The organism is Actinosynnema sp. NPDC059335 (assembly GCF_042752395.1).
Taxonomy (GTDB): domain Bacteria; phylum Actinomycetota; class Actinomycetes; order Mycobacteriales; family Pseudonocardiaceae; genus Actinosynnema.
This window is the reverse complement of the sequence record NZ_JBHYXZ010000023.1, coordinates 26,846-76,179: the sequence shown is the minus strand read 5'-3', so window position 1 is coordinate 76,179 and position 49,334 is coordinate 26,846. Positions and strand designations below refer to the sequence as shown.

The window sequence follows — 49,334 nt, the reverse complement described above, 5'->3', positions numbered from 1 at the left end:
TCGCGCCGGTGGTGCAGCCGCGGCGCGGGTGCCCGCGGGTAGGGGGCGGGGGCCCCGGGAGTGGTGGGGGGGGGCCCGGTCGCGGGAGGTGCGGATCGGCGGATCAGATCCGCGGCATCACGGTGGTGTCCTCCAGCGCGTTGAACACGGTGCGCGCGTCGATGCCGGCCAGGGCCGGCTGGGTGAACTGCGTCGCGCCGGCGCCACCCTGCAGCGGGTTGACGTTCGCGCCGCTCAGCGACAGCGGCGGCAGGGTCGTGGCGCCGCTGCGCGGCTGGGCCACACCGGGGACCGGCAGCACGAACGGCAGCCCGGCGGGGGCGGCGACGGACAGGCCGGACAGGCTGCGGCCCTGGCCGACGCCGGGGACCGGCACGTTCTGCAGGCCCGGCAGGACCACGGTGGTGTCGAGCTCGTCGAGCAGCGGCAGGGTGCCGGTGAACGACCGCTCGCCGGCGACCGTGGCGACCGACTCGGACACGCCCCGGGACAGGACGGGCACCGCCAGGGTCACCGCGTGGATGCTCTCCTCCACCTTGGGCAGCAGGTGGTTGACGTGGCCGACGCGCGGCAGCTGCGCGGTGGGCAGGTCCGCCCGGCGGCCGGTGGCCTTGCCGAGGCCCAGGCCGCGCGGGTCCACGTCCGGCGCGTCGATGTCGGGCGCGTCCAGGTCGGGCGCGTCTAGGTCCGGGGCGTCCGGGTCGGGCGCGTCGATGTCCGGCGCGTCGATGTCGGGCCGGGGCAGCCCGGCCATCGGGGCCTGGACCCGGTCCAGCGTCCCGCGGGCCAGCGGACCGGCCTGCCCGACGCCCGTCAGCGGCACGCCGCGCAGCTCCTCCAGGCCCGGGACGCCCAGCGGCAGCCGGTACTGGGCCAGCCGGTTCACCACGTCCAGGTTCGGCAGCTCGGTCGCCCGCAGCAGGCTGTCGACGCCGGCCGGGAGCTGGATGCCCCGGGTCGCGTCGGTCTCGCGGGTCGGGTCGCCCTGGTCGTCACCGGTGCGCACGTCGTTGTGGTCCTGCGCGTTGGTGGTCGCGGTGCCGAGCACGTCCACCGGGATGCCGAACACGCGGGCGAACGCCTCGGTCGGCGTCTCGATGTCGTGCGCGGTGACCGGGCCGCGGCCCGAGGTCGTGGTCACGCCGCCGGACTGGCTCTTCGACCGGCTCGCGGTCGCGGCGTCCGCCAGACCCGCGACGGTCACCGCGTCACCGTGCACGGACGGCGTGACGCCCGCGGGCGCGGTGAGCAGGTTGCCCGACCAGGCGCCGTCCTCGGCCGAGGTCAGGTGCCGACCGCCGGTGATCAGGCCGGTCTTGTTGTCGGTCTGGGACTCGCCGTTGCCGGCTGCGGTGACCGCGTCGCCGAACACCTGCAGCGGGATCGCCGGCTGCGCGCCGATGCCGTTGCCCGAGAACGAGGCGTCGTCACCGGAGGTCTGCACGTCGCCGCCGGAGTACGAGCCGAACTGGTTGCGGCTCTCCGACTCGACGTTGCTGCCGGCGCCGACCGCGCTGCCGAACACCTGCGGCGAGGACGCCTGCGGCAGCGACAGCACGTTGCCGGACAGCGAGCCCTCGTCGCCGGTGGTGACGGCGGCGCCGCCGGAGCGGGAGTCGAGCTTGCTGTCGGTGTCGGACGAGCCGTTGCCGACGGCGACCGCCGAGTCGCCGAAGACCTGGGCCGGGTTCGAGGTGGGGACGTGCACGATGTTGCCGGACACCGAGCCGTGCTTGCCGTTGGCCGTGGGCGGGTTGCCGAGGTCGATCGTGGTGTCGCTGTCGGTGCGGGACGTCGGGTTGGCGACCGCGCCGCCCGAGTTGCCGAACACCTGGCCGCCCAGGGCGGTCGGGGCGGACACGACGTTGCTGGACACGGTGCCGTTGTCGTCCACGCTGGTCGCCACCCGGCCGGAGCGGACGAGCTTGGTCTCGTCGGCGCGGCCGGTGGGGGTGCCCGCCGCGCCGACGCCGTTGCCGAACGCCTCGGCCGGCAGGCCGACCGGCACCTGGCCGACGTTGCCCGAGCCGACCGCGTCGTTGCCGGTCGTGCCGTTGTAGCCGCCGGAGACCGCGGTGACGTCGTTGCGGCAGTCCGAGTCGGCGATGCCGGCGCCGGTCAGGCCATTGCCGCACAGGTCGGCGGCGCCGGCCGGCGGCAGGTTGGCCGCGTTGGCCGACAGCACGGACCGGTCGCCCGTGGTGTAGGTGTCGCCGCCCGCGACGGCCGTGGCCTCGTTCGCGTGCCGGGCGTTGGTGTTGCCGACGCCCGACAGCGAGTTGCCCGCGCCGGAGACCGGCAGCGCGGTCGGGGTGTCGGCGAAGTTGCCGGACAGCACCGCGTCCTGGCCGGAGGTGATGCTGTTGCCGCCCGCCTCGGCGTCGTGGGCCATGCCGTTGGCGACGCGCGAGTTGCCCAGGCCCGCCACGGCGTTGTCGCCCGCGGCGACGGGACCGGCGAACCCGGGCTGGGCCACGTTGCCCGCCAGGGTGCCGTCGTCGCCGGACGTGGTGAGCCACATCGGCACGCCGGGCCGGTCGGCGGGGTCGCCCGCGTCCGCCGAGGCCCGGTTCTCGGTCACCGTCTCCGCGTTGCCCGCGGCGCCGACGCCGTTGCCGGTGACCGCGACGACCGGGGCCACGGGCACGCCGACGACGTTGCCGCCGCCCGTGCTGCGCTTGCCCGTGGTCTCCAGCGAGCCGGCCGCCTTGGCGTCGTTGGCGGAGGTGGCCTCGCTGTAGGAGTTGCCGCCCGCGGCGACCGCGTTGTTGGTCACCTGCATCGGCACGGCGCCCTGCACGGCGGCGATGTTGCCCGACAGCGAGCCGTCCTGGCCCGAGGTCGAGACGTTGTCGCCCGCGATCGCGTACTGGTGCGAGTCGGTGCGGGTCTCGGCGTTGGCCAGCGCGGCGATGGCGTTGCCGTTGACCTGCGGGGAGAGGGCGGCGGCGCCGTGCGCCACGTTGCCCGCCAGGGGACCGTACGAGCCGTCGGTCCGGATGTCGCCGGTGCTGGTGGCCGACTGGACGCAGTTGCCGTCGCTGTAGGCGTCGCCGGTCGCGGCGATCGCGTTGCCGCAGACGCTGACCGGCACGACCACGTCCGCGTCGGCGGTGTTGCCGCGGGCGAAGCCGGCGGCGTCGACGCCGGTGACCCGCTCCATCGTGGCGCGCACCAGGGGGTTGGTGGGGCCGGCGAGGTCGCGGACCGGGGTGTCCGCCGCGCTCGGCGTGCCGATCTCCTGGTGGATCGTCGGCAGCTGGTGCTGGCCGGCGAGGGTGCCCAGGTGGTTGTGGTCGATGTCGACCGGAACGCGCACCTTCGCGTCGAGCGGGTTCGGCTTCGCGTCGGGGTTGACGTTCTCCTGGGCTGATGCGATGCCCGTGCCGAGCATCAGCAGACCACCCGTGACAAGTGCGGTCTGGAGACCGCGCTTGGCCCAGGTTTGCATGGGTTCTCCTTCTTCCGGTGTCCCTTGCGGGAGGTGAGAGGCGGTCGGACGCGGTGACCGCGTCGGGAGACGACGACCGCCCGGTTCTTCAGGGGGTGTGGAGGCGCGGCGTCTCGACCGTGGGGAGCGCACGCAAAACGGCGCGACGGTCGATCACCGGGTCGGCTCGTCGATGAGCCGCCGCGGACCGCGCGCTGGGGTCAGTCGGGCGTGATGCCGGGCTGCTTGCCCGGCATCACGGCGTGCCGCTCGGTGGCGGGGAACAGAGCCCGGGCCACCGCGGCGTCGATGGGGTCGGTCGAGCCGACCGTGAAGGGACCGCTGCCGCCGCCGGCCGAGCCGGAGCCGTCACCGGTGCAGGAGCAGTGGGCCGGCGCGCCGACGGGCGCGAACGGCATCGACGGCACCCCGGACGGGTCTCCCGGCAGGGAGGGCGCGTCCTCGGCGGGCTGCGCGACGACCACGTGGCCCGGCGCGTCCAGCCACGTGCGGCTGAGCTTGCCGAACACCCCGTGCACCACCGGGGTGCCCGCGGAAACCGGCACGGCGGTGGTGGCCGGGGTGGCCTCGGTGACGCGCTGCGCCACGGCGGTGTCGACCTCGACGTCGACGGGCGCCTGCTCGGCGGCGCGCGGCCGGATCCAGTCCCGCACGCCTCCGACGGCGCCGCGGAGGTCGTCCGCGACCCGGCGCAGGTCGGGTGGGGTGGGCTCCGGCACGCGCGGGCTGCGCAGCGCCGAGTCCAGCTCGTGCACGGCCGCGCCGACCGGGGTCAACGCGGACGCGACCGGACCGGCCGGCGCGTGCTGCGCGAGCCCGGCGACCACGTCGGTGTCGACCGGGATCTGCGCGGACGCGGCGGAGGTGGACAGCGCCCAGGCGGCGGCGGTGCCGGCCAGCGTGCCGCCCGCGACCAGCAGGGCACGGGAGAGCAGCCGCCGAACGCGGCTCGCCCCCGTTCCCGCTCGCTGGTCCACGCGCGACATTCGCTGCCTACCTCCGCCGAAAGCACCTGGGATTCGCCGGCGACGTGATCAGGTGATCAAGCCGACGCCGAGAGCGTGCCATCACGGGAGGCGGCGGCGCACTCCTTCGCGCCCTGGTTCGCCGGATCGTGTGACGAACACGGGGTGTTCCGACGCGTGACGCGGGGTAGTCAGACGCGCTTGAGGACCCGGGCCGCGCCGGCCGCCGCGGTGGACGCCAGGATCCAGCCGACCGCGATCAACGTGCTGGAGATCCACTGGGACGCGCCGGCGAACCGCCACTTGCCGTCCTGGCCGAGGTCCACGATCGGGATCAGCAGGTCCATCGCCAGCAGCCAGGCGTTCCAGGACGGCGACTCGTCGTCGTTGAGCTTCGGCATCTCGTGGCCGAGGAACCAGAGCGAGCCGAACAGCCAGAACGCGGTCAGCCAGGCGATCGCGAGCCACGGCCGGTAGCCGTAGCCGACCGTCCAGCGCTGCAGGAAGCCCCACACCCGGCCCGCCGGGCCCAGCTCGGAGTAGCGCCGGTGCTGCTTCTCCAGCTGCACGACCTGCGCCAGCTCCTCCTCGCCGCCGTCGCGGTACACGGTGGCCAGCTGCTCGTACGGGCCGGGCGCGAAGTCCGGCTGCACCAGGCGCAGCCAGCGCAGCCGGGTGCGCACGTCGACGTGCGGGCTGGACGCGATGGAGCGGAACGTGAAGTCCTCCACGTCCACCCCGCCGGTGGCCGCCCACAGCCCGGGGCCGTCCAGCACGGTGGCGGCGGCGACCCTGGTCAGCACGACCCGGCCGACCGGCGTGCGGTCCTCCGACAGCCGCAGCACGAGCTGGCTCACGGTGAGGCCGTACGCGTTCAGCGCGATGTCGCCGCCCGGGCCGCCCAGCCGGGCGCCCGCGAACGTGGCCATCTTGCCGACCTCGGCCAGCCGGAGCCGCACGCCGCCCGCCGCGGTGAAGCCGTGGCTGCACAGCAGGTCCTTGCCGATCGTGGCCACGCGGGCGTCCAGCGACGGCTTCACCGTGCCGTCCGGGCGGCGGCGCGGCGCGAGCAGGGACGCGCCGGAGCAGTCGAGGGTCGAGCCGATCTCGGCGTTCTGCAGCCGCAGCGAGCCCCGGGCGCGCAGGTCGCGGAGGAACAGCGTGCCGCCGACCCGCAGCCGGTCGGCGAACAGCACGTCGATGCCGGGTCCGTGCAGCTCGACGCCGGAGAGGGACGCGCTGCCGCGCACGTGCGCGTCCACCAGGCGGACCTGGCCGTACGCGCGGAACGCGCCCTCGCGGTCGCCGTCGCCGTTGTGCGCGCCGCGCGCTTCGAGGTCGCCGCGCACCTGGATGCCGTCGGCGTGCAGGGCGACGGGGATGCGCTGGACGTCCTCGCCGGTGGGGGTCGCGGGCTCCGCCGGCGCCTCGCCCCGGCCGATCACCGCGCCCGACAGCCGCAGGTAGCCGCCGATCTCGGCGTTGGGCAGGCGGACCGTGCCGGAGGAGGTGAAGCCGTCGTCCAGCTCCACGTTGCCCTCGACCCGCAGGCGGTCGGCGACGAGCGCGGCGGCCTCGTCGGCGGTGCCGCGCGGGATCACCAGCACCGGGCGGTCGACCACGCTGGCGTGCAGCCGGGCGCCGGAGAACACGACGCTGCCGCCGACCCGCGCGCCGTCGAGCAGGATGCGGCCCTCGGCGGTGAACCGGCCGCCCTCGGCGTCGCAGAACAGGGAGCCCGCGATGGCGACGCCGGTGGCGTCCAGGGCGTTGCGGCCGGCGTTGACCAGCCGCGCGCCGCCCAGGTGCACGTTGCCGCCGACGTTCGCGCCGCGCAGCCGCACCTCGCCGCCCGCGCGCAGCGCGATGGCCTGCAACGAGCCGGACAGCCGGATGCGGGCGGCGAGCAGGGCGTGCCCGTCGCCCCGGCCGCGCAGCACCGCGCCCGCGAGCCGGCACGTGCCCTCGACCGCGGCGTCGGTCAGGTCGACCACGCCGTCGCTGGTGAACCCGGCCTCCAGCACCAGGTCGCTGGCGACGCGCAGGTTGCGGCCCCACAGTCCGGGGACCCGGCAGCCGCGCATCCGCAGCCCGACCAGGCGGGCCATGCGCAGGTCCGGCGGTCGTTCGAAGGTGCAGTCGAGGAAGTCGACGACGTGCTCGACCCGCGCCCCTTCGAGCGCGAACGAGCCCACGACGTGCGCGCCCACGAGCCGGAGCGCGGCGGTCCGCCCGCCGTCGGCGAGCAGGGACGTCAGCAGCTCGCCGCGGACCGTGCGGTCCCGTCGGGGCTCCTTCGGGTCGAATCGCAGGGGGCGCCCGGCGGCGAAGGCGGCGCGGACGGCGTCCTCGACGGTCTCCTCGGCGGTCACGCCCGCGATCCGATCACCCGGACGCCGTGTCCCGCCGGGTTTTGCGGGAATCCGCGACGTGGGCTTCGACATGGGCCCGCGGCGCGCGCTCGGCGCCCCCGGGGCGGCCGGGCGGACTACCGTGATCGGCGTGACGGGGAAGGAATCGAAGATCAGCGACAACGTGCCCGGCCTGCTGCGCGTGTCGGCGGCCTTGAGCTGGCGGTTCGTGGCCGTGGTCGCGGCGCTCTACGTGGTGTTCCACGTGGTCGGGTTCCTGGCCACGATCGTCATCCCGGCCGGGGTGGCGCTGCTGCTGGCCGCGCTGCTGTCGCCCGCGGTGTCGCAGCTCACCAAGGCGGGCATCCCGCGCGGGCTGTCCACGGGCGTGGTGCTGGTGGGCGGCATCGCGGTGGTCGGCGGCGTGCTCACGTTCGTGATCACCGAGTTCTCCAAGGGCCTGCCGCAGCTGCAGGAGCAGGTCAGCGCGAGCCTCGACACCATCCAGGACTGGTTGAAGGCCGGGCCGCTGCACCTGAGCGACCTCCAGCTCCAGCAGTACCTCGACCGGGTGCTGGAGACGGTGAAGGAGAACCAGGCCGAGATCACGTCCGGCGCGCTCACCACGGCGGCCACCGTCGGCGAGCTGCTGACGGGGCTGATCCTGGCGCTGTTCACGCTGATCTTCTTCCTGCACGACGGCGACGGGATCTGGCGGTTCCTGATCCGGATCGTGCCGCGCGACGTGCGGGACCGGGCCGACGTGGCGGGCCGGCGCGGGTTCGCCTCGCTGGTGTCGTACGTGCGGGCGACCGCGCTGGTGGCCGTGGTGGACGCGGTGGGCGTCGGCATCGGCCTGTGGATCGTGGACGTGCCGCTGGTGGTGCCGCTCGCGGCGCTGGTGTTCCTCGGCGCGTTCATCCCGATCGTGGGCGCGGTCATCACCGGGGCGGTGGCGGTGCTGGTGGCGCTGGTGGCCAACGGCCCGCTGGAGGCGCTGATCATCCTGGCCGTGCTGATCGGCGTGATGCAGCTGGAGAGCCACGTGCTGCAGCCGTTGCTGCTGGGGCGCGCGGTGAAGCTGCACCCGCTGGCCGTGGTGCTGGCGATCACCACGGGCCTGGTGGTCGGCGGCATCGCCGGCGCGCTGCTGTCCGTGCCGCTGCTCGCGGTGCTGAACTCGGGCATCAGGTCGCTGCTGTCGGAGTCGGACAAGGCGGTCGAGCCGCGCCAGGTCGACGTGCTGGAACCGCAGGAGAGCGGGCCGGTCGACACCGGCGGCGACCGGGTGGACGACCCCGAGGGCGACGAGGGCCCGACCGCGCGGCACAGCGGGCGGCGGTAGCGGTCAGGCCATCTCGACCAGGTTGCGGCCGTAGCCCTTGGCGGCCAGCAGCGCCGCGTCGGCGGCCACCAGCAGGTCGGGCAGCTCGTAGCCGAACCGCTGCGTGGTCGCCACGCCGATGCTCACGGTGAGCCCGGTGAGCAGGTGCTCCCGGCCGTCGGTGCCGACGGTCGGCACGGCCAGGTCGGCCACGGCGTGCCGCACGCGTTGGGCGACGGACCGGGCGACGGCCGGCTCGGCGTCGGGCAGGAGCACGACGAACTCCTCGCCGCCGAAGCGGCCGACGAGGTCGCCGCGGCGCACCGTGCCGGTCAGCAGCAGGGCCACCGCGCTGAGCGCCGAGTCGCCCGCCAGGTGGCCGACCTCGTCGTTGACCCGCTTGAAGTGGTCGAGGTCGAGCAGCATCACGGCCATCGGCCGGTTGCGCACCCGCGCCTTGGACAGCTCGTAGCGGGCCCGGCCGTCCCAGTGCACGGCGTTGGCCAGGCCGGTCTTGGCATCGCGCTGCGCCGAGCGCCGCCACTGCGGCAGCTGGGCCGCGCGTTCGAGCAGGGCCAGCGGCGGCCCGGCCATCAGCGCGTGCACCGGGGTGGTGAGCGCGGAGAACCCCATGAGGCCGCCGATGCTCACCGCGACGACGCCCAGCACCACGTCGATCGGCTCGCCGATGACCTCCTCGCCGGGCGCGCGCGGGCTGCGCAGCTTGAGGCCGAGCGCGATCAGGCCCGCCCGGACCACCAGCAGCACGGTCGCGCCGAGCACCATGACGGCGAGGTCGGTGCTGGGCTCGGCCCAGCCGATGGCGAAGCGGGTGCCGAACACGGCCAGGGTGGTCGCGGACAGCGTGAACACCCAGCGGTGCGCCTCCGGGCGCTGGGTCAGCACGCCGTGCAGCGCGGGGCCGAAGAGGAGCAGGACGAGCAGGTTGCACGGCAGCGCGACCAGGCCCGCGGTGAGGTAGCAGAGGTGGGCGGCCCACGGGTTGCGCGCCGACTCGCCGACCCGGTGGCTGTGGATCGAGCTGCCGATGATCACCGCGCCGGCGGTGCCCGCGATGGCCGCGAACCGGCCGATCTCCCCCGGCTCGGGCTGCGGCTGCGTCACGATCGCGTAGACGACGACGGCGAGCGCGAGGGCGTCCACCAGCAGCCAGTAGGCCAGCGCGGACCGCCGGAGCGTCCACAATGGCCAGTGGCGCACGCTCGGCCCTCCCTCGCCGCGGCAGCCCACGACGTGATCCCCACCAGGGAGCGGATCAGCGTCCGCGGGATCACGCTCGGTGACTCCCGTCAGCCTTCCACAGGTGTCGGTATCGGAACAGACGGCCACCTGGGGGTTAGCCGGGCCACTCCGACACGGCAAGATTGGGGGCGAAGGGAGCACACCGTGCACACAAGGCCATCCGACCAGGGGACAGCGGTCCTGGAGGACCCGGTCGCGCACCTCTGGCGGGGAACGGTAGCGCTACGCGTAGTGACGTTCCTGTTCGCCTTGGGCAACGCGATCGACCAGCACTCCGAGTACGAGCGCCCGTGGCTCGCCTGGGCGGCCATCGGGGCGATGGCGCTGTGGTCGGTGTTCACCATCCAGGCGTACAGCCGGGAGACCGGCCGGCGGTCGTGGGTCGTGGTCGCGGACGTCGCGGTCACCTGCGGCCTGATGTCGCTCTCGCCGCTGATCATGACGGACGCCCAGTTCCTGTTCAACGTCCCGCTGATCACCACCATCTGGGCGGCCTGCCCGCCGGTCGCGGCGGGCGCGCTGGGCGGTCAGGTCGCGGGCGCGGCGTCCGGGCTCGTCGTGGGGCTGAGCACCTACCTCAACCGCGGGGTGCTGTCGGTGGACCTGGTGCGCGACGTCGTCCTGCTGGCGGGCGCGGGGTTCGTGGTGGGCATGGCGTCGTCCACGGCGAAGCGGTCGGCGGTGCGGCTGGCGCAGGCGCTGCGGACCGAGGCGGCCACGGCGGAGCGCGAGCGGCTGGCGCGGTCCATCCACGACGGTGTGCTCCAGGTGCTCGCCCGGGTGCGCAAGCGCGGCACGGAGCTGGGCGGCGAGGCCGCGGAACTCGCCGAGCTGGCCGGCGAGCAGGAGGTCGCGCTGCGGTCCCTGGTGGCCGCCGCGCCCACCGAGTCCACCGTGGACGGTGACGCGGACCTGCGGCCGGCGCTCCAGCTGCTGGCCACGTCCCGGTTCCAGGTGTCCACACCGGCCACGCAGGTGATGCTGCCCGCCTCGACCGCGTTCGAGCTGACCGCCGTCGTGCGCGAGGCGCTGTCCAACGTGGACAAGCACGCGGGCCCGGACGCGCGGGCGTGGGTGCTGCTGGAGGACCTCGGCGAGGAGGTCGTGATCAGCGTGCGCGACGACGGCCCCGGCATCCCCGAGGGCAGGCTCGCCTCGGCCGAGGCGGAGGGCCGGATGGGTGTGGCCCAGTCGATCCGGGGCCGGGTCGAGTCGCTGCGTGGCACCCTTGACCTGCAGACGGGGCCGGGGGAGGGCACCGAGTGGGAGGTGCGGGTATACCGATGAGCGTGTCCGTGATGGTGGTGGACGACCACCCGCTGTGGCGCGACGGCGTCGCGCGCGACCTGTCCGAGCGCGGTTTCGAGGTGGTCGCCACCGCCGGCGACGCCGCCTCGGCGGTGCGGATCGCCCGCGCGGTGCGCCCCGACGTGGTGCTGATGGACCTCAACCTCGGCGAGACCACGGGGGTGGAGGCCACCACGATGATCACCGGGTCGCTGGAGGGCACCCGGGTGCTGGTGCTGTCCGCGAGCGGCGAGCACAGCGACGTGCTGGAGGCGGTGAAGGCGGGCGCGTCCGGCTACCTGGTGAAGTCGGCGTCGGCCGAGGAGCTGGTGGAGGCGGTGAACCGGACCGCGGCGGGCGACGCGGTGTTCACCGCCGGGCTCGCCGGGCTGGTGCTGGGCGAGTACCGGCGCATGGCCGCCACGCCGGACGAGGACAAGCCGCAGCTCACCGAGCGGGAGACCGAGGTGCTGCGGCTCGTGGCCAAGGGGCTGACCGCGCGGCAGATCGCGAACCGGCTGGTCATCTCGCACCGCACGGTGGAGAACCACGTGCAGTCCACCCTGCGCAAGCTCCAACTGCACAACCGCGTCGAGCTGGCGCGGTACGCGATCGAGCACGGTCTCGACGTCGAACCGGAGGGCTGAGCCATGACCGACCCGAGGCAGCTGCGGGTGTCCGACGCCGAGCGCGAGCACGTCGTCGGCCTGCTGCAGAAGGCGATCGGGCGCGGCCTGATCACCCTGGACGAGTTCACCGAGCGCACCGACACCGCGCTGGCCGCGCGCACCCGCGGCGAGCTGAACGCGGTGCTGCTGGACCTGCCCGGCATGGTGCACCGGGAGAAGGCGGTGGGCGTGCCGCAGGACCGGCAGGAGCTGAAGTCCACCATGTCGACGGTCAACCGCAAGGGCAACTGGGCGGTGCCCCGGCAGCTCCTGGTGCGCAACCGGATGGGCACGACGGACCTGGACTTCCGCGAGGCGTCCATCCCGCACGCGGTGGTGGACATCGAGCTGGACGTGACCGCCGGGTCGGTGAAGCTGGTGCTGCCGGACGGCGCGACGGTCGACGCCGACGGCGTCGAGCTGGCCGCGAGCAACCTGAAGGACAAGGTGGGCACGGGCGCGCACGGGCGGCCGCACTTCGTGGTGCACGGCCACGTGCGCGCGGGCAACGTGGAGATCAAGAAGAAGACCCGCTGGTTCCGCCACGCGTGACCGCGTCCCGTCGTGCGGGGTGACCGCCGCCCGGCGAGGATCGCGGTGTGCACTGCCTCGTCACCGGCGCGACCGGTTACCTCGGCGGCCGGCTCGTGCCCCGGCTGCTCGCGGCGGGCCACCGGGTCAGGTGCCTGGTCCGCGACCCGCGCAAGCTGCGCGACGTGCCGTGGGCCGACCGGGTCGAGGTGGCGCGCGGCGACGTGCTCGACCCGGCGTCGCTGGACGCCGCGATGCGCGACGTGGACGTGGTGCACTACCTCGTCCACTCGCTGAGCGTGCCCGACTTCGCCGACGCCGATCGGCGCGCGGCCGAGCACACCGCCCGCGCCGCGGCGGCCGCGGGCGTGCGCCGGATCGTCTACCTGGGCGGCCTGCACCCGCCCGGGGTGGCGCTGTCGCCGCACCTGGCCTCGCGCAAGGAGGTCGGGGACGTGTTCCTGCGCGGCCCGGTGCCCGCGGTGGTGCTCCAGGCGGCGGTCGTCATCGGGTCGGGGTCGGCGAGCTTCGAGATGCTGCGCTACCTGACCGAGCGCCTGCCCGTCATGGTCACGCCGCGCTGGGTGCGCAACCGGGTCCAGCCGATCGCGGTGCGGGACGTGCTGCGGTACCTGGTCGAGGCGGTGGACCTGCCCGCCGACGTGCACCGGTCGTTCGACATCGGCGGCCCGGACGTGCTGACCTACCTGGAGATGATGCTCCGGTACGCCGAGGTGGCCGGGTTGCCGCGGCGGCGCGTGCTGCCGGTGCCGCTGCTCACGCCGCGGCTGTCCGCGCACTGGGTCGACCTGGTCACGCCGGTGCCCCGGGCGATCGCCGCGCCGCTGATCGAGTCGCTGGTGCACGAGGTGGTGTGCCGGGAGCACGACGTCGAGGCCGTGATGCCGGGCGAGAACACCGGCTACGACCGCGCGGTCGCGCTGGCGCTGGCGAAGGTCCGGGACGCCGACGTGGAGACCCGCTGGTCGGGCGCGTCGTTGCCGGGCGCGTCCGCGCAACCGCTGCCGACCGACCCGGACTGGTCGGGCGGCTCGGCCTACGTCGACGAGCGGGAGCGGCGGACCCCGGCGTCGCCGGAGCGGCTGTGGCGGGTCGTGGAGGGCATCGGCGGCGAGCACGGCTGGTACTCGTTCCCCCTGGCCTGGGCGGTGCGCGGGTGGCTGGACCGGCTGGTCGGCGGGGTCGGGCTGCGCCGCGGCCGGCGCGACCCGAGGCGGCTGCACGTCGGCGAGGCGCTGGACTGGTGGCGGGTCGAGGAGCTGGACCGGGGCCGGCTGCTGCGGCTGCGCGCGGAGATGCGGGTGCCCGGCCGGGCGTGGCTGGAGCTGCGGGTCGCGGCGGCGGAGGGAGGCGGCTCGACCTACCGGCAGCGGGCCGTCTTCGTGCCGCGCGGGCTGGCCGGGCACGTGTACTGGTGGTTGGTGTGGCCGTTCCACGGGGTGGTCTTCGAGGGCATGGCGCGCAACATCACCTGTGAAGCTGAACTTACGAGTGAATTCAGAAAGTCCTGATGGACTGCACAAGAGGGCCGGGGCACACTCGCCCGCATGAAGGCACTGGTCAAGGCGACCGCCGGACCGGGGCTGTCGTTGACCGACGTCCCGGACCCCACCCCCGGCCCCGGTGACGTGGTCGTCCGGGTGCTGCGCACCGGCATCTGCGGCACCGACCTGCACATCGACTCGTGGGACGAGTGGGCCGCGCACAACATCCACGCGCCGCTCGTGCTCGGGCACGAGTTCGTCGGCGAGGTGGTGGAGACCGGCGCCGCGGTGACCGGCGTGGCGGTCGGCGACCTGGTCAGCGGCGAGGGGCACCTGGTGTGCGGCACGTGCCGCAACTGCAAGGCGGGCCGGCGGCACCTGTGCGCCAACACGCGCGGCCTCGGCGTGCACAGCGACGGCGCGTTCGCCCAGTACGTGGTGCTGCCCGAGCAGAACGCCTGGGTGCACCGCGCGCCCGTCGACCTGGACGTGGCCGCGATCTTCGACCCCTTCGGCAACGCCGTGCACACCGCGCTGTCGTTCCCGGTCATCGGCGAGGACGTGCTGATCACCGGCGCCGGCCCGATCGGGATCATGGCGGCGGCGGTGGCCAAGCACGCGGGCGCGCGCAACGTCGTCATCACCGACGTCAGCGAGCACCGGTTGGCGCTGGCCCGCGAGGTCGGCGTGGACCTCGCGCTCAACGTCGCCGAGCGCACGATCTCCGAGGCGCAGTCCGAGCTGGGCATGACCGAGGGCTTCGACGTCGGCATGGAGATGTCCGGCAAGCCGATCGCGCTGCAGGAGATGATCGGCAACATGGCCCACGGCGGCCGGATCGCCATGCTGGGGCTGCCCGCCGAGGGGTTCGCGGTCGACTGGAGCAGCGTGGTGCTGAAGATGCTCCAGGTCAAGGGCATCTACGGCCGCGAGATGTTCGAGACCTGGTACTCGATGTCGGTGCTGCTGCAACGCGGCCTGGACCTGTCGCCGGTGATCACCCACCGGTTCGACTACACGGCGTTCGACCAGGCGTTCGCGACGGCGCGCGAGGGCAAGTGCGGCAAGGTCATCCTCGACTGGACGGGAGCTCACTGATGTACGGCGCGATGCGCGAGGACCTGAGGGCCGGCCTGGACGAGATCCGCGACGCCGGGCTCTACAAGGCGGAACGGGTGATCGGCACGCCGCAGAACGCCGCCGTCCGGGTGGGCTCGGGCGCGGAGGTGCTGAACTTCTGCGCCAACAACTACCTGGGCCTGGCCGACCACCCCCGGCTGGTCGAGGCCGCGCACGAGGCGTTGGACCGGTGGGGCTTCGGCATGGCGTCCGTGCGGTTCATCTGCGGCACGCAGGAGCCGCACAAGGAGCTGGAGCGGCGGCTGTCGGAGTTCCTGGGCACCGAGGACACGATCCTCTACAGCTCGTGCTTCGACGCCAACGGCGGCCTGTTCGAGACGCTGCTCGGCGCGGAGGACGCGATCATCTCCGACGAGCTGAACCACGCGTCGATCATCGACGGCGTGCGGCTGTCGAAGGCGCGCCGGTACCGGTACCGCAACCGCGACATGGACGACCTGGAGCGGCAGCTCAAGGACGCCGCCGACGCCCGGTACCGGCTCATCGCCACCGACGGCGTCTTCTCCATGGACGGCTACCTCGCGCCGCTGGACGAGATCTGCGACCTGGCCGACCGGTACGACGCGCTGGTGATGGTGGACGACTCGCACGCCGTCGGCTTCACCGGCCCGAACGGCCGCGGCACGCCGGAGCTGTTCGGCGTGCAGGACCGGGTGGACATCGTCACCGGCACGCTCGGCAAGGCGCTGGGCGGCGCGAGCGGCGGCTACACGTCCGGGCGGGCGGAGATCGTGGAGATGCTGCGGCAGCGGTCGCGGCCGTACCTGTTCTCGAACTCGCTCGCGCCGTCGATCACCGCCGCCGCAATCGCCGCGCTGGACCTGCTCAGCTCGTCCGGCGAGCTGCTGACCAGGCTGCGCGAGAACACCGCCCTGTTCCGCGCCCGGATGACCGAGGCGGGCTTCGACCTGCTGCCCGGCGAGCACCCGATCATCCCGGTGATGATCGGCGACGCGGCGCGGGCCTCCCGGATGGCGGACCTGCTGCTGGAGCAGGGCGTCTACGTGATCGGCTTCTCGTACCCGGTCGTGCCGCACGGCAAGGCGCGGATCCGGACGCAGATGTCGGCCGCGCACTCGACCGGGGACGTGAACCGGGCGGTGGACGCGTTCGTGGCGGCGCGCGACCGGATGTGACCTAGCGCCCGCGCTTGCCCCGCAGGCCGAGGACCGCCAGCAGGATGGCCGACACGAGCAGCGAGAGCAGCACGACCGTGCCGTCCACCGCGAACCCGCCCGCGCGGGCGCTGGGCACGACGACGCCGAACACGACCAGGACGAGCAGCCCGAGCCCGGAGACGACCAGGCCCGGCGCGCGGTGGGAGTCCATGCCCCTTGGTACCGCACCGGCCCGGGGACCGCACACCCCGGGGGCGATGATGGTCCGGTGATCGACCCACGACGGCTGCGGGTGCTGCGCGCGCTCGCCGACCACGGCACGGTGACGGCCGCGGCGCGGGCGCTGCACCTCACGCCGTCCGCGGTGTCGCAGCAGTTGGCGGCCCTGGAGTCGGAGGCGGGGCACGAGCTGCTGCGGCGGCGGGGCCGGCGGGTGTCGCTGACGGCGGCCGGCGAGCTGCTGGTCGGGCACGCCACCGCGGTGGCCGCCGAGCTGGAGCGGGCGCAGGCCACGCTGGCCGCGTTCACGTCGGGCGCCACCGGGCGGGTGGAGGTCGGCAGCTTCGCGTCGGCGATCACGCAGGTGGTCGCGCCCGCGCTGGCCGCGCTGCGGGCGTCCGCGCCGGACGTGACGCTGCGGGTGCGGGACGTGGAGGGCCACGCCAGCGTGCCGCTGCTGCTCGACGGCGAGATCGACCTGGCGATCACCGAGGAGTACCGGCTGCGCACCGACGACCGGCGGCTGACCCGGTTCCCGCTCTACACCGAGCCGTTCGACGTGGTGCTGCCGCCGGCGCACCCGTTGGCGGGGCGGGCCGACGTCGACCTGGCCGGCCTCGCGGACGACGACTGGGTGGCGCCGCTGCCCGGCAACCCGGTGCGCGACGTCGTGCAGCTCGCGTGCGAGCACGCCGGCTTCGCGCCGCGCATCACGCACACGTCCGACGACTTCCGGGCCATCGGCGCGCTGGTGCACGCGGGCGCGGGGGTGGCGCTGGTGCCGCGCAACGCGGTGCGGGGCGTGCCGGTGCGCGGCGCGGCCCCGCTGCGTCGGGTGGTCGCGGCGGTGCGCCGGGGCAGCGAGGAGCACCCGTTGATCAGGCTGGTGCGGGACGCCCTGCTGGACGCCGTCGGTCAGTGAGGGGCGCGGGCGGCGAGCTTCGCCGACGCCGGGTCGGCCGCCGCCACCGCGCCGCGCGCCGCGAGCTGGCACAGGTCGAAGCTGGTCGAGGCGAGCTTCGCGCCGACGCCCGCCAGCGCGGTGTGGTTCATCGACAGGCTCGACACGCCCAGCCCGGTCAGCACGCAGGCCAGCAGCGGGTCGGCGGCGGCCTCGCCGCACACGCCCACCGGCTTGCCCGCGGCCGTGCCCGCCGCGCCGACCAGCTCGACCAGCCGGAGCAGGGCGGGCTGCCACGGGTCGTTGAGCGCGGCCACCGCGCCGACCTGCCGGTCCGCCGCGAACAGGTACTGCGCGAGGTCGTTGGTGCCGAGCGAGACGAAGTCGACCACGGCCAGGATCTCCCGGGCGGCCAGGGCCGCGGCGGGGATCTCGACCATCACGCCGGCGCGCCGCAGGCCGGCCGCCCGAGCCCGTTCCACGAACCACGCGGCCTCGGCGGCGGTGGCCACCATGGGCGCCATCACCGACACCTCGGCGTCGGTGTCGGCGGCGGCCAGGGCGATCGCTTCGAGCTGGCGTTCCAGCACGTCGGGGCGGTCGAAGGCGACCCGCAGGCCGCGCACGCCCAGCGCCGGGTTCGGCTCGGGCTCGGGCGCGAGGAACGGCAGCGGCTTGTCCGCGCCCGCGTCCAGCGTGCGCACCACGACCGGCTTGCCCGCGAACGGCGCGAGCACCGCCGCGTACGCCTGCCGCTGCTCGTCCACCGACGGCTCCGCCGACGCGGACAGGAAGCAGAACTCGGTCCGGAACAGGCCGACGCCCTCCGCGCCGGCGGCGGCCGCGGCGACCGCGTCGGCGGGCGAGCCGACGTTGCCGAGCACCTTCACCCGGTGCCCGTCGCGCAGCACGCCGACGCCGTTCCACTCCGCCCGGCCCGCGACGTGCGCGGCGCGGACCGTGCCGTCGGACGCCTGCACCAGGCCGGTGTCGCCGTCCACGAGCAGCGACGGCGCGTCGAGGTCGAGCACGCCGCGGCACGCGACCACGGCCGGGATGCCCAGCGAGCGGGCCAGGATCGCGGTGTGCGAGGTGGGGCCGCCCTCCTCGGTGACCAGCGCCAGCACCTTGGCCGGGTCGAGCCCGGCGGTGTCGGCGGGGGCCAGGTCGCGGGCCACCAGCACCGACGGCGAGGACAGCGGCGGCACGCCGGGCGGGGCGACGCCGAGCAGCTCGGCGACCAGGCGGTCGCGGACGTCGCGCACGTCCCGCGCCCGTTCGGCCATGTACCCGCCGGCCGCCTCCAGGGCGGTGATGAACCCGGCGGCGGCCTGGTGCACCGCGCGGGCGGCGGGCAGCGACTCGGTCGTCACGAGCTTCTCGGCCTGCGACAGCAGCGCGGGGTCGGCCGCCATCGCCGCCGTGGTCTCCAGCAGGTCCTTCGCCTCGCCGGTCGCGGCGGCGGCCCGGTCGCGCAGCCGGGCCACGACCGCGTCCGCGGCGGGCCTGATCCGCGCGGCCTCGGCCGCCGGGTCCGCGGGCGCCGGTCGCGCCGGTGGTTCGCCCAGGGGTTCGGCCACCCGGACCACCGGACCGGAAGCCCGTCCGGAACTCACCCCGACACCGCTCAGCCGCGTGCTCGACATGGTCTAGACCATACCCTTCAGCTCGACGGGACGTGAAGGACGAGCCGACGCCACACCGCGCCCACCCGCTACCCGGCCCGGCGCACGTCGTCGAGCGTCGGGTAGGACGGCTGCGCGCCGGGGGACGTCACCGACAGCGCGGCCACGCGGGCGGCGAACGCGGCGGCCTCGACCAGCGACGAGCCGGACGACAGACCGACCGCCACCGCGCCCGCGAACGCGTCGCCCGCGCCCGTGGTGTCCACGACGGACACCTCCGGGGCGCCGACCTCCACCACGCCCGCGGGCGTGACGACGGCCGCGCCCCGCGCGCCGAGCGTGACCACGGCCGACTTCGGGCCCAGGTCGAGCAGGCCGGCCGCCGAGCCCGCCAGCGACGCGGCCTCGTGCTCGTTCACGATCAGGGGGTCCAGCAGGGCCAGCGCGTCGGCGGGCACCTCGACCACCGGCGACAGGTTCAGCACCGGCCGCACGCCCCGGTCCGCCGCGACGCGCACCGCGTGCGCCACCACGGCCGCCGGCACCTCCAGCGAGCACACCAGGACCGACACGTCGTCCCAGGCCACGGCGTCCACATCGGACCGGTCGAGGTCCGAGTTCGCGCCGGGCGCGACGACGATCGAGTTCTCGCCGTCCGGCGTCACGGTGATGTAGGCCAGGCCCGTGGGCCGCGACGACGTGCGCACGAAATCGGTGCGGACCCCCGACGACGACAGGGAGTCCAGCAGCAGTCGCCCGTACTGGTCCGCGCCCACCGCGCCGACGAACGCGACCGGCGCGCCGAGCCGGGCGGCGGCGACGGCGGTGTTCGCGCCCTTGCCGCCGGGCAGGACGGCGGTGTCGCCGCCGAGCACCGTCTCACCGGCGGCGGGGCGGCGGGGCACCGGGACGACGAGGTCCGCGTTGGCCGAGCCGAGCACGAGAACGGTCACGGTGGCACTCTGCCAGGGTCGGCGCGTGACCGGTTCGGGACCGGGCATTGAGTAGAGGTACGGATTCCGGATACCCGCCGTTCGGGCGATCCTGGTCACATGACCGGCACCGGGCAGGAACCCCTGATGAGGTTGGCAGACGAACTCGGCCACCTGGGCCGCCGCCTGGAGGCGGTGGGGCAGGAGTTGCACAGGTTCGGCGGCGGTGGGGCCGTGGCCACCGCCCCGTCGCCGACCGCGCCGCGACCGGCCGCCGAGCCGACGGCCGAGCCCGCCGAGCCGGCCGATCCGGCGCCGCGGACGACGTCCCGGCCGGACGACCCGGCCCCGCGAGCCGCGGCCGAGCCGACCGCCCCGGTCCCGCCGCAGGCGACCGGCCCGGCGACCCCCGACCCGGCAGCCGATCCGGTGGCACGCGCTGCCACCCGGTCGAGCGGCCCGGCCGCGCCAGGCGCGACGCCGGCCCCCGGCCGGACCGCGCCCCACCAGGCCCCGCCGGTCGGCGCCGCGCCGCGCCCCGCCGTCCACCCCTACCCGCCGCACCAGGTCCACCAGGGCTGGGGCCCGCCCGTTCCGCACTGGACGCCCGCCCCTCCGCCGCCCGGCCCGACCCTCTTCGACCGCCTCGCCAAGGACGGCGCGGGCAGCAAGCTCCTCGCCTGGGTCGGCGGCGCGGTCACGTTGCTGGGCGTCGTCCTGCTGCTCGTCCTCGCCGTGCAGCGCGGCTACCTCGGCCCGGTGCCCCGCGTCCTCGGCGGCGCGGCGCTGGGCGGCGTCCTCGTCGGCCTCGGCCTGTGGCTGCACCGCACCCCGGCCGGCCGCACCGGCGCGTTCGCCCTGGCCGCCACCGGCATCGCGGTGCTCTACCTGGACGTCATCGCGGCCACCTCGATCTACGGGTTCCTGCCCGAAGGGGGCGGCCTGGCCGCCGGGCTGCTCGTCGCGGGCGGCGGCCTGCTGCTCGCCCTGCGGTGGGACTCGGCCGCCCTCGCCATCGGCGTGGTCGCGGCCTGCGCGGTGTGCGCGCCCGTCCTCACCGAGGGGTTCACGCCGCTGCTGGTGGCGTTCCTGCTGGTCCTGAAGATCGCCGCGAGCCCGGTGCACCTCAAGCGCGACTGGCCGTGGCTCGCGGTCACCGCGGGCGTGCCGCCGCTGCTGGCCTCCGTGCTGGTGATCGGCCGCACGGATCAGCACGCGCTGGCCGGGATCGCCCTGCTGGCCGCCGTGATCGGCGTGGCGTCGGCCGTGCTCACGGTCAACGTCCGGCGCGACGACGTGACCGCGCTCGCCCTCGCGGTCGGCTCGCCGATGCCCGCCCTGCTGACCACCGCCGTCCTCGACCGCCTGCTCGGCGCGGGCGTCGCGGCGGCGGTCGCGGTGATGATGCTGGCGCTGTGGGCGGCCGGGCGGCGGTCGTTGCCGGGCAACTTCGGCGCGGCGGTCGGCGCGGTCGGCGTGTTCGCGGCGTTCCTGGCGACGGCGATGGCCCTGGACGGCGGCACGCGGGCCGCGGTGGTGCTGGCCGAGGCGTTGGTGCTGGCGTTCCTCGCGAAGGTGCTGTCCTCGCGCGGGCCGCTGGTCGGGTCGCTCGCGTTCGGCGTGATCGGCTTCCTGCTGACCACCGCGCACGCCGTGCCGCCGCGGCTGCTGCTGGACGCGCCGTGGCGCTGGGACACCGCGGGTTTCCTGGTGTCCGGCATGCTGACCGCGCTGGTCCTCGGCGCCCTCGCGGTCGTGCTGCCCTGGGTGGCCACGGGCCTGGGCGTGCTCGGCAGGCGGCCGTTCCCGTGGGTCGTCGCGGGTGTCGTCCTGCTGTACGCGGCGGCCGGTGTCGTGCTGTGCGCCGCGCTGCTGGTGTCGCAGGACGTCACCGGATTCCTCTTCGGTCACTCGATCGTGACCGTGTCGTGGACGGTCGCCGCGCTGGTGCTGCTGGTGCGCGGCATCGACCGGAAGCCCCTGCGGGTGGCCGGGTTGGTGCTGGTCGGGGCGGCGGTGGCGAAGCTGCTGCTGTTCGACATGGCCGCGTTGGACGGCATCGCGCGGGTGCTCGCGTTCATCGGCGCGGGTCTCGTCCTCCTGACGGCGGGCACCCGTTACGCCAAGCTGGTGGCAACCCGACGAATTTCGGCTGATTCGTAGCTCTGGGGATCCAAAACGACCCGGGCTGCGTCAACCTGGTGGTAGAGGTCTACGTCGTCGGGGTTGGACCACCGGTGCACGCGCACCGGGAGGAGTCCGGCGTCGGTCGTTTCGCCCCCCGAGCGACCGGCGCCGGGCGCACGCCACCGGCCCCGCCCACCCCGTCGTCGTCCGCGGCGGCCGCGGCCAAACCCCCGCTCACCCGGTCCGGCACGAATGGCACCCGGTCGTGGGACCGGGGTGGAACGCCACCGCGCGCCGGTGTTCCCATCCAGCCATGTGGGGCCGACGAAAGACCGCAGCGCTGGGCGCCGCCGCCGTCCTCCTCTCGGCCGCGCTGTCCGCCGCCGGGCAGGACCGGTCGCACGTCGTCACGGCCACCGGCGCCCCCGCGCCCCGGGCGTACGTGGTCGAGCACGGCGGGCGCGTGCAGGTCCTCGACACCGCCAACGGCCGCGTGGTGGCGAGCGCGAACACCGGCGCGTGGGCGACCGGCGCGGCGGTCGGGCCGGGCGGCCGGCGGGTGTACGTGGTCAACGGGTGGGCGGGCGTGATCACGGCCGTGGACCCGGTGGCGGGCCGGGTCGTCGGCCGCATCCACGTCCGGGCCCGGCTGGCGCAGGCGGTGCTGCGCCCCGACGGGCAACGGCTCTACGTCACCGGCGGCGGCGCGGTGGCGGTGGTGGACCCCGGCACGTTCCGGCTGGTCGCCGCGATCAAGGCCGGTGGCCAGCCGCAGGGCATCGCGGTCACCCCCGACGGTCGCCGGCTGTACGTGGCCAACGCGCAGGACGGCACGGTGAGCGTGCTCGACACGACGGCCGCGAGCCCGCTGAGGACCGTCGAGGTGGGCGGCATGCCGCAGCACGTGGCGATCAGCCCGGACGGCGACGCCGTCTACGTCAGCTCGCTCGACCCCGCCGAGGGCGGGGGCACGGTCACCATGATCGACCCCCGCGCCGACGAGGTGCGCTGGTCCGCGCCGATCGGCAAGGGCGCGGGCAGCGTCGCGGTCGGCCCCGACGGGCGGCACGTCTACGTCGCCCTCGACCGGCGGGTCGCCGTCGTGGACACCCGGACCCACGTCGCAAGGGCGTTGCGGGTCAGGGCGAAGACGCTCGCCATCCCGCCCGGCGACCGCCGCGTGTTCCTGGCGGGCGACCGCACGGCGACCGTGCTGGACGGCGCGGGCGACCGGGTGCTGACCACGTTCCTGCTCAGCGCCCTGGACCTCGGCGGCCGCGGCTTCACGACCGCGGCCGTCGCGTTCGAGCCCTCGGACGGGTCCCGGACCGACCGGTCCTAGACGGGCTGCGGCAGCCGGTCGTCCTCCGCCGGCGCTTCCTCGTGGATCGCCATCCGCTCCTGGATCCGCCGCATCGGGCCGGGCGCCCACCACGCGGCGTCGCCGAGCATCCGCATCACCGCGGGCACGAGCAGCATGCGCACCACGGTGGCGTCCAGCGCGAGCGCCAGGATCATGCCGACGCCGACGAACCGCATCATCGTGATCTGCGAGAACGCGAACGCGCCGGTCACCACGATCAGCAGCAGCGCCGCCGCCGTGATCACGCGCCCGGTCTTGGCCAGACCGGCGGTCACCGCCTCCGCGCTGGACGCGCCGCGCCCGCGCGCCTCGACCATGCGGGACAACAGGAACACCTCGTAGTCCGTGGACAGGCCGAACACCACGGCCGCCATCAGCACCACGATCCCCGACTCCAGCGGCGCGGGCGTGACGCCGAGCAGCGACGCGCCGTGCCCGTCCTGGAACACCCACACCAGCACGCCGAACGTGGCGGACAGGCTCAGCGCGCTCATCACCACGGCCTTGATCGGCAGCAGCACCGACCCGAACGCCAGGAACATCAGCACGAACGTCGCGCCCACCAGCAGCAGCGCCATCCACGGCAGCTTGTCCGCGATGGCGTCGAGGCTGTCGGACACCATCGCCGTGCTGCCGCCGACCAGCACCTCGTCACCGGGGCCGTCCAGCGCCCGCACGTCCCGCAGCGCCTGCTTCGACTCGTCGCTCAACGCGTCCTGGTCCAGCCCGGCGTTGACCAGCCACACGCCGTTGGCGGGCTGCGGCACGACCTGCGCCTCGCCGACGCCGGGCACCGCGGCCACCTCGCCGGCGAACGCCTGCACCTCGGCGGGCGACGGGTCGCCGGTGACCACGATCTTGAAGCCGGAGTTGGACAGCGCGGCGAAGTCCCGGTTGACCGTCTCGGCGGCGACCCGCGCGGGGTTGCCCTCGGGCAGCACCTTCTCGGTGACCTCGCCGAACTTCACGCCCAGGAACGGCGAGCCGAGCGCGAGCAGCACCAGCACGATCGGCAGCGCGACCAGCACCGGGCGCTTCATCACGCGGCCGGCGAGCCGGCGCCAGCCCGCCTCGGACGGCACCTTGTCCTTGCGCCACGGCATCGCGAGCTTGTCCACGCGGTGGCCGAGGACGGCCAGCAGCGCGGGCAGCAGGGTCAGCGACACGGCCGCCGCGATCGCCACCGCCGACATGCCGCCGTAGCTCAGGGACTTCAGGAACCCGTGCGGGAACAGCAGGAGGCCGGCGAGCGCGATCACCAGCAGGGTCGCCGAGAACAGCACGGTGCGCCCGGCGGACATGACGGTGCGGCGCACGGCGTCCGGCGTGGCGCGGCCCGCGGCCAGCTCCTCGCGGAACCGGCCGACCATGAACAGCCCGTAGTCGATCGCCATGCCGAGGCCGAGCAGGCTGGCCACGTTCACCGCGAACGAGTTCACGTCGGCGACCAGCGAGACCGCGTGCAGCACGCCCAGTGAGCCGGCGATGGCGAGACCGCCGACCAGCACCGGCAGCGACGCGGCGACCAGGCCGCCGAAGATGACGACGAGCAGCACCAGCACGATCGGCAGGGAGATCGCCTCGGCCTTGGTGAGGTCGGAGGCGGACATGTCGCTGATCGCCTTCTGGGTCGGCACCAAGCCGCCGACCTGCGAGCCCACCCCGTCGACCGCGAGCCGGTCGGCGATCTGCTCGTACTGCTTGAGCTGCGTGTTGGAGTCGCCCGAGCGCAGCGTGATCACCACGAGCGACTTGCCGCTCTCCGGCGACGGGTACGGCGGCTGCACCTGCAGCACGGCGTCGGTCGGCAGGCCGGACAGCTCGCCCGCGATCTGCTGCAACCGGGCCGGGTCGGTGGTGTCGTACACCACCAGGACGTCACCGCCCTGCCGGCCGAACGCGTCCTGCGCCACCTGGTTCGCCCGCGCGGCCTCGCTGTCCGGCGCCTCGTAGCCGCCCTGGCTCAGCCGGTCGAACACGCCGAGGCCCCAGATGCCCCCGGCGACCGCGAGGACCACCGTCGCGATCAGCACCACCCACCTGCGGCGGTACGCCAGCGATCCCCACTTCGCGAACACGCGTCCTCCCAGGCTGGGTGGGTTACCGTTGCGTGAAGGGCGTCAATTCTGTAAACACCGTTCACCAAACCTGTCCCGAAGTTATACCCCGGTGAACGGCGTTTACAACCTGATTGGGTGACATATGACCGAGGCCACTCGCCGCGAACGGCTACGCGCTGAGACTGAGCGTGACATCCGGCGACAGGCCCGCGCCCTGCTCGTGGAGCACGGCCGGGACGCCGTGACTCTGCGTGCCATCGCACGCGAACTCGGCATCACCGCCCCGGCCCTGTACCGGTACTACGACTCGCGCGAGGACCTGCTCCGCCGGCTCGCCGAGGACATCTGCACCGACCTCGCCGCGGAGCTGAACGCGGACCTCGCCGCCATCGCCGAGGACGACGTCAGCGCGCAGGTCTACGCGGTGTGCCGCGGCTTCCGCCGCTGGGCGCTGGCGCACCCGCAGGAGTTCACGCTGGTGTTCGCGTCCACCGAGGGCACGCTCGGCACGTGCGCCCCGGAGGAGGACCGCGACCGGGTCGGCGACCAGTTCGGCCGGGTGTTCCTCGAGGTCGCGGGCAGGTTGATCGCGAGCCACCCGCTGCCGGACGACCTGGACGACGACGTGCCGGCGAACCTGCGCGCCGACCTCGCGGCGTTCCAGCGGGTGCTGCTGGCGACCGTGAACGACCGCGGCGTCGAGGTGGACGAGCACGTCCTGTCGCTGAGCGCGGTCTACCACATCACGCAGTCGTGGGTCCGCATCTACGGCCACGTCGCCCTGGAGGTCTTCGGCCGGTTCCCGTTCGCGGTGTCCAACCCGGAGCCGATGTTCGACTCGATGCTGGACCGGATCCTGGGCGAGATGGGTTTCCCTCCGCAACCGTGAGGTGCGACGTCCGGGCATACCTGCTGGGCCGTTCGAGCGCTTTTCACCCCCGCGCCACAACCAGGGGCACCCGGCCGGGGTTGCATGGGTGGGCCGCACGGCGGGAACGACCCGGGGAGGGGGGACGGTGGCGCGGAAGGGTTCGGACAAGGGTTCCGGGGGAGTGGCGCTGGTGGCCGCGGTGCTCGTCGTCCTCGCGGGCGCGGGCGGGGCCGGCGGCGCGGCGCTGAACTCGGGCGCGGGTGGCGCCGGCGGCGCGGCGGCGCCGGTGGAGAGCATCGGCGTGCGCAAGTGGGACGCCAAGCGCGCGGCCCGGGGCGGTGACGCCGCGGGCGCGATGGGCCACCTGGGCGTCGGCATCGACAAGCAGGCGCTGCGGCAGGAGCTGGACTGCGCGGCCAACTCGTTCGGGCAGGTGCGCGAGTTCTTCGAGCGCACGCCGTGCACCGCGCTGGACCGCCTGCTGCTCGCCGTCGCCGACCAGGCCGGCAACGCGGCCGTGGTCTCCGTGGTGTGGGTGACGTTCCCCGGCCGCAACCAGGCGCGGCAGTTCGACCGGGTCGTCGACACCGCGGGCTCGGGCGACGTGACGCCGCTCAGCGGCGCGGTGGTCGGCCTGCCGGACATCCGGTTCACCGCCGAGCACTACTGGTCGGAGACCAGGGACACCACGATCACCATCGCCGAGTCCGAACCGGCGACCGGGCGCGTCGAGCCCGACCTGCTCGACGCGATGACCGAAGTGGCCGCCCAGTTGCCCCGTCCGTAGGAACCCCGCTACAGCACCACGTTGACCAGCCGGCCCGGCACCACGATCACCTTGCGCGGCGTGCCGCCGTTCAGCAGCTCGGCCACCTTGGCGTCGGCCAGCGCCGCCGCCCGCACCTCGTCCGACGACGCGGAGGCGGGCACGACCACGCGCGCCTTCACCTTGCCGTTGACCTGGATCGGGTACTCGACCGTGTCCTCGACCAGGTACTCCTCCGCCGCGGTCGGGAACGGGCCGTGCGCCAGCGACTCGGTGTGGCCCAGCCTGGCCCACAGCTCCTCGGCGACGTGCGGGCTCAGCGGGGCCAGCATCAGCACCAGCGGTTCGGCCACGACGCGCGGCGCGCCGCCCGGGAAGTGCTTGGTGACGTGGTTGTTCAGCTCGATCAGCTTCGCGCCCGCGGTGTTGTAGCGCAGGTTCGCGTAGTCGTCGTGCACGCCCGCGATCGTCCTGTGCAGCACCCGCAGCGTCTCCTCGCCGGGGTCGACGTCGGTGACGCGCAGCTCGCCCGTGGTCTCGTCGACCAGGTTGCGCCACAGCCGCTGCAGGAACCGCTGCGCGCCCACGACGTCCTTGGTCGCCCACGGCCGCGAGACGTCCATCGGGCCCATCGACATCTCGTACAGCCGGAACGTGTCCGCGCCGTACTTCTCGCACATCTCGTCCGGCGTGACGACGTTCTTCAGGCTCTTGCCCATCTTGCCGTACTCGCGGCGCACCTCCTCGCCCTCGAAGAAGTACCTGCCGTCACGCTCCTCCACCCGCTCGGCGGGCACGTACGTGCCGCGCGCGTCGGTGTAGGCGTACGCCTCGATGTAGCCCTGGTTGAACAGCCGCCGGTACGGCTCGTCACCGGACACGTGGCCCAGGTCGAACAGCACCTTCTGCCAGAACCGGGCGTACAGCAGGTGCAGCACGGCGTGCTCCACGCCGCCGATGTACAGGTCGACGCCGCCGGGGTCGTTCGCGCCGTGCTCGGCCGGGCGCGGGCCCAGCCAGTAGCGCTCGTTCTCCGCGTTGACGAACCGGTCCGGCTCGGTCGGGTCCACGTACCGCAGCTGGTACCAGCACGAACCCGCCCAGTTGGGCATGGTGTTGGTCTCGCGGCGGTAGCGCTTCGGCCCGTCGCCCAGGTCCAGCTCGACGGTCACCCAGTCCTCGGCGCGCGACAGCGGCGGGGACGGCTCGGAGTTCGCGTCCTCCGGGTCGAACGTCCGCGGCGAGTAGTCGTCCACGTCCGGCAGCTCGATCGGCAGCATCGACTCCGGCACCGCGATCGGCGTGCCGTCCTCGTCGTACACGATCGGGAACGGCTCGCCCCAGTACCGCTGCCGCGAGAACAGCCAGTCGCGCAGCTTGAACTGCACGGTGCCCTCGCCCCGGCCCTGCTCCTCCAGCCAGGCGATGATCTTCTTCTTGGCCGCGTCGACGTCCAGCCCGTCCAGGCTGACGCTGCTCTCGTGGCTCGAGTTCACCGCCGGGCCGGCGCCCGTGTACGCCTCGCCGTCGAAGTCCGCGGGCGGCTGCACGGTCCGGATGATCGGCAGGTCGAACGCCTTGGCGAAGTCCCAGTCGCGCTGGTCCTGGCCGGGCACCGCCATGATCGCGCCGGTGCCGTAGCCCATCAGCACGTAGTCCGCGACGTACACCGGGATCCGCGCGCCGTTGACCGGGTTCGTCGCGTGCGCGCCGGTGAAGACGCCGGTCTTCTCCTTGTTCTCCTGCCGGTCCAGCTCGGACTTGCGGGACACCTCGGCGCGGTAGGCCGCGACGGCGTCCGCCTGCTCGGCGGAGGCGATCACGTCCACCAGCGGGTGCTCGGGCGCCAGCACCATGTACGTCGCGCCGAACAGCGTGTCCGGCCGGGTGGTGAACACCTCGATGTCGACGCCGTCGTGGCCCGCCACCGCGAACTTGACCCGGGCGCCGTGCGAGCGCCCGATCCAGTTGCGCTGCATCGCCTTGATCTTGTCCGGCCAGTCCAGCCGGTCCAGGTCGTCGATCAGCCGGTCGGAGTACGCGGTGATCCGCATCATCCACTGGCGCAGCGAGCGCCGGAACACCGGGAAGTTGCCGCGCTCGCTGCGGCCGTCCGCGGTGACCTCCTCGTTCGCCAGCACGGTGCCCAGGCCGGGGCACCAGTTCACCGGCGCCTCGGACAGGTACACCAGGCGGTGCTGCCCCAGCAGCTTCTCCCGCTCGGCCCGGGTCATCTCGGCCCACGGCTTGTCCGGCGTGGGCCGCTCACCCGAGGCGTACCGGGCCTCCAGCTCGGCGATCGGCCGGGCCTTGCCCGCCTCGGGGTCGTACCAGGAGTTGAAGATCTGCAGGAAGATCCACTGGGTCCACTTGTAGTAGTCCGGGTCGATCGTGGAGATGCGCCGGCGCTCGTCGTGGCCCAGGCCCAGCCTGCGGATCTGCCGCAGGTAGGTCTGGATGTTGTCCTCGGTGGTCTTGCGCGGGTGCTGCCCGGTCTGCACGGCGTACTGCTCGGCGGGCAGACCGAACGCGTCGAAGCCCATCGTGTGCAGCACGTTGCGGCCGTTCATCCGGTGGTACCGGGCGAACACGTCGGTGCCGATGAAGCCCAGCGGGTGGCCGACGTGCAGGCCGGAGCCGGAGGGGTAGGGGAACATGTCCTGCACGAACAGCTTGTCGGCGGGCACGTCGCCCCGGAGCGGCCCGACGGGGTTCGGCGCGTGGAAGGTGCCCTGCTCCTCCCAGTGCTGCTGCCAGCGCCGCTCGATCTCGCCGGCCAGCTCGGCGGTGTAGCGGTAGGCGGGCGTCGCGTCCGCCGCGTCCGTGCTCATCGGGATGTCCCTCTCCATCGGTACCTGCCCCTGACATGACGAAACCCCCCAGCCGCGGAAGGGCGTGAGGGGTTGCCGCGCGGACCCGGTTGACGGGGCCCCGCGCGGCTAGCTAAGGAGCAGGCGGGCCTTGCTCATGCCGTCAACGGTATCAGCGCAGCGCAAGCGCGATGAACCGGGTGAACTCCTCGGCCGCGAAGTTGTCGTCGCTGACCAGCAGCAGGGTGCGCCCGCCGGAGGCCGGGCGCGGCCCCCACGCGAGCCCCTCGACGTTGTCGATCACGGGCAGCGGGAAGTCGTGCAGGTCGGCGAGCTGCCTCTTGCGGACCGGGCGGACGTCGTCGCCGAGGACGTCCCGGCCGCGCACGTCCGTCGCGCCCGCGAGGTCGACCTGGAAGAGGCGGACCTTGTAGTCGGCGCCGGGCACCCAGGTGCGCTCGAGCGCGTAGTAGCGGCCGGGGACTTTCGGGTCGGCCAGGATCGCGGGCACGCCGGTGTCCGGGCCCCACGGTCCGGGCTCGGGCTCGGCGAACAGCGGCTCCAGCGGGTAGGCGTGCTGGCGCACGACCGCGCCGTCGCGGGTCTGCACGGTGAGGCGGGTGAACGCGCCCCGGTCCGCCGTCGGCAGGTCGCCGTCCTGGAGCAGCGGACCCTCGACCACGCTGGTCAGCAGCGCGCCGTCGGGTGAGAACGCGATCGCCTCCAGGGCGAGGTTGCGGCGCGGTCCGCGGCCCGGGGTGAACGCGTAGTTCGCCGGCAGCGGCAGGGAACCGGCGTACGCGCCGTCCCGGCCGGCCCGCTGGATGGACGGCTGCACCACGACCGCCCCTTCGGACGCGGGCCGCTCGCCCTCCTGGCTCCACCAGTAGTCCCCGGTCACCGGGTCGACGCGGATCTCCTCGGGGTCGACGGTGCGGCCGTCGGCCGCGGCCGGCGCGGAGTAGGTGCCCCCGTCGGGGTGGCGCAGCGCGTGCGTGCCGGTGATGCGGACGTCGGGCGCGCCGGAGGCGTCGAGGTCCACCTCGGCGGTGTAGAAGCGGGCCGGGGCCGTGTACGACCGGTCGTCGCTGATCAGGACGTACCCGCCGGTGACCGGGTCGCGGTCGACGCCGGACAGGCCGCCGACCGTGGTGCCCTCGAACGCCATCGCGTGCGGGAGCGTGGTCTGGCCGAGGAAGCGGACCGCGGGCGCGGCCGTGGCGGCGGGCGCGGCCGTGACGAGCACGGCGGCGACGACCGACCCGACCAGGCAAGATCGAATTCGCATGGTCCGAGCTTCCCGACCGCGCCGACCCGTGCGTAAGGACACCTTCGGGTGAAGCCGGGCCTGGTTCGACCAAGATCGAAGCACCGGCCTACCCTCGTCGGTGTGAACATCGTGCTGCCTGTGGTGCTGGGTGTGATCGGGGTCGCGTTCGCGACGATCGGCTTCCTCGGCGTGCGGGGCCGACTGCACCGCAACCGGTTCTTCGGCGTGCGCACCAAGGCCGCGCTGCGCGACGACGAGGCGTTCGCGCTGGCCAACAGGATCGCCGGCGTGCCGAACATGACGGCGGGCGCGATCGCCGTCGTGGCCGCCGCCGCGTCGGCCGTCAACCCGGCGTCCGCGCTGGTCATCGGCCTGATCGGGCTGGTCGGCAGCGTGGCCGTCGCGACCGCGGGCGGCGTGCTGGGGCACCGGGCCGCCGAGGCGATGCCCGAGCCGGTCCCGGCGGGCTGCGGCGGGTGCGCGTGCGCCGGCGGCGGCTGCGGCGTGCTGACCCGCGCCTGACGCCGGTCCCGCCGGGTCAGTTCCGGCGGATGTCGACCGGGAACGTGGCGAGCAGCGCCGTCGGCATGCCCTGGCGGCGCAGCACGCGGCCCCACAGGTCGACGTTCGGCGGGGTGAGCACGTCGTCGGGCAGGCCCTTCACCACGATCCAGTCGCCGCGGCCGATCTCGCCGCCCAACTGGCCCTCGCCCCATCCGGAGTACCCGGCGAACACGCGCATCCCGCGCACCTTCGCCACCAGCACGTCCGGGTCGGCGTCGAGGTCGACCAACGCCACCGGACCGTGGACGCCAACCACACCTTCGAGTGACGCCAGGTCCTCGCCGGTGCGCAGCGCGGCCAGGCACAACGCCGTCTTCTGCTCCACCGGCCCGCCGATGTAGACGGCCTGCGGGCGGCTGACGTGCGGACCCCACGCGGGCAGCACGTCGTGCACCGCGACCTCGCTGGGGCGGTTCAGCACCACCCCGAGGCTGCCCTCCTCCCGGTGGTCGATGACGTAGACCACCGTCCGGCGGAAGTTGGGGTCGGTCAGAGTCGGTGCCGCGACCAGCAGGGAACCCGGTTCGACATCGGCATCAGGGCGCACACCACGCATGATCCCAGACAACGGCCGTGACCAAGGCGACACGACGCCTCGGCCGCGGGGGAACATCCGGGTTACCGTGTTCGTTGCAGTACACGTCAGGCGCCATCGAGTCCCCCGGGCCCACTTGAAAGCCTGCGCGGAATACCGTCCGGCTGGAGCCGCGCAGCGCCACCCGCCGAGAGGCGACCGGGCGCCTGGCACCAGGGAGGCCGGACCCCACGCGGGGTCCGGCCTTCGTGGTTCCCGCGGCCGGGGGCATAGGCTCGTCCCGTGACCACTGCCGGCAGCACCGCGGCGAAGCACCACCTCGGTGTCCGCAAGCTCCTCGCGGTGGCGGGTTTCCGCCGGTTGCTGGCTACCCGGCTCGCGGCCCAGTGGGGCGACGGCCTGTTCCAGGCCGGTCTCGCGGGCGCGGTCCTGTTCAACCCCGAGCGCCACGCGGACCCGCTCGCCGTCGCGGCCGGGTTCGCCGTGCTGCTGCTCCCGTACTCCGTGGTCGGCCCGTTCGCGGGCGCCCTGCTGGACCGGTGGGACCGCCGCCGGGTGCTGGTGGTGGCGAACCTCACGCGCGCCGTCTTCATCCTGCTCACCGCGGTGGCCGTCGGGCTGGGGCTGGACGGCCTGCCGCTGTACGCCTCGGCGTTGTTCGTCACCGGGGTCAGCCGGTTCGTCGGCTCCGGCCTGTCCGCGTCCCTGCCGCACGTGGTCGACGCCGACCACCTGGTCGAGGCGAACGCGTTCGTCACCACGCTCGGCGCGCTGACCGCCGTGCTCGGCGCGGGGTGCGCGGTGGGCCTGCGGTCGGTGCTGGGCGCCGACGACGACGGCTCGGCGTGGACCACGACGTTCGCCGTGCTCGGTTCGCTGGCCGCCGCCTTCCTGGCGTCCCGCTTCGCCCGTGGCGCGCTCGGGCCCGACGAGGTGGACGAGCCCAGCCGCACGCTGACCGCGGTCGCCCTGGGCCTGCTGGACGGCGCGCGGGCCGCCTGGCGCGCGCCCGCCGTCGCCGCCGCGCTGCTTGCGCTGCTCGCCCACCGGGCCGCGTTCGGCGCGTCGTTGCTGCTCACGCTGCTGCTGATGCGCACCACGTTCACCGACTTCGGGCCGTTCCGGGCGGGCATGGCGGGGCTCGGCGAGGTCGCCGTCGCGGGCGGCGCGGGCATCCTGGTCGCGGGCCTGGTCACCGACCGGGTCGTGGACGTGCTCGGCCGGCGCGGTGCGATCTGCGGCGCGCTGCTGCTGGCCGCGGTCACCCAGCTCGGCCTGGGCCTGCCGATGCTGCTGCCCACCACGCTGGTCGCGTCCTTCGTGCTCACGTTCGCGGGCCAGGTGGTGAAGCTGTGCGTGGACGCGGCCGTGCAGGGCGACATCGGCGACGAGGTCCGCGGCCGGGTGTTCGCCCTGTACGACACGCTGTTCAACGCCACCCAGGTGGCGGCCGTCACCGCCGCGGCGGCCGTGGTCCCGCTCGACGGCCGGTCGCCCGGCCTGCTGGTCGCCGCCACGGTGACCTACCTGCTCGGCCTGGTCGGCTACCTGGCGCTGGCCAGGCGGTCGGCCGCCCTCAGCGCGGCAGGGGCAGGCGGATGATGCCCGTCTCGTGCGCGTAGACCACCGCGGCCATCCGGTCGCGCAGGTTCAGCGCCCGCAGGATCTCCGACACCACCGCGCCCACCTGCTGCTGGCTCAGCGCCAGCACCCGCGCTATCTCGTGGTCGGCGAGCCCCCTGGCCAGGCAGCGGAGCACGGCCCGCTGCCGATCGTCCAGCCCGTCCAGGCCCTGTGCCCGGGCGCCCCCCTCGGACAGTCCCCAAGCGTTCATGCGACACCACCCCCAGTGCGCGTTCGACGCACACAGTCATGGTGTCGCAACGGCCTGTCACTGGCCAAGCCGAAAGCCCGAGATTGGTCACTTGGTGTTAGTCACCCGGTGGCCGGACGCCCTCCGCGCGCGCCCACGCGAGCAGCTCCGCGACCGCCTCGTCGTGGTCGAGCGGACCTCGGTCCAGCCGCAGCTCCTTGAGGAACTTCCACGCCTTGCCGACCAGCGGCCCCGGCGGCAGGCCCAGCAGCCGCATGATCTCGTTGCCGTCGAGGTCGGGCCGGACGCGCTTGAGGTCCTCCTCGGCGGCGATCCGCTCGATGCGGCGCTCCAGGTCGTCGTAGGTGCGCTGCAACGCGTTGGCCTTGCGCCGGTTGCGCGTCGTGCAATCGGCGCGGACCAGCTTGTGCAGGCGGGGCAGCAGGTGACCCGCGTCGGTGACGTACCGGCGCACCGCCGAGTCGGTCCACCCGCCGCTGCCGTAGCCGTGGAAGCGCAGGTGGAGGTACACGAGCTGGGCGACGTCCTCGACGACCTCCTTCGAGTACTTCAACGCGCGCAAACGCTTGCGGACCATCTTCGCCCCGACCACCTCGTGGTGGTGGAACGACACCCCGCCGCCCTCCTCGAACCGCCGCGTGTCCGGCTTGCCCACGTCGTGCAGCAGCGCGGCCAGCCGCAGCACCAGGTCCGGCCCGGTGTCGCCCTCCAGGTCGACGGCCTGGTCGAGCACGACCAGCGAGTGGTGGTAGACGTCCTTGTGCTGGTGGTGCTCGTCGATCTCCAGCTTCATCGCGGGCAGCTCGGGCAGCACCACGTCGGCGAGCCGGGCCTCGACCATCAGCTCGACGCCCGCGCGGGGGTGCGCGCCGGTGAGCAGCTTGGACAGCTCGACCTGCACCCGTTCCGCGGTGATGCGGGTCAGCTCGCCGGCCATGGCCGCCATGGCGTCGAGCACGCGCGGCGCGACGGTGAAGCCGAGCTGGGAGACGAACCGGGCCGCGCGCAGCATCCGCAGCGGGTCGTCGGAGAACGACTCCTGCGGGGTCGCGGGGGTGTCCAGCACCTTCGCCCGCAGCGCCTCGCGGCCGCCGGTCGGGTCGATGAGCTGCCGGTTCACCACGTCGTAGGCCATCGCGTTGACCGTGAAGTCGCGGCGGACCAGGTCGCCCTCGACGGTGTCGCCGAAGGTCACCTCGGGGTTGCGGGTCACGCCGTCGTAGGTGTCCGCGCGGAACGTGGTGATCTCGACCGTCTGCCCGTACTTGGTCGCGCCGACCGTGCCGAACGCGATGCCGGTGTCCCAGATCGCGTCCGCCCAGCCCTTGAGCAGGGACAGGATCCGCGGCGGGCGCGCGTCGGTGGTGAAGTCGAGGTCGCCGGACAGCCGCCCGAGCACGGCGTCGCGCACGCTGCCGCCCACCAGGTACAGGCGGTGGCCCGCGGCGGCGAAGCGGGCGGCCAGTTCCTCGGCGACGGGGAGGGCGCTGAGCTGTTCCACCACGGCATTGTCCTGCCCAGGAGAAGTGGCGGTGGGTGCGAGTGGTCCGGACACGGGGAGCCAGGGTACTGGGCGCGACCACGCCGGCAGAACGAGTTGTCCACAGGGGACCACCCGATGTCGATCACGGGCGGCAACACCCTGGCCACGTCCCGTAATCGCTGGTCGCCACTACCATCAGAGCATGCCCCAGTCGTCCGGTCGCTCCGGCGGTCCCAAGCCGAGGCGCCGGACCCGGCGCCGCGGTCGCCGGCTGAAGACGGTCGACGAGACGTCCGCGGGCGGGCTCGTGCTGGACTTCGAGCAGCACGTCGCCGCGATCATCGGGCGGCTGGACCGCCGCGGCCGGCTGCTGTGGTCGCTGCCCAAGGGCCACATCGAGGCCGGGGAGACCGCGGAACAGACCGCGGTGCGCGAGGTCGCCGAGGAGACGGGTATTCATAGCAGGGTGCTCCGCCCCCTCGGCTCGATCGACTACTGGTTCGTCGCCGAGGACCGGCGGGTGCACAAGACCGTCCACCACTTCCTGCTGGAGGCGGTGGGTGGCGAGCTTTCCGACGAAGACGTGGAGGTCACCGAGGTGGCGTGGGTGCCCCTGGGCGAACTGGACGACCGGCTCGCCTACGCGGACGAGCGTCGACTGGTGCGCCGAGCCGCCGAACTGCTCGCCGAGTACCAGACGGACGGAGCGGAGTCGGCGTGAAGCGACTGCTGTCCGCACTCGCGGCGGCGGGGATCCTGGTCGTGACGACGGCGTCCGCGGCCCCCGCGGCGCCCGGCGACAACGGGCGGCTGCCCATCCGACCGGCGCCCGCGACCCAGGTGTGGGCCACCAGGGCGTTGTCCAGCCAGCCCGGCCAGCAGTCGCAGGTGTGGCTGCGCCTGGACGTCGAGGTGATGACCCCGCGGGTGATCACGTCCGACGGTCCCGACTCCGTCACCATCTCCGGCAAGGTGGTCAACGTCGGCGACCGGCCGATCGAGGACATCGAGCTGCGCCTGGAGCGCGGCGAGGCGCTGACCACCGAGGAAGAGGTCCGCAAGGCGCTGCGCGAGCCGACCGACGCCGAACTCGTGCAGCCCAACTTCACCCCGGTCGCCGACCGGCTGGAGCAGAACGAGTCGAAGCCGTTCGAGCTGACCGTGCCGCTGCGGGGCAACGGCCCGACCTCGTTGCGGATCACCGAGCCGGGCATCTACCCGATCCTGGCGAACATCAACGGCGTCCCCGACTTCGGCGGGCGCGCCCGGCTGGCCGCGCTGAGCACCCTGCTGCCCGTGCTCGCGATGCCCGGCGGCGAGGCGCCGACGCCGCCCGACAACCCGGCCAAGCTCACCCTGCTGTGGCCGCTGGCCGACCGGCCGCGCGTGGTCTCCACCTCGCCGACCGTGCTCACCGACGACGACCTGGCCGGCTCCGTGTCCATGGGTGGCCGGCTGTACGGCCTGCTCATGGCCTACGAGTCGGCGCTGGCGAGCCCGTTGGCGGCCGGGGTGTGCCTGGCCGTCGACCCGGACCTGCTGCGCACGGTGGACGCGATGACCCGCGGCTACGAGGTGCGCGGCAAGGGCGAGGGCAAGGGCCGCAGCGGCGCGGAGCTGTGGCTCGACCGGCTGCGCCTGCTGGTCGCCGGGCGGTGCGTGATCGCGCTGCCCGACGCGGACGCCGACCTCGTGGCGCTGTCACGCGCCCAGCTCACCGGTCTGGGCGAACTCGCGCTCGGCGGCGCGGAGGTGGTCCGCCAGATCCTCGGCGTGCAGCCGACCCAGGGCCTGACCTGGCCCGACGACGGCGTGCTCGACCAGCAGGCGCTGTCGGACCTGACCCGGCGCGGGGTCACCTCGCTGGTGCTGGACCAGTCGGCCGTCGCGGGCACGCCCGGCACCGGGCCGGTCCGGTTCGACCAGGCCGAGGGCACGCCGGTCACCGCCGTGCGCATCGACGGCATGGTCTCCGACGCGTTGCAGGGCGCCGCGACCACGCGGCCGGTCGCGGGCGTGACCACGCCCAGCGAGACCCGGCCGGTGTCGGTGCAGAACGCGCTGGCCGCGCTCACGTTCCGGGCGGGTTTCCAGAGCACCGGGCAGCACGTGGTCGTCGCGCCGCCGCGCCGGTGGAACGCGCCGACCGGCGAGGTCGACACGTTGCTGCGCACGGCGAAGTCCCTGGTCGCGGGCAACTTCGCGACCGCCGTCGGGCTGGAGTCGCTGCTCGCCGCCCCTCCGGAGCAGACCGCGGCGCTGAGCTACCCGGTCGAGGCGGGCGCGCGCGAGGTGCCGCCCGCGGTCACCGCGTCGGTGTCCGAGTCGTGGGGCGGGCTCCAGCAGCTCGCGGAGTCGATGAGCCAACCGGACGCGGCGTCCGCCGCGCCGGGCGACCTGATCGACCCGCTGCGGATGAGCCTGCTGCGTGCCGTGTCGGGCGCGTGGCGGGGCAACGAGGACGGGGCGCGCGCCGCGTTGACGGTGGCCCGCGACCAGATCGACGGGCTGCGCGACCAGGTCACGGTGACCGAGCCGAACAGCCCGATCCTGCTCGGCTCCGGCGACAGCCCCATCCCGCTGTCCATCAAGAACCGGCTCGACGTGCGGATCACGGTGCGGATCGTGATCGAGGACACGCCGGGCATCGTGGCCAAGGACCTGTCCGACATCGAGCTGCCCGCGCGCGGCGACCGCCTGGTGCGGGTGCCGGTGGAGGTGCAGCGGTCCGGGCGCTTCCCGGTGCACGTCCGCCTGGTCACGACCAGCGGCGTCGAGCTGGGCCAACGGGCCCGGCTGGAGGTGTCGTCGTCCGCGTACGGGACGATCACCGTCGTGATCACCGGCCTGGCCGGCGCCGCGCTGGTGCTGCTGTCCGCGCGGCGGATCTACCGCCGGGTCCGCGCGTCGCGGGCCGCCGCGGCGCAGGTGCCGGACGACGCGAGCGCGGTCACGCCCCCGGAGAGGTCGAACGCGAGTTGAGCGGAACAACCACGGTGACGCAGGAGCAGCAGCCGCAGGGCGGCCCGTCGCTGGCGCGCGCCAGCGGCTCGATGGCCATCGCCACGATCGTCAGCCGCGCCTCCGGGCTGCTGTCCAAGCTGCTGCTGATCACGATCGTCGGCGTCGATGTGCTCAACGACTCCTACCAGGTCGCGACCACGCTCCCGACGATGATCAACGAGCTGCTGCTCGGCGGCGTGCTGACCAGCGTGGCCATCCCGCTGCTGGTGCGCGCCGAGAAGGAGGACGGCGACAACGGCGAGTCGTACGCCCAGTGGATGATCACCATGTCGGCGGTGGTCCTGGGCGTCGGCACGATCATCGCGATCGCCTGCGCGCCGCTGCTGACCGGGCTGTTCATCGACTCGTCCGACGCGAACCCCGAGCTGGTCACCGCTTTCGCCTACCTGGTGCTGCCCGGCATCGTGTTCTACGGGCTGTCCGCGCTGATCGGCGCGATCCTCAACACCAGGCACGTGTTCGGCCTGCCCACGTGGGCGCCGGTGCTCAACAACCTCGTCGTGATCATCACGCTGGTCGTGTACTGGCTCATGCCGGGCGAGATCTCCCTCGACCCGGTGCGGATGGGCGAGCCGAAGCTGCTCGTCCTCGGCCTCGGCACGATGCTCGGCGTGGCGGTCCAGGCGTCCGTGCTGGTGCCCGCGCTGCGGCGGACCGGGTTCCGGTTCCGCTGGCGGTGGGGCTGGGACCGGCGGCTGTCGGAGTTCGGCGGCCTCGCGTTCTGGGTGCTGCTGTACGTGGCGCTCGGGTTCGTCAGCATGGTGGTGCTGACCAAGGTCGCGACGCACGACAGCGGCGCGATCACGGTCTACAACATGCAGTGGCTGATCGCCCAGGTGCCCTACGGGGTGCTGGGCGTGTCGCTGCTGACCGCGCTCATGCCGAAGATGAGCCGCGCGGCGGCGGCGCACGACACCAACGCCCTGGTGGGCGACCTGGCGTTCGGCAACCGGATGTCGTCGATCCTGCTGATGCCGTTCAGCGCGCTGATGACGGTGTCCGGGGTGTCGATCGGCCTGGCCCTGTTCTCGTTCGGCCGGTCCGGCCTCGGCGGCGGCGAGGAGATCGGCACGGCGCTCGCGCTGTCGGCGTTCGGCCTGGTGCCCTACGCGATCACCCTGCTCCAGCTGCGGGTCTTCTACGCGTTGAAGGACGCCCGGACGCCGACGATCATCCAGGGGATCATCGTGGTGGTCCGGATCGGGCTGCTCTACGGGTTCCTGGCGGTCTCCCCGCCGGACAAGCTGGCGGTCGCCGTGTCGATCGCCATGTCGCTGAGCTTCGTCGTCGGCGCGCTGGTCGGCCAGCTCTGGCTGCGGCTGCGGCTCGGCCGGCTGCGCACCGGGTACACCGCGTGGACCATCTGCCTCACGGTCGTGGCGTCCGCGATCGCGTTCGCGGCGGCGACCGGGCTGGCGTGGCTCGCCGTCCACGGGGTGGGAATCGAGTCCCGCGTGGTGGCCGCCTGGGTGGAGGTCGTGATCCAGGCGCTCGTCGGCCTGCCGCTGAGCTTCCTGCTGCTGGCCCTGTTCCGGGTGCCGGAAGTGAGGCCCGCGGTCGCCAAGATCAGTCGTTTGGTGGGCCGTCGATGACCCCTGTGACACCACGCGGTCACGTACCCTCGGCCCCGTGAGCAGCGGTCCGATCCAGAACACCTCGCTGGTGCCCGGCGGGGTGATCGGCGACGGCCGGTACCGGTTGCTGGCCCGGTCCGGGGTGGACCGCCGGTGCGACGCGCACCTGTGGCGGGCCAGGGACGGCCAGCTCAACCGGGACGTGGCGCTGACCGTGCTGGTGGGCAACCCGGCCGACCACGCGGCGGCCGCGCGGGCCAAGCGGACCGCCGAACGCGCGATGCACGCCTCCAGCTTCACCCACCCGGGCGTCGCCCGGGTGATCGACGTGCTGACCCCCGGCGCCGGGATCCGGCTGGACGAGGGCATCCTCGCCGTGATCGTCGCCGAGTGGACGCAGGGCACCGACCTGCTGGACCTGGTCGCCGAGGGCCCGCTGCCCGCGGGCTCGGCGACGCGGCTGCTGGAGCCGCTGGGCGCGGCGATCGAGGGCGCGCACCACGCGGGCCTCGTGCTCGGCGCGGACCACCCGCAGCGCATCCGGGTGACGTCGGACGGCCGGCTGCGGCTCGCGTTCCCCGGGCCGAGGCCGGACGCGATCGCCCGGGACGACGTCAAGGGCCTCGGCGCGATCCTGTACCTGCTGCTCACCGGCAAGTGGGCGCTGCCGAACGGCCCGGAGGGCGTGCCGGTCGCGCCGACGGGGCCGGACGGCTCGGTGCTCGCGCCGAGCGCGCTGCGCCCGTACGTGCCGCACGAGCTGTCGTCGGTCGCCGTGCGCAGCCTGGAGGACACCAGCGTCGGCGGCATCCGGACCAGCGCCGCGATCCTGCAGGTGCTGGACCAGATCGCCCGGTCCGAGGCGCAGACCGCGCTGATCGAGCCGGTGCCCGACGCGGCGGACGACGGCGCGGTGTGGACCACGCAGCGCCCGGTCCGCGACAAGGAGCACAAGCGCAAGCTCATGATCAGCGTCGCCGTGCTGGCGGTGGCGACGCTGGCCGTGGTGGTCTGGCTCGGCGTGCAGATCGTCAACTTCTTCAGCGACGAGCCGTCGGGCGGCGGCGGGCCGACGGTCGTGATCGGCCAGTCCACCGCGCCGGGGCAGAGCGGCCAGCCCGCGCCGCCGGCGCCCCAGCCCGCCGGTCCCGTGCAGCCCGCGTCGATCGGCGTGTACGACGTGACCAACCAGCCCGACAACGCCAACCGGGCGAGCCGGGCCGCGGACGGCAACCCCACGACGGTGTGGCAGACCGAGAACTACTTCGAGCCGTTCCCGGCGCTCAAGCCGGGTGTCGGCCTGATGGCGAGCTTCGCCGAGCCGGTGAAGCTGTCCTCGGTCACCATCACCTCGCCCAGCGAGGGCACCGTGGTGGAGATCCGGGTCGCGGGCGCGCCGAATGCGCCGCTGGAGGAGACGAAGGTCATCGCGACCGCGACCCTGTCGGCGGGCCAGACCCAGATCCAGGTGGCCGACCACGAGCCGACCCAGCACCTGCTGGTCTGGATCACGAAGCTGGGCGGCAGCGGCAAGAACAACCGCTCCGAGATCGCGGAACTCGTCTACACCCGCGCCCAGTAGGCCACCACTACGAATGGCGTCGTCGCCGGCGCGTCGAACGGGCGACGTCGTGACGCGCGGTTGTCACGGGCGGGGGTCGGACCTACCGGCACTCGCCCGTACAGGTGATCGCCGTGGGGTTGCCCACGACCGATAGGCTCCCCGCGTGACCGCCGCAGCCAGCTCGGACGCAGACCTCATCACGGCGCACGCCGCGGGGGACCCGCACGCCTTCGCCGAGCTCGTGCGCAGGCACCGGGACCGCATGTGGGCCGTGGCGCTGCGCACCCTGCGCGACCCGGAGGAGGCCGCGGACGCGTTGCAGGAGGCGTTCATCTCGGCGTTCCGGGCGGCGGCGAGCTTCCGGGCGGAGTCGCAGGTCACCACCTGGCTGCACCGAATAGTCGTCAACGCCTGCCTCGACCGGATGCGCAGGCGACAAACCAGGCCGACCGTCCCGCTGCCCGAGGCGGGCCCCGGCGAACCGGTGGCGCCCCGGGACGCGATGGCGGAGCGGGAGACCCGGCTGGTGGTCCAGGCGGCCCTCAACGAGCTGCCGGAGGAGCAGCGCGCCCCGATCGTGCTGGTCGACGTGGAGGGCTACTCGGTGGCCGAGACGGCGCAGCTCCTGGGCATCGCGGAGGGCACCGTGAAGTCGAGGTGCGCCCGCGGGCGGGCCAAGCTCGCCAAAGTTCTGGGGCACCTCCGGAACCAGGGTGCAGATGCGAACGTCCCAGTGAACGATGTGCAGGTGCAACAGGGACGTCAGTTGGAGGAACGATGACCGGCAATGTGCGGCGTTCGGGGCCGCCGTGGTCCGTCGACCTGCTGGCTGATCTGCACGCGGGGGCGTTGGACCCGCGGACCGAGGCCGAGCTGCGGCCGCTGGTCGAGAACGACCCCGAGGCCCGCGAGATCCTGGCCGCCCTCGACGCCACGCTCGCGGACCTGCGCGACCTGCCCCCGATCCCCATGCCGCGCGACGTGGCCGAGCGGATCGACGCGGCCCTGGCCGAGGAGGCCCGCCCCACCGCCCCCGTGATCGACTTCGCGCAGGCCAAGGCCCGCCGCGCCAAGCGCCTCGGCTGGGGCGTGGGACTGCTCGCGACGGCCGCCGTGGCGGTCGGCGTCGCCGTGGTCGCGATCCCCCGGGACACCACCGCCGACGGCGGCTTCGCCCAGCCGGGCCCGACGACGAACGCCCCGGTCAGCGCCACCGCGCAGCCGCCGGGCGGCGACCGGATGCCCGCCGTGCGCGGCGAGAACTTCGGCCCGGTGTTCGGCGACGTGCTCAAGGCCCAGAACTACGGCCCCCTGGAGAACCAGGAGCAGCTCGCCGACTGCCTGCGCGGCGCGAACATCACCGCGGGCAAGCCGCTCGGCGTGAGCCCGATCACGCTGGACGACAAGCCGGCCGTGATGGCGATCCTGCCCGGCGGGACGCCCGGCGCGTACCGGATCGTGGTCGTGGACCCCCGGACGTGCGGCCCGGACAACCCGGACGGAGTACTGGCGAACAGCACCATCCAGCCGTAGCGGGGCGGGTAGCCCAGCTCACCGGGAAGGGGCGGAATTACCGCGCCCTACGATCCGTTGTGCGAAGTGCCGGGCCGGGTGATCCAGGTCCGGGAGCGACTAACGGAGGTCGAGGGTGTCGGACGTTCGGAACCTGATCGTCGTGGGATCGGGGCCCGCCGGGTACACCGCGGGGGTCTACGCGGCGCGTGCCCAGCTCGAACCGCTGGTGTTCGAGGGCTCGCAGTACGGCGGCGCGCTGATGACCACGACCGAAGTCGAGAACTACCCCGGTTTCCGCGACGGCATCATGGGCCCCGACCTCATGGAGCAGATGCGGGAGCAGGCCAAGCGCTTCGGCGCCGAGCTGCGCGCGGAGGACGTCGAGGCGCTGGAGCTCGACGGACCGGTGAAGTACGTCACGGCCAACGGCAAGCGGTACGCCGCCCGCGCGGTGATCCTCGCGATGGGCGCGGCGGCCCGCTACCTGCACGTCCCCGGTGAGCAGGAGCTGCTGGGGCGCGGCGTGTCGTCCTGCGCGACCTGCGACGGCTTCTTCTTCCGGGACCAGGACATCGCGGTGGTCGGCGGCGGCGACTCGGCGATGGAGGAGGCCACGTTCCTCACCAAGTTCGCCCGGAGCGTCACGATCATCCACCGCCGCGAGGAGTTCCGCGCCTCCAAGATCATGCTGGAGCGCGCGCGGAGCAACGAGAAGATCAAGTGGCTGCTCAACGCCGAGGTCGTCGAGGTGACCGGCGAGGGCTCGGTGTCCGCGGTGAAGACGCGCGACACCCGGACCGGTGAGGTGAGCGAGCACGCGTTCACCGGGTTCTTCCTCGCCATCGGGCACGACCCGCGCAGCGAACTGGTCAAGGGCCAGGTCGAGCTGGACGGCGAGGGTTACGTCCAGGTGATCGGCCGCACGACTCACACGAACGTGGACGGCGTGTTCGCCGCGGGCGACCTCGTCGACCACACCTACCGCCAGGCGATCACCGCCGCCGGGTCGGGCTGCGCCGCCGCGATCGACGCGGAGCGCTGGCTCGCCGAACACGGGACCACGGAGGCCGCGGTCACCGCCGAGCACGTCGGCGGCGGCTACAGCGAGCCCGTCACCACCAGCTGAACCCACATCCCCGAGGAGAGATCAACATGGCAGGCTCCACCGTGGTCACGTCCGCGCAGACGTTCACCGATGACGTCCTGGCCAGCGACAAGCCGGTCCTGGTCGACTTCTGGGCGACCTGGTGCGGTCCGTGCAAGATGGTCGCCCCGGTGCTCGAGGAGATCGCCGCCGAGCACTCCGAGAAGATCACCGTCGCGAAGCTCGACATCGACGCCAACCCGTCGATCGCCCGGGACTACCAGATCATGTCGGTGCCGACCATGATCCTGTTCCAGGGCGGCCGGCCGGTCAAGCAGATCGTGGGCGCCAAGCCGAAGGCCGCGCTGCTCAACGACCTGTCCGACGTGCTCTGAGCGCAACGCTCCCGGTGACCCGTCCGCCTTTCGCAGAGGCGGGCGGGTCACTCGTTTGTGGACTGGTCAGCACTCCCCGTAGCCCCATCCGTGCCATCGGCGCGAGCAAGGCACAATAGGGCGTCAAGTTCGCGTCGACGGATGTCGACGCCTTAGTGAGCGAGGGGTGCATGCTGCTACTCCGCCGCGGGGATTTCGGTCCGGACGTCGCCGAGGTCAGGGCAACGCTGACGAAGCTCGGCCTGCTGTCCGACCCGCAGCCGTCCCAGGTGTTCGACCTGCCGGTCGAGCACGCGGTGCGCGCGTTCCAGCAGCAGCGGGGTCTCATCACCGACGGTGTCGTCGGCCCGGCCACCTACCGCGCGCTGCGCGACGCGACCTACCGGCTCGGCGACCGCCCGCTCGCCTTCCTCATGGCGCAGCCGGTCACCGGTGACGACGTGTTCGCGCTGCAGGAGCGCCTGCTGGAACTCGGGTACGACGCGGGACGCCCGAACGGCGAGTTCGGCCAGCAGACCGAGCAGGCCCTGCGGAGCTTCCAGCGCGACTACGGCCTGATCGTCGACGGCATGTGCGGTCCCGACACGGTCCGCGCGCTGCGGCAGCTCCAGCCGAAGGTGCGCGGCGGCCGGCCGGTGTTCCTGCGCGAGCAGGAGCGGGTGCGGCGGGCCGGGCCCCGGCTGTCCGGCAAGCGGATCATCATCGACCCCGGTCACGGCGGCGAGGACCGCGGTGTCGTGGTCGACGGCGTGTCCGAGGCCGACCTCATGCTCGACCTGGCCAGGCTCCTCGAGGGCAAGATGGCCGCCACCGGCATGGAGGCCCTGCTCACCCGCGGGCCGAACCACAACCCGGACGAGGGGGAGCGGGCCCGGTTCGCCAACGAGGCGGGCGCGGACCTGATCCTGTCGCTGCACTCGGACCGCAACTCCTCGCCGCTCGCGTCCGGCGTGGCGACGTTCCACTTCGGGACGGGCAACGGCACGTCGTCCACCGTGGGCGAGGCGCTGGCCGGGTTCATCCAGCGCGAGATCGTGGCGCGGACCGGGATGCTGGACTGCGGCACGCACCCGAAGACCTGGGACATGCTCCGGATGACCCGCTGCACGGCGGTGCGGGTCGAGGTCGGCTACCTGACCAACGCGGGGGACCGGCAGCGGCTGGCCAACCCGTCGTTCCGGGACGTGGTGGCCGAGGGCATCCTGGTCGCGGTCAAGCGGCTGTACCTGCTGGGCAAGGACGACCAGCCCACCGGCACGTTCACCATGGACGACCTGCTGCGGCACGAGGTGGCCACCGGCAAGCTCCGGTGAGCGCCCCGGGGGTCACTCCACCGTGACCCCCGGCAGCGCCGTCACCAGTCCGCCACGACGTCCAGCACCTCGGCGACCGCGTCCTCGTCGTCCACGCGGTTCTGGGCGCGCAGGTCGAGCATCAGGTCGGTCAGCTCGTCCACCAGGCGGTCCGCCGGGATGCCCTCGGCCTGCCACCCCGCGAGCAGTGTGCGAATCTTCTCGAAGTCGCGCGATCCCTCGATGATCGCGAGTACCTTGCCCTGGATCTCCGCCCCCACGTCCACGAGTGGATCTTATTGGCCGGCCTCCCGCCGGCGAGGAGCACGATGGAGTTCTACCGCCTCGAACCCGAGGTCGCCGGTGTCCTGGGCGAGGGAACCGTGATCGACGCGGCGGCGCACCCGCCGCGCATCGAAGCGGTGCACTACGAGATCACCGACTGGGCCGGTGACGACCTGGTCGAGGCGGCCCCGGTGTACCTCGTCACCGACGACCTGGCCGACACGCTGGTCGACAGCGGTCTCGACGCGTTCCGCGTCCGCCGGGCCACGGTGACCGTCTCCGACGAGGCCCAGGAGATGCTGGAGGGCAAGGAGCTGCCGACCTTCCACTGGCTGGAGGTGACCGGCCAGGCGGGCGTGGACGACCTCGGCGTCACCGACCAGGGGCAGCTCGTGGTGAGCGAGCAGGCGCTCGACCTGCTCCAGGGCGGCACGCTGGAGAACTGCGAGATCGACCGCTTCTAGCGGTCACACGGGCTTGAAGCTCGGCTCCGCCGCGGTCGTCACGGACACCGAGCTGAGCAGCCGCTCCAGCGCCGCCTCGACGTCCTCCTTCCAGGAGGACGCGCTGCGCAGCTCCAACCGCAGCCGGGGCCAGCGGGGGTGCGGGCGCACCGTCTTGAAGCCCACCTGGAGCAGGAAGTCGGCCGGCGTGACGCAGCTCGGCGCGTCGTCGTCCGGCTGGTTGTCGCCGAACGCCTCGATCGCCTTCACGCCGCGACGGGTGAGGTCCTTGGCCACCGTCTGCACGAGGACCCGGCCCAGGCCGCCGCCGCGGAACTCGGGCAGCACCTCCAGGCCGGTCATCAGCACGGCGTCGGGGCTGGCCGGCGAGGTGGGGAACGCCAGCGACCGGGGCACGGCGGCGGGCGGCGCATAGAACACCGATCCGGCGGGAATCCCGTCGCAGTAGATGATGCGACCGCAGGAGCCCCACTCCAGGAGCACGCTGGAGACCCATGCCTCCTTCTCGAACTCCGTGTCCCCGAACTCCTCCGCCTGGTCCTTCAGGTGCGGCGCGAGTTCCCAGAAGACGCAGGTCCGACTGTGCTTGGAGAGGTGCTCCAGGTTGTCCAAGGTGACGCCAACGACACGACGCGACACCCCGACCTCCAAGCCCCCGAACACGTCCCCCACGAGGATAGGCGGATGTGACCCCCGCCCGGAAGGCGGATGCCCCGAACGGGACGGCCGTTACACTCGGCCGGGAACAAACCCGCCGGTAGCAGCCCACCTACGGAGTTTCCCGTGAACCTACCCGGACAGCCCCCCAAGCAGGGAGCCAGAAGCCTCGACCCCCACCTCCGCCGGTACGCGGCGCGGACGGCGGGCATGACGGCATCGGAGATCCGGGCGCTCTTCGCGGTGGCGAGCCGGCCTGAGGTGGTGTCCCTGGCGGGGGGGATGCCGCACCTGGCAGCACTGCCGCTGGACTCCCTCAGCGCGGAAGTGGCCGACGTCATCGCCTCGGAAGGGCTCGTCGCGCTCCAGTACGGCAGCGCGCACGGCGTGCCCGAGCTGCGCGAGCAGATCTGCGACGTGATGGCCCTGGAGGGCATCAACGGCCACCCGGACGACGTGGTGGTGACCGTGGGCTCCCAGATGGGCCTGGACATGGTCACCCGGATCTTCTGCGACCCCGGTGACGTCGTGCTGGCCGAAGGCCCGTCGTACGTCGGCGCGCTCGGCTCGTTCGCCGCCTACCAGGCCCAGGTCGTGCACGTGGGCATGGACGCCGACGGCTTGATGCCGGACGCCCTGCGCGAGGCCGTCGCCTCCGTCGAGCGCTCCGGCCGCCGGATCAAGTTCCTCTACACGATCCCGAACTTCCACAACCCCGCGGGCGTGACGCTCGCCGTCCAGCGCCGCGCCGAGGTGCTCGACATCTGCCGCGCGCACGGCATCCTCGTGGTCGAGGACAACCCGTACGGCCTGCTGGGCTTCGACGGCGTCACGTACCCGGCGCTGCGGGCGACGGACCCGGACAACGTCGTGTACCTGGGCTCGTTCTCCAAGACCTTCGCCGCCGGCCTCCGGGTCGGCTGGGTCCTCGCGCCGCACGCCGTGCGGGAGAAGCTCGTGCTGGCCGCCGAGTCGGCCACCCTGTGCCCGCCGACGCTCAACCAGCTCATCGTGTCGCGCTACCTGACGACGCACGACTGGAAGGGCCAGATCAAGACCTACCGCGAGGCGTACCGGGAACGCCGGGACGCGGCGATCTCGGCGCTCGAGCAGCACATGCCGGTTGGTTCCACGTGGAACACACCCAACGGCGGCTTCTACGTCTGGGTGACGGTCCCGGAGGGCATCGACACCAAGGCCATGCTCCCGCGCGCGATCACCCAGCGGGTGGCGTACGCGTCGGGCACCGGCTTCTACGCCGACGGCCTCGGCAGCCGCCAACTGCGCATCTCGTACTGCTACCCGACGCCCGAACGCATCCGCGAGGGCGTGCGGCGGCTCGCGAACGTCATCAAGGACGAGATGGAGCTGCACGAGACGTTCGGCCCCACGGTGGGCCGCGCCGTCTCGGGCCCGCACAGCCCGTCGCCCGACACCGCTTGATCAGGAGTAGAGAGTTGTCCAACCGCTGGGTCGCAGTCCTGTCCGGGGGCCTTTCGCACGAGCGGGAGGTGTCCTTGCGATCCGGTCGCAGGCTGTCCGCCGCGTTGCGCTCGGTCGGCCTGGTCGTGGAGGAGTGGGACGCCGACGGCACCCTGCTCAGCCGCCTCAAGGAGCACCGCCCCGACGCCGTCGTGGTCGCCCTGCACGGCGGCGAGGGCGAGAACGGCTCGGTGCAGACCATCCTGGAGCTGGCGGGCGTCCCGTTCGTCGGCACGGACTCCCGCGCGTGCCGACGTGCCTGGGACAAGCCGACCGCCAAGGCCGAACTCGCCCGAGCCGGCCTGGCCACCCCGGAGTGGGCCGTCCTGCCGCACGCGACGTTCCGCGAACTGGGCGCGAAGCCGGTCCTGGCCGCCATGGTGGACCGCCTGGGCCTGCCGCTGATGCTCAAGCCGGACCAGGGCGGCTCCGCGCTCGGCGCCCACGTGGTCCGCGACGCCGCCGACCTCCCGGCCGCCATGGTGGGCTGCCTGGCCTACGGCGACACGGTCCTGGCCGAGCACTTCATCGAAGGCGTCGAAGTGGCCGTCGCCGTCGTCGACGGCCCGGACGGCCCCCAGGCACTGCCCCCGGTGGAGATCGTCCCGGAGAACGGCATCTACGACTACACGGCCCGCTACACGGCCGGCCTGACGGACTTCCACGCCCCGGCCCGCCTGGACGAGAAGTCCGCCCAGGCGGTGGGGGAACTGGCCGTCGCCGCCCACCGCCTCCTGGGCCTGCGCGACGTCTCCCGCACGGACGCCATCGTCGCCCCGGACGGCACGGTCCACTTCCTCGAAGTCAACGTGTCCCCGGGCCTGACCGAAACCTCACTGCTGCCGATGGCCGTCGAAGCCGCCGGCAAATCCCTCGGCGAGATCTACGCCGCCCTCATCGAACGCGCCGTATCCCGCTGACCAACACCGAACGAACCGAAGGGGAGGGGCGGGGCACACCCCCCACGCCCCACGAGAGACCCCCGAAGAAAAAAACCACGGAGGTTAAAACACCACCCAAACAAAAACAAAAAAC

Annotated in this window: 41 protein-coding genes; 26 read left to right on the top strand and 15 right to left on the bottom strand. The window is 73.6% G+C overall.

From position 1 onward, the window contains the following. Window positions 1–103: 103 nt before the first annotated feature. The 3 genes from ACFXGA_RS10545 to ACFXGA_RS10535 form a co-directional block, all read right to left on the bottom strand. Window positions 104–3,451 (bottom strand): hypothetical protein, encoded by a 3,348-nt coding sequence (locus tag ACFXGA_RS10545; RefSeq protein ID WP_378086364.1) that lies wholly within the window; start codon window positions 3,449–3,451, stop codon window positions 104–106. A 200-nt stretch (window positions 3,452–3,651) separates the two neighbouring features. Continuing rightward, entirely contained in the window at window positions 3,652–4,428 is a 777-nt protein-coding gene (locus ACFXGA_RS10540) for a hypothetical protein (RefSeq protein WP_378086362.1), read from the bottom strand. Window positions 4,429–4,607: 179 nt separating this feature from the next. Continuing rightward, a complete protein-coding gene (locus tag ACFXGA_RS10535) occupies window positions 4,608–6,788 on the bottom strand; it encodes a hypothetical protein (RefSeq protein ID WP_378086360.1) in 2,181 nt (726 codons plus the stop codon). Window positions 6,789–6,918: 130 nt separating this feature from the next. Between ACFXGA_RS10535 and ACFXGA_RS10530 the strand changes: the two genes are divergently transcribed. Then, on the top strand, window positions 6,919–8,112 hold the full coding sequence (locus tag ACFXGA_RS10530) for an AI-2E family transporter (protein WP_378086358.1): 1,194 nt from the start codon (window positions 6,919–6,921) through the stop codon (window positions 8,110–8,112). Window positions 8,113–8,115: 3 nt separating this feature from the next. On the opposite strand, the gene ACFXGA_RS10525 is transcribed toward ACFXGA_RS10530, so the two are convergent. After that, window positions 8,116–9,312: a GGDEF domain-containing protein gene (locus ACFXGA_RS10525; protein WP_378086356.1), complete on the bottom strand. Its 1,197-nt coding sequence runs from the start codon at window positions 9,310–9,312 to the stop codon at window positions 8,116–8,118. A 186-nt stretch (window positions 9,313–9,498) separates the two neighbouring features. Between ACFXGA_RS10525 and macS the strand changes: the two genes are divergently transcribed. From macS to ACFXGA_RS10495, 6 genes are read left to right on the top strand one after another with little or no spacing between them, the layout of a single operon-like run. Next, entirely contained in the window at window positions 9,499–10,641 is a 1,143-nt protein-coding gene (macS, locus tag ACFXGA_RS10520; protein ID WP_378086354.1) for a MacS family sensor histidine kinase, read from the top strand. Continuing rightward, the gene (locus ACFXGA_RS10515) at window positions 10,638–11,288 is read left to right on the top strand and encodes a response regulator (protein ID WP_378086352.1); all 651 of its coding nucleotides are present in this window, start codon (window positions 10,638–10,640) and stop codon (window positions 11,286–11,288) included. The genes macS and ACFXGA_RS10515 overlap by 4 nt, the downstream gene beginning before the upstream one ends. A gap of 3 nt (window positions 11,289–11,291) precedes the next feature. Then, window positions 11,292–11,861, top strand: coding sequence for a DUF1707 domain-containing protein (locus ACFXGA_RS10510; RefSeq protein WP_378086350.1), 570 nt, complete (start codon window positions 11,292–11,294; stop codon window positions 11,859–11,861). 47 nt (window positions 11,862–11,908) lie between these two features. Next, on the top strand, window positions 11,909–13,372 hold the full coding sequence (locus tag ACFXGA_RS10505) for an SDR family oxidoreductase (RefSeq protein WP_378086348.1): 1,464 nt from the start codon (window positions 11,909–11,911) through the stop codon (window positions 13,370–13,372). A gap of 36 nt (window positions 13,373–13,408) precedes the next feature. Further along, window positions 13,409–14,443: an L-threonine 3-dehydrogenase gene (tdh, locus tag ACFXGA_RS10500; protein ID WP_378086346.1), complete on the top strand. Its 1,035-nt coding sequence runs from the start codon at window positions 13,409–13,411 to the stop codon at window positions 14,441–14,443. Then, window positions 14,443–15,621 (top strand): glycine C-acetyltransferase, encoded by a 1,179-nt coding sequence (locus ACFXGA_RS10495; RefSeq protein ID WP_378086344.1) that lies wholly within the window; start codon window positions 14,443–14,445, stop codon window positions 15,619–15,621. Before tdh ends, ACFXGA_RS10495 begins: the two co-directional genes overlap by 1 nt. Window position 15,622: 1 nt before the next feature. On the opposite strand, the gene ACFXGA_RS10490 is transcribed toward ACFXGA_RS10495, so the two are convergent. Next, window positions 15,623–15,814, bottom strand: a complete 192-nt coding sequence (locus tag ACFXGA_RS10490; protein ID WP_378086342.1) for a hypothetical protein — start codon at window positions 15,812–15,814, stop codon at window positions 15,623–15,625. Window positions 15,815–15,871: 57 nt separating this feature from the next. Here ACFXGA_RS10490 and ACFXGA_RS10485 point away from each other — a divergent pair, with 57 nt between their 5' ends. Beyond that, window positions 15,872–16,744, top strand: coding sequence for a LysR family transcriptional regulator (locus tag ACFXGA_RS10485; RefSeq protein ID WP_378086340.1), 873 nt, complete (start codon window positions 15,872–15,874; stop codon window positions 16,742–16,744). On the opposite strand, the gene ACFXGA_RS10480 is transcribed toward ACFXGA_RS10485, so the two are convergent. Both ACFXGA_RS10480 and ACFXGA_RS10475 read right to left on the bottom strand, forming a co-directional pair. After that, the gene (locus tag ACFXGA_RS10480) at window positions 16,738–18,369 is read right to left on the bottom strand and encodes a putative PEP-binding protein (protein WP_378086338.1); all 1,632 of its coding nucleotides are present in this window, start codon (window positions 18,367–18,369) and stop codon (window positions 16,738–16,740) included. The genes ACFXGA_RS10485 and ACFXGA_RS10480 overlap by 7 nt on opposite strands. Before the next feature lie 68 nt (window positions 18,370–18,437). Further along, on the bottom strand, window positions 18,438–19,349 hold the full coding sequence (locus ACFXGA_RS10475) for a ribokinase (RefSeq protein ID WP_378086336.1): 912 nt from the start codon (window positions 19,347–19,349) through the stop codon (window positions 18,438–18,440). 78 nt (window positions 19,350–19,427) lie between these two features. Between ACFXGA_RS10475 and ACFXGA_RS10470 the strand changes: the two genes are divergently transcribed. Both ACFXGA_RS10470 and ACFXGA_RS10465 read left to right on the top strand, forming a co-directional pair. Further along, complete coding sequence (locus ACFXGA_RS10470; protein WP_378086334.1) at window positions 19,428–21,443, top strand: DUF2339 domain-containing protein; 2,016 nt, start codon at window positions 19,428–19,430, stop codon at window positions 21,441–21,443. 277 nt (window positions 21,444–21,720) lie between these two features. Next, window positions 21,721–22,749, top strand: a complete 1,029-nt coding sequence (locus ACFXGA_RS10465) for a YncE family protein (RefSeq protein WP_378086332.1) — start codon at window positions 21,721–21,723, stop codon at window positions 22,747–22,749. Here ACFXGA_RS10465 and ACFXGA_RS10460 read toward each other — a convergent pair. Further along, window positions 22,746–24,848 carry an MMPL family transporter gene (locus ACFXGA_RS10460; protein WP_378086330.1) on the bottom strand — a complete coding sequence of 701 codons (2,103 nt, stop codon included), beginning with the start codon at window positions 24,846–24,848 and terminating at the stop codon, window positions 22,746–22,748. The two genes, ACFXGA_RS10465 and ACFXGA_RS10460, sit on opposite strands and share 4 nt — an antisense overlap. Before the next feature lie 124 nt (window positions 24,849–24,972). Here ACFXGA_RS10460 and ACFXGA_RS10455 point away from each other — a divergent pair, with 124 nt between their 5' ends. Together ACFXGA_RS10455 and ACFXGA_RS10450 are read left to right on the top strand one after the other, a co-directional pair. Continuing rightward, the gene (locus tag ACFXGA_RS10455) at window positions 24,973–25,719 is read left to right on the top strand and encodes a TetR/AcrR family transcriptional regulator (RefSeq protein WP_378086328.1); all 747 of its coding nucleotides are present in this window, start codon (window positions 24,973–24,975) and stop codon (window positions 25,717–25,719) included. Between the two features lie 127 nt (window positions 25,720–25,846). Then, a complete protein-coding gene (locus ACFXGA_RS10450; RefSeq protein ID WP_378086326.1) occupies window positions 25,847–26,488 on the top strand; it encodes a hypothetical protein in 642 nt (213 codons plus the stop codon). An 8-nt stretch (window positions 26,489–26,496) separates the two neighbouring features. Here the strand turns inward: ACFXGA_RS10450 and leuS are convergent, their stop codons facing one another. Together leuS and ACFXGA_RS10440 are read right to left on the bottom strand one after the other, a co-directional pair. Further along, the gene (leuS, locus tag ACFXGA_RS10445; protein WP_378086324.1) at window positions 26,497–29,298 is read right to left on the bottom strand and encodes a leucine--tRNA ligase; all 2,802 of its coding nucleotides are present in this window, start codon (window positions 29,296–29,298) and stop codon (window positions 26,497–26,499) included. Window positions 29,299–29,449: 151 nt separating this feature from the next. Then, on the bottom strand, window positions 29,450–30,565 hold the full coding sequence (locus ACFXGA_RS10440) for an esterase-like activity of phytase family protein (RefSeq protein ID WP_378086322.1): 1,116 nt from the start codon (window positions 30,563–30,565) through the stop codon (window positions 29,450–29,452). 102 nt (window positions 30,566–30,667) lie between these two features. Between ACFXGA_RS10440 and ACFXGA_RS10435 the strand changes: the two genes are divergently transcribed. Next, on the top strand, window positions 30,668–31,069 hold the full coding sequence (locus tag ACFXGA_RS10435) for an SdpI family protein (protein WP_378086320.1): 402 nt from the start codon (window positions 30,668–30,670) through the stop codon (window positions 31,067–31,069). A 16-nt stretch (window positions 31,070–31,085) separates the two neighbouring features. Here the strand turns inward: ACFXGA_RS10435 and ACFXGA_RS10430 are convergent, their stop codons facing one another. Then, a complete protein-coding gene (locus ACFXGA_RS10430) occupies window positions 31,086–31,667 on the bottom strand; it encodes a YqgE/AlgH family protein (RefSeq protein ID WP_378086318.1) in 582 nt (193 codons plus the stop codon). Window positions 31,668–31,928: 261 nt separating this feature from the next. Between ACFXGA_RS10430 and ACFXGA_RS10425 the strand changes: the two genes are divergently transcribed. Continuing rightward, on the top strand, window positions 31,929–33,248 hold the full coding sequence (locus ACFXGA_RS10425; RefSeq protein ID WP_378086316.1) for an MFS transporter: 1,320 nt from the start codon (window positions 31,929–31,931) through the stop codon (window positions 33,246–33,248). On the opposite strand, the gene ACFXGA_RS10420 is transcribed toward ACFXGA_RS10425, so the two are convergent. Together ACFXGA_RS10420 and ACFXGA_RS10415 are read right to left on the bottom strand one after the other, a co-directional pair. Beyond that, on the bottom strand, window positions 33,223–33,480 hold the full coding sequence (locus tag ACFXGA_RS10420) for a helix-turn-helix transcriptional regulator (protein ID WP_378086314.1): 258 nt from the start codon (window positions 33,478–33,480) through the stop codon (window positions 33,223–33,225). The genes ACFXGA_RS10425 and ACFXGA_RS10420 overlap by 26 nt on opposite strands. Before the next feature lie 97 nt (window positions 33,481–33,577). Next, window positions 33,578–35,035 carry a CCA tRNA nucleotidyltransferase gene (locus ACFXGA_RS10415; RefSeq protein ID WP_378086312.1) on the bottom strand — a complete coding sequence of 486 codons (1,458 nt, stop codon included), beginning with the start codon at window positions 35,033–35,035 and terminating at the stop codon, window positions 33,578–33,580. Between the two features lie 130 nt (window positions 35,036–35,165). Between ACFXGA_RS10415 and ACFXGA_RS10410 the strand changes: the two genes are divergently transcribed. The 9 genes from ACFXGA_RS10410 (at window position 35,166) to ACFXGA_RS10370 (ending at window position 45,432) form a co-directional block, all read left to right on the top strand. Next, window positions 35,166–35,684 (top strand): NUDIX hydrolase, encoded by a 519-nt coding sequence (locus tag ACFXGA_RS10410; RefSeq protein ID WP_378086310.1) that lies wholly within the window; start codon window positions 35,166–35,168, stop codon window positions 35,682–35,684. Then, on the top strand, window positions 35,681–37,945 hold the full coding sequence (locus ACFXGA_RS10405) for a DUF6049 family protein (RefSeq protein WP_378086308.1): 2,265 nt from the start codon (window positions 35,681–35,683) through the stop codon (window positions 37,943–37,945). Before ACFXGA_RS10410 ends, ACFXGA_RS10405 begins: the two co-directional genes overlap by 4 nt. Continuing rightward, the gene (gene murJ, locus ACFXGA_RS10400; RefSeq protein ID WP_378086306.1) at window positions 37,942–39,579 is read left to right on the top strand and encodes a murein biosynthesis integral membrane protein MurJ; all 1,638 of its coding nucleotides are present in this window, start codon (window positions 37,942–37,944) and stop codon (window positions 39,577–39,579) included. The genes ACFXGA_RS10405 and murJ overlap by 4 nt, the downstream gene beginning before the upstream one ends. Window positions 39,580–39,616: 37 nt before the next feature. Continuing rightward, window positions 39,617–41,143, top strand: coding sequence for a protein kinase family protein (locus tag ACFXGA_RS10395; protein WP_378086304.1), 1,527 nt, complete (start codon window positions 39,617–39,619; stop codon window positions 41,141–41,143). A 145-nt stretch (window positions 41,144–41,288) separates the two neighbouring features. After that, the gene (gene sigM / locus ACFXGA_RS10390) at window positions 41,289–41,906 is read left to right on the top strand and encodes an RNA polymerase sigma factor SigM (RefSeq protein ID WP_378086302.1); all 618 of its coding nucleotides are present in this window, start codon (window positions 41,289–41,291) and stop codon (window positions 41,904–41,906) included. Continuing rightward, a complete protein-coding gene (locus tag ACFXGA_RS10385) occupies window positions 41,903–42,658 on the top strand; it encodes a hypothetical protein (protein WP_378086300.1) in 756 nt (251 codons plus the stop codon). The genes sigM and ACFXGA_RS10385 overlap by 4 nt, the downstream gene beginning before the upstream one ends. 115 nt (window positions 42,659–42,773) lie before the next feature. Continuing rightward, window positions 42,774–43,766: a thioredoxin-disulfide reductase gene (gene trxB, locus ACFXGA_RS10380; RefSeq protein WP_378086298.1), complete on the top strand. Its 993-nt coding sequence runs from the start codon at window positions 42,774–42,776 to the stop codon at window positions 43,764–43,766. A 26-nt stretch (window positions 43,767–43,792) separates the two neighbouring features. Then, window positions 43,793–44,119: a thioredoxin gene (gene trxA, locus ACFXGA_RS10375; RefSeq protein ID WP_378086296.1), complete on the top strand. Its 327-nt coding sequence runs from the start codon at window positions 43,793–43,795 to the stop codon at window positions 44,117–44,119. A gap of 170 nt (window positions 44,120–44,289) precedes the next feature. Continuing rightward, complete coding sequence (locus ACFXGA_RS10370) at window positions 44,290–45,432, top strand: N-acetylmuramoyl-L-alanine amidase (RefSeq protein ID WP_378086294.1); 1,143 nt, start codon at window positions 44,290–44,292, stop codon at window positions 45,430–45,432. Window positions 45,433–45,473: 41 nt separating this feature from the next. Here ACFXGA_RS10370 and ACFXGA_RS10365 read toward each other — a convergent pair whose 3' ends face one another. Beyond that, window positions 45,474–45,698 carry a hypothetical protein gene (locus ACFXGA_RS10365; protein ID WP_378086292.1) on the bottom strand — a complete coding sequence of 75 codons (225 nt, stop codon included), beginning with the start codon at window positions 45,696–45,698 and terminating at the stop codon, window positions 45,474–45,476. A 42-nt stretch (window positions 45,699–45,740) separates the two neighbouring features. On the opposite strand from ACFXGA_RS10365, the gene ACFXGA_RS10360 reads away from it, so the two are divergent. Then, entirely contained in the window at window positions 45,741–46,160 is a 420-nt protein-coding gene (locus ACFXGA_RS10360; RefSeq protein WP_378086290.1) for a hypothetical protein, read from the top strand. A gap of 3 nt (window positions 46,161–46,163) precedes the next feature. On the opposite strand, the gene ACFXGA_RS10355 is transcribed toward ACFXGA_RS10360, so the two are convergent. Continuing rightward, window positions 46,164–46,799 carry a GNAT family N-acetyltransferase gene (locus ACFXGA_RS10355; protein WP_378086289.1) on the bottom strand — a complete coding sequence of 212 codons (636 nt, stop codon included), beginning with the start codon at window positions 46,797–46,799 and terminating at the stop codon, window positions 46,164–46,166. 144 nt (window positions 46,800–46,943) lie between these two features. On the opposite strand from ACFXGA_RS10355, the gene ACFXGA_RS10350 reads away from it, so the two are divergent. After that, window positions 46,944–48,260: a PLP-dependent aminotransferase family protein gene (locus tag ACFXGA_RS10350; RefSeq protein WP_378086287.1), complete on the top strand. Its 1,317-nt coding sequence runs from the start codon at window positions 46,944–46,946 to the stop codon at window positions 48,258–48,260. A 14-nt stretch (window positions 48,261–48,274) separates the two neighbouring features. Continuing rightward, the gene (locus ACFXGA_RS10345) at window positions 48,275–49,219 is read left to right on the top strand and encodes a D-alanine--D-alanine ligase (protein WP_378086285.1); all 945 of its coding nucleotides are present in this window, start codon (window positions 48,275–48,277) and stop codon (window positions 49,217–49,219) included. The last annotated feature ends 115 nt before the right edge of the window (window positions 49,220–49,334 follow it).

Coding starts and splice junctions, on each gene's coding strand:
- ACFXGA_RS10490 (WP_378086342.1), bottom strand. CDS start 15,814: ATGGACTCCCACCGCGCGCCGGGCCTGGTCGTCTCCGGGCTCGGGCTG.
- ACFXGA_RS10515 (WP_378086352.1), top strand. CDS start 10,638: ATGAGCGTGTCCGTGATGGTGGTGGACGACCACCCGCTGTGGCGCGAC.
- ACFXGA_RS10430 (WP_378086318.1), bottom strand. CDS start 31,667: ATGCGTGGTGTGCGCCCTGATGCCGATGTCGAACCGGGTTCCCTGCTG.
- ACFXGA_RS10545 (WP_378086364.1), bottom strand. CDS start 3,451: ATGCAAACCTGGGCCAAGCGCGGTCTCCAGACCGCACTTGTCACGGGT.
- ACFXGA_RS10465 (WP_378086332.1), top strand. CDS start 21,721: ATGTGGGGCCGACGAAAGACCGCAGCGCTGGGCGCCGCCGCCGTCCTC.
- ACFXGA_RS10360 (WP_378086290.1), top strand. CDS start 45,741: ATGGAGTTCTACCGCCTCGAACCCGAGGTCGCCGGTGTCCTGGGCGAG.
- ACFXGA_RS10385 (WP_378086300.1), top strand. CDS start 41,903: ATGACCGGCAATGTGCGGCGTTCGGGGCCGCCGTGGTCCGTCGACCTG.
- ACFXGA_RS10470 (WP_378086334.1), top strand. CDS start 19,428: ATGAGGTTGGCAGACGAACTCGGCCACCTGGGCCGCCGCCTGGAGGCG.
- ACFXGA_RS10440 (WP_378086322.1), bottom strand. CDS start 30,565: ATGCGAATTCGATCTTGCCTGGTCGGGTCGGTCGTCGCCGCCGTGCTC.
- ACFXGA_RS10495 (WP_378086344.1), top strand. CDS start 14,443: ATGTACGGCGCGATGCGCGAGGACCTGAGGGCCGGCCTGGACGAGATC.
- trxA (WP_378086296.1), top strand. CDS start 43,793: ATGGCAGGCTCCACCGTGGTCACGTCCGCGCAGACGTTCACCGATGAC.
- leuS (WP_378086324.1), bottom strand. CDS start 29,298: ATGAGCACGGACGCGGCGGACGCGACGCCCGCCTACCGCTACACCGCC.
- ACFXGA_RS10370 (WP_378086294.1), top strand. CDS start 44,290: ATGCTGCTACTCCGCCGCGGGGATTTCGGTCCGGACGTCGCCGAGGTC.
- ACFXGA_RS10410 (WP_378086310.1), top strand. CDS start 35,166: ATGCCCCAGTCGTCCGGTCGCTCCGGCGGTCCCAAGCCGAGGCGCCGG.
- tdh (WP_378086346.1), top strand. CDS start 13,409: ATGAAGGCACTGGTCAAGGCGACCGCCGGACCGGGGCTGTCGTTGACC.
- ACFXGA_RS10420 (WP_378086314.1), bottom strand. CDS start 33,480: ATGAACGCTTGGGGACTGTCCGAGGGGGGCGCCCGGGCACAGGGCCTG.
- ACFXGA_RS10510 (WP_378086350.1), top strand. CDS start 11,292: ATGACCGACCCGAGGCAGCTGCGGGTGTCCGACGCCGAGCGCGAGCAC.
- ACFXGA_RS10475 (WP_378086336.1), bottom strand. CDS start 19,349: ATGCCCGGTCCCGAACCGGTCACGCGCCGACCCTGGCAGAGTGCCACC.
- ACFXGA_RS10480 (WP_378086338.1), bottom strand. CDS start 18,369: ATGTCGAGCACGCGGCTGAGCGGTGTCGGGGTGAGTTCCGGACGGGCT.
- ACFXGA_RS10455 (WP_378086328.1), top strand. CDS start 24,973: ATGACCGAGGCCACTCGCCGCGAACGGCTACGCGCTGAGACTGAGCGT.